Below are 57,671 nucleotides of genomic sequence, written 5' to 3'. Positions count from 1 at the left end.
GATCCAGTTTGGCCAACGACTGCGCCAGGTTGTTTTCAAATTGTTCCTGTGTAGGTTGCATAAGATGGTTCATCGATCCATAACTCGATCCGCGGTGTTGCGCCAGGTCTTCCAGGTCGACAACCTGCTCGCCTTTGTTTCGCAGCGCCTGCAAAAGCAAGGTCTTTCCCGAACCCGTCATCCCTCCAATCAATTGCAATGGATAGGCTTTTTCAAACTGTTCAAGTACATGCTTCCGATAGGTTTTATAACCGCCTTCCAGTTGGTAAACATCAAACCCGTAAAAATCAAGTGCCCATGCCATCGCACCGCTGCGCATACCACCGCGCCAGCAGTGAACGGCTATTTTCTTACCAGGGGCCTGGTTCAGCGCTTCTTTAATAAAACCTGACCATTTTTGACCCGTGATATCAAAGCCCAGTAATACGGCAGCATCACGGCCCTGCTCTTTATAGGTAATTCCTACCTGGGCGCGCTCCTCATTGGTGAAGAGGGGAAGATTGTATGCGCCGGGTATATGGCCATGCGAAAATTCGGCCGGCGCCCTCACATCCATGATGGGCAGTGCGGCGTGTGTTGTGAGCAGTTCGTTGATTGTGACCTTATGAACCATTAGGCAAATATAATCGTAAGGTACACCCATACAACCATTTGCCTGTAGCTTTAATAGCTTCATTCTTACGCAGGGTTGAAATCGAAGCTTTTTTTTTGCACGTTAATGGTTATGGGTTTCAGTGTTATTCGCTGCAATTTTTGTATTTTTCAGTATGAGCTTAACTAGCTATGTACCCTGTGCCGAATTACAACCTTTTGTAAAATCGTTCGCGATCACAAAAGTAGAAACAGAGGAAACGTATGGCGTCTTACCCGATACGGGTATCGTGATCGGTTTTCAATATTCAGGACGTCTTTCATACATTGAAAACAATACGGAAGTTGCTTTGTCGCATAGCGGGATCACCGGCTTGCGCGACCATGTAAGGATCTTTCGCAATGACCGGCACACAAATACAATACTGGTATTTTTTAATCCTGGCGGAGCAGCAACGTTCTTCAGGTTCCCGTTGCACGAACTTTTTCAGCAGAGTGTTTCGCTCGACCACCTGATGTTGAGATCCGAATTGATGGTACTGGAAGAGCAGCTATGCGAGGCGAAGACGGATGCGGAGCGCATAACTGTTATGGAACATTTTCTTCTGAACCGCAAGCGGGAGGCAACACCGGACCAAATGATCACGGCCGCCATTTCAATCATCAATCAGCACAAAGGGAGCATCAGGATCAGGGACCTCGCAACGCAGCTTCATACCAGCCACAGTCCTCTTGAAAAAAAGTTCAGGCAGTTGGTGGGGGCCTCGCCTAAAAAGTTTGCTTCGATCGTAAGGATGCACCATTTGATCGGCCAGCAAAAAAAGCAGGATTCATTTACAGCAGCTGCTTACGAAGCCGGATTTTACGATCAGGCGCATTTCATCAAAGAATTCAAACAGTTCACAGGCGAAACACCAAAGGAATTTTTCTCCCGCGATAGATAAACGGATTTTTACAATCGGGTGCAAAGCAGGAGGGGCAATTTTGTGATCAAAACTACGTCACATGCCAAGAATTTCTTCTTTTGCTGCGCCGCATAAGGGGCTGCGCAATGTACTCGCACAATTTTCATTCTACCTCGGATGCACAGATTTCGCCAACCCGCAGGAACTGCAACAACTCATACAATTGGGTGATGATATGTTCGTTCTGTTGAAAGATCATGTTCACACGGAAAATGAACACACACTCCGGCATCTGGAAGAACGGTTGCCCGGCGCTTCTGACCATGACAAACAGGATCATGAAGAACTGGAAGGCATCCAGGATGCACTGGAACAAAGAATGCGCGCGTTTACCGGCAGTGAGACTGCGGAGGAGATCCATCGCTTTTATATCGATTTCTCTATATTCCACAGCCGTTATCTTGAACACATTTATGAAGAAGAAACGGTAACGGAACCATTGCTTCAAAAATATTTTACCGACGATGAACTGGTACAGCACAGGATGTCCATCATGCAGGGGATCTCTTTTCCTGTGATGCTTTTGTGGATGAAATACACGGTTCCCGCGCAGCCTGATGCGGACAGTTTGGGTATGCTTAAAGGTTGTAGATCCTTTATGCCGGCAGAAGCATTTTCCTTATTGATGGAAGCGATCCGGGAGCAGATGAGTTCTGTACGGTATAACAGGCTTGCTGACAGTTTACGCTAAATGATCCGGTTAGCATAACGCTGCATGTTGATGGTATACTGAATCCGCGCCGCTTGACCCCGGAAAGGGAGCATGCTGGTTGTGGCAGGAATGCAGGATCAACATGTTGTCAAGTAATACGACCATTCGAAATCAGATCGTAATCTCTGGCCCGCTTAACTGTAACTTACGGCGCGGTTATCCGTCTTATGATTCTAAAAAGTGAACCATGCGCACTGCCATCCAACGTTTTGTTCTTTTATGTTTATTGGGGAGTTCCATTCTTGCTTCCGGCCAAACACCAAGGGAGCAGGCCTTTAGCAAGATCGATTCATATGTGCAGTCGTTGGTAGACACCGCAAATATCCCGGGAATTGCTATGGCCATTACGCTTGGCGACAGCATCGTACACATGCGGGCATTTGGCATGGCGAACAAGGCTACCGGCAAGCGATTGGAGACCTTTCACAATTTTCATATCGCATCCATCTCCAAAACATTCACGGCCACTGCTGTGAAGCACCTGGCGGAAAATGGCCAGTTGAATATAGATGACCCCTTAACAAAATACCTTTCTTATTTCCGGATGAAAGATCCGCGTTACACGCGGATCTCCATCAAACAACTGTTGAACCATACCTCGGGTATGCCAGATGTAGACGACTATGAATGGGAGAAAGCCCTAAATGATCCGGGGGCTGCGGAACGGTACACGCGCACATTAAAGGATTCTGTTTTGATCAGCGAACCGGGTCGCGAATACCATTACAGTAATATTGCTTTTGATATAATGGCCGCCCTCATTGCGAAAGTATCGGGAGAAGCGTTCGAATCCTATGTAATGAAATATATCCTGCTGCCTTTGGATATGAATAACAGCAGTTTTATTTATAGCGAGATCGATCCTTCCAGGCGTACCAGCCCGCACATCAATCGTCCCGCAGAAGTTGCTAAGGTCTATCCCTACAACCGCATGCATGCTCCCAGCTCAACAATGAATACCAACGTGGAAGAATTGGCTCACTGGGCCATTATGAACCTGCACAATGGCAGTTACCGGGGAAGGCAAATTATCCGGCCCGCCACTCACCGGCAGATGATGGCTCCCACCTTTCTTGCCAACAAAGAACGAAACGTATCAGTGGGGCTCAGTTGGTTCTCCTATCCCTACCGAGGTTCAACAAATATCGAACACGGGGGCAGTGATACCGGCTATCGTACCATGCTCACACTTATACCTGATAAGCAATTGGGTATCGTGTTACTCTGTAACCACGAAGATGTAAAGATCTTCAACATGCGGAACAGGATACGCGATTTATTGCTTGATATGCTTTAGATTATGGACGTAAACAAGGTTGAACGCTTACGCTAACATGGAGGTTGGGATAGGGGTTCATGGATCGGAGTCGGCAACACGTCAGGCGCTTTCTTTTGATACTGCGATAATCGTTCTTGCAATTTCTTCCACGCCTTCCATGGTGATGGGTTTAACAAAATACCGGATTGCGCCTTTTTCCATACAGGCAGTCACATATTCTTCCTGGAAAGCGGTGCTCCATACAAATTTATGTATGCCGTTGTACCTGGTGTCGTCGCAGAGCCAGTCGAGCATGCCCGGGCCATTGATGTGCGGCATATTATAATCAAGGATGATGGTTGTAGGCAGTTTGTCTTCAGGGCAACTCTGTAGAAACGCAACGGCTTTCCTGCCGTCCTGTACCGCTTTGAAAATGATCGTGTTGTCGATGGATTTTACACATTCTTCCAAAAGCTCTATATCATCCCGGTCATCATCGGCCAGCAGAAAAAACGTTTTTCTGGTCATAAACCCTGAAAATTTAACCCAAATTACTACAGAATCTGAAAAATTACAGTTGTTTTAATGTGGTGCAGCAAATTATTTTCGGCTATGGCAAATAAATAGTCTAGCTTGTTTCCCTAAAGCGTAGCAATGAGTAAAGAAATCACAAAACACCTGCAGAAGAAAAAGAAGCAGATACTGGAGTCGTGGATGACACGTCAACTGACCAACGATACATTGCGGGAAGACCTGATGTCAAATGAAGATCTGAGAGAACAGTCCGATGAACTACTCGATACGCTTCTTAAAAACATCACCGACAGGAACATGACCGACACCCAGTCGGAGGCATTTGAAAGTGTGAATGAGCTTCTCGCGGGCATTTCAATTTCAAGGGCGCGACAGGGTTTTACGCCACGTGAAACAGGCTTATACATTTTCAGCCTGAAAAGTTCATTGCAGGAAATACTGCAGCAAGACCATAAAGACGACCCGGCTTTTTTATACGAAGCAAGCCTGAAGGTAAATGCGATGATGGACAATCTTGCGGTAACCACTTTTGAGACCTTTATCAAAGGGAGGGAAGAAGTAATTCTCCGTCAGACAAGCGAGATCACTGAAATATCAACCCCGGTGATAAGGGTGTGGGATGGGATCCTTGCGCTCCCGATCATTGGAACGCTCGACAGCTCAAGAACACAGGTGGTAATGGAGAACCTGTTACAGGAAATTGTTGAAAGCGGAAGTACGATCGCAATTCTTGACATCTCCGGTGTACCCGCAGTAGACTCACTGGTGGCACAACACCTGATTAAAACCGTTGCGGCAACCCGGTTGATGGGCGCTGAATGTATCATCAGCGGTATACGCCCGGAAATTGCACAAACCGTTGTGCACCTGGGTATTGATCTTTCCAATATCGTAACGAAAGCAACACTTGCCAGCGCGCTCAAATATTCTTTTGCCTTGTTACAGTTAGAAGTAAAGAAAACGGCAATCAAGGAAAAACCAAAGGCGTAAAATGGACAGGATACCGATATTAAGGATGGGTAATTTTTTACTTGTAACGATCCAGATCGACCTTTACGACCGGCTCGCCACAACACTGGAAGCGGACCTGGTGCAAATGGTGAATAAAACGGAGGCCAGGGGCGTTCTCATCGATATTTCTGCTTTGTCAATCGTAGATTCTTTTATGGGTCGTATACTGGGCAATATCGGCAGCATGTCCAAAATCATGGATGCCGAAACGGTGGTGGTGGGCATGCAACCTGCCGTTGCCATTACATTAATAGAACTTGGGCTTGAGCTCAAAGGGGTCTCTACCGCCCTCAATGTTGAAAAGGGCATGGAACTGCTTCGGACGAAAGTAGGTTCGTACAACGAATCTGAAAACACGGACGATGAAGACGGTTCAGAATAAAGACTTAATACATATTGTAAAGGAACAGGACGTTGTGCTGCTCCGCAACCGCGTAAAAGAATTCGCGGTGAAGATCGGCATGGGGTTGGTAAACCAGACCAAGCTCATTACGGCGGCCAGCGAACTGGTTCGTAACATGCTGAAATACGGCGGCGGCGGTGTGGTACTGATCGAAACCGTTTCCGAAGACAGGAACACCGGGGTGCGGCTGACATTTACAGACAAAGGTCCGGGTATCAAAGACATAGATATGGCCATGAAAGATGGTTTTTCTACGGGGAAGAGCCTGGGATTGGGTTTACCCGGAACCAAAAGGCTGGTGAACGAGTTTGCCATCAAAAGCGAACCGGGCAAAGGCACATCGGTCACAATTTTAAAATGGAAGATGGGATAAAAATTATATCTAATCATTATATTCGTAACCAAGATTAACTGAACAAAACACCGTTTCTATGAAAACAGATGTAGCCAAACTGTTACAAAAAAAAAGAGGGCAGGTATTGGAATACTGGATGACAAAGCAACTTGCGGACTCTGCATTAAGAGAGGACCTGATGAGTAACGAAGAGCTTCGTGAGCAGTCCAATGAATTACTCGATTCTCTGCTGAGATCAATCTCCGATCAAAACATGGTTGATGCGGATACCACGGAACTCGACGGTGTAAAAGAAATTCTTTCCGGCATTTCTATCTCTCGCGCCAAACAGGGATTTTCTCCACGGGAAACGGGATTGTATGTGTTCAGCCTCAAAGATGCCCTGAACCAGGTGTTGCAGGAAGAGGTCAAAGGCGATATGAATGCTTTATATGCCGCGTCGCAGAAAGTAAATAAACTGATTGATGGATTGGGTATCGTAACCTTTGAAACTTTTATCAAGGGCCGTGAAGATGTGATCCTGCGTCAAACCGACGAGATCACTGAAATTTCAACCCCTGTGATCAGGGTCTGGGACGGCATACTTGCCCTGCCCATTATTGGCACACTGGATAGTTCGCGTACCCAGGTAGTAATGGAAAACCTGCTCGAAGAAATAGTAGCGAGCGGAAGTACCATCGCCATACTTGATATATCCGGCGTTCCTGCAGTGGACTCACTGGTGGCGCAACATCTCATCAAAACCGTTGCCGCAACGCGTTTGATGGGGGCCGAATGCATCATCAGCGGTATCCGCCCCGAGATCGCACAAACCGTGGTACACCTGGGTATTGACCTTTCCAATATCGTAACCAAAGCCACACTGGCCCATGCGCTGAAATTTGCCTTTGAAACGATGAGGTTGAGCGTCAATAAAATTGCCAAAGAAAAAACTGCTGAATAGATATGGACAGGATACCAATTCTGAGGATGGGGAAGTTCCTGTTGGTTACCATACAGATAGATCTTTACGACAGGCTGGCTACCAACCTTGAATCTGATCTTGTACAGATGGTCAACAAAACAGGAGCGCGTGGCGTATTGATCGATATCTCGGCCCTTTCGATCGTTGATTCTTTTATGGGGCGGATCCTTGGCAATATCGGGAGCATGTCGCACATCATGGATGCCGAAACGGTTGTGGTAGGCATGCAGCCTGCCGTAGCCATTACACTGATAGAACTGGGACTGGAACTGAAGGGTGTGCATACTGCGCTGAATGTTGAGAAAGGGATGGAGCTGCTGGTAGCAAAAATCGGCTCACAAGAAGTGGATCAACCTGCAGAAGATGAAGATAGTCCTGAATAAAGACCAGATGCAGATTGACAAGGAGTACGATGTGGTTCCATTCAGGAGCCGCGTAAAAGAATACGCGGTGAAGATAGGGTTGAGTTTGGTGAACCAGACAAAACTGATCACCGCCGCGAGCGAACTGGTGCGCAACATGCTCAAATACGGCGGCGGCGGCCAGGTTACGATAGAAGTTATTTCAGAAGGGAGAGACAATGGCATCCGTTTGATCTTCAAAGATTCCGGCCCCGGCATTCCCAATTTAGAACAGGCTATGAGAGACGGATTTTCAACCGGAAAAAGTTTGGGCATAGGTCTTCCCGGTACCAAAAGACTGGTGAATGAGTTCGATATCAAAAGTGTAGTAGGTGTTGGTACAACGGTTTCAATTATTAAATGGAAGAATGGTTAACATAATTCATACTGCCTACAAAGCCGAAGACAGAAGTTATTTTTCCATTCTCAAAAAAGAGATCCACGCAAAGGCTGCAGCAGCGGGGTTTACTGAGCGGAAAGTGGGAGAGATCGATATCGTCGTCGCAGAACTGGTGTCAAACCTTGTGCGGCATGGCGGGGGCGGGCAACTGTTTGTCAAACTCATTGAAGAATCCGAGGTCCAGGGAATAGAGATCATTTCAGTAGACAGCGGTCCCGGTATCGCCGATGTGAACCGGGTAATGGAGGATGGTGTTTCAACCAAAGGCTCACTCGGGCAGGGCCTGGGAGCGATCAAACGGCTGTCGCAGGTTTTCCAGGTATATTCGCAACGCAATTGGGGAACGATCGTATTGGTTCGTGTGTTTAATGAGGAGATGCCCAATTTCCGGAAACCGCCCAAAGCCGATATACGCTACCTGGCACTACCCAAACCCGGTGAAGAATATTGCGGCGACAGGTTTATTTCCGTTACTACCCCACAGCATATCAAATTATTCTTTGGCGATGGATTGGGGCACGGACCGGAAGCGGAAAAAGCAGTAACGATGGCATGTGATGCCTTTCAAAAATTCACAGACCCGGATCCGGTGCAGATTATACGCTACCTTAACAGCGAGGTGAAAAAATCGAGGGGCCTTGTTGGCACCGCTGCGGTTTTCGACGTGAAGGCCGCTACCTGGCGTATTTGTGGCGTGGGCAACATCAGCACCAGGATGTACAACGGCGCTGTGCCCAAAAATCATATGTCGTACAACGGAATCATTGGGTTGAATGTGCCCAATACCCTGAATGCGCAGGAATCACCTTACGAAAAAGGCCAATTGCTGATCATGTGCAGCGATGGGCTGAAGTCGCGCTGGGATATGCTTAAATTTCCATCAGTGCTGCGATACGATTATTCGGTTCTGCTGGCTGCGCTGATCAAGGATTTTGCCAGGCACACGGACGATATGTCTGTGATGGCCTGTAAAATAAATTAACATGCAAGAGATAGCAAAGGTTACGCTGGAGAATGAACTGGACCTGATCCTGGCCCACAAACGGACCATGAAACTGGCCGAACTCGCCTGTCTTTCACTCTCGGCACAAACAACCTTCGCTACCGCCGTTTCAGAAGTTTCGCGCAGCATCATCGATGGCAGGCAGAAAGGTACACTTACGCTTTGCATCGATACGGGCAGCCACGAAAAATACATTGTGGCCCGTTTGCAGGATGGAAAAAAGCACAGCGAAAAATCACTCGAAGGCCTTGCATATGCAAAGCGGCTCGTGAATAAATACGAACTGGTTGACAAAGCCAATGCAACCACAGTGGAACTTTATTTCTATGTTGCACCTCCTTTCCGCATCGATATCCAGAAGCTGGACGAGTGGCGCAGCGTATTTCGCAACGAACCGCCCATCTCTCCCTACGAAGAACTGAAAAGAAAAAATGAGCAGTTGCAGGATCTTTCCGAAAAGATCCAGAAAAGTGAAGCCGAGTACCGCACGCTCACAAACTCACTTCCCCTGATTATTTTCTCACTTGATTTCAGTGGCAAGCTGCTCTATGCCAATGAATGGCTGCTGCGCTACACCGGCGAAACGCTGAACAGTTTAAATACAAACGGCTGGCAAAAAGTGGTACACCCGGATGATGTTCATTCTTTCATGCATTTGCTGGAATCCAAAGTACCCGCAGGCCCTTCAGCAATACAAACACAGGCCAGGTTAAAACACAAGATCAACGATGTGTTCCTGTGGCACCAGGTGTCGCTTTCCGCTTTTATCAATGATAAAGGAGTGCCGCAATACTGGATCGGCTACATCGTAGATATCCATGCACAGAAAGTATACGAAGAAACCTTAAAAGACAATTTTGAACTAAAGCAAACCCAGGCACAGCTGCAGGAAAACCAGGTACAACTCGAGAAGATCATCGGAGAATTGAACCGCAGCAACGAAGAGCTTGAACAGTTTGCATACATCGCTTCGCACGACCTGCAGGAGCCGGTACGTAAATTGCTTTTTTACAGTGATTTTTTACAGAAGAAATATGCAGACGGGATCGACCAGACCGGCAAGGGCTTCCTGAAAAACATGCAGGACTCGGCCATGCGTATGCGGACACTGATACTCGACCTTCTCTCTTTTTCACAGGTAAACAAAGCGCAGGTCCAGTTCAAAGAAACCGATCTGAACGAAGTGGTGGCTGTTGCGCTGCAGGATCTCGGCATCCTGATCCAGGAGAAAAACGCAAAAATAACCGTCGGTAACCTGCCGGTGGTCATGGGCGATGGCAGGATGATGCGGCAGCTTTTCGAAAACCTGATCAGCAATGCTGTAAAATTCAGCCACCCGGGTATAGAGCCGGAGATCTCCATTACCTGTACCCTGAAAGCCGGCATGTATGAGATATGCGTTGAAGACAACGGTATTGGTTTCGATGAAAAATACCTCGAGCAAATGTTCCATCTTTTCCAGCGTTTGCACAGCCGCGACCATTATGGCGGAACCGGCCTGGGGCTTGCCATTTGCCGAAAGATTACCGAACTTCACCGTGGAAAGATTTCGGCAAACTCAACAGAAGGAGAAGGGTCTGTTTTTTATATTAACTTACCGGTAGATATTAAATTGTAAACAATGGATCGTTATAAGATCATGATGATAGATGATGACTCGGAAGACCAATGGGTCATCCGGGAAGCGCTCCAGGAATTGGGTACAGGAGATGATGTGGCGGCTTTTGTTTCCAATGGCCAGGAAGCTTTGTCGCGGCTCGATCATGAATACGCAGAAGCCCGCCATGTTCCCAACCTGATCGTACTCGATCTGAATATGCCACTGATGAACGGAACCGCAACGCTCGGCAAACTCAAGGCCGACGATCGTTTCCGTGATGTTCCCGTAATTATCTATTCCACATCGATCAATCCTTTCGAACGCGATAAATGTATGGCATTGGGGGCTCACTCTTATATAACCAAGCCCATCACCATCGAAGAAAGCGTTCAAACCGTGGAAACATTTCTTACGTTCTGCCAGTGATGTTCATTCTCCGGCGCGGATCTTAACATTTGATGATAACAGTATACAGCGCTGAACTTCATTGACCCTGGCCGAGGGCACGTGAGGATTTTGACCCATTTCCATATTCCTGGTTCCTGCCACAACACAAACAACATTTCATAATTTATCTTACATTAGAATATCTTATCAATTGATTTGTGAACACAAACCTCGCACATATCGAATTGCCCGGATCATCGGAGTTGTCTTCGTTGGGTATCATGCACCTGAAACGATACCTGCAAAAAAGTTTGCTCAACAAAGACAACAAACTTCCACCCGCAATCAAACAGGATGAATGGGCAACCGATAACATTCTCTTAAGCGCACTTGGATTGGAAATTGCGCAAACCCTGTCCTTCATTTTTTCACGACAACCCACCTTGGAAGAAATGGAGAGATGGATCGTTGACACCGTGGGCCCGCCTTCGCAGGAAACGGTTCAGAAATTCAACAACCTGGTCTTGCACGGCGGCAGGCCCGATTATAGAAGCGATGATGCGGAGGAGGCGGTGCTCACGCCCGCCGACATCGAACACTGGAACACCCATGGTTATGTGATCGCGAGAAACATCGTGCCCCGCGCCGAATGTGCCGATGCGATAGATGCGGTCTGTACATTTCTCGGCATCGATCAATACGACCCTGCCACCTGGTACAGCGGCCAGCTGCGTGTGAACGGGATCAAGGTAGATATGTTTCATCACCCCGCCCTGCAAAAGATCAGGAACAGCCGGCGCATACGCATTGCATTCGAACAATTGTGGAAGCGGAAAGACATCTGGTTGAAAACAGACAGCGCCGGGTTCAATCCTCCTGAAACCGCAGCAGCCACTTACCAGGGACATCGCCTGCATTGGGACGCGGCGCTGCAAACACCGATGCCTTTTTCAACACAGGGAATACTTTACCTCGCCGATACAAGTGACAACCAGGGCGCACTTGCCGTGGTGCCGGGGTTTCATGCAGTGATAGGAGACTGGTTGTCTGCCCTGCCGCAAGGTGCCGATCCGCGCGAGCAGGATCTTGAACAACTCGGGCCAAAAAAGATCGCGGCAAATGCCGGTGATCTCATCATCTGGCACCATGCGTTGCCGCACGGAAGTACGGTTAATAATGCAGACAAGCCAAGGTTTGTACTGTACATCAATTATGTGCCGGCAGAAGCCGGGATCCATTTTACAAGGATGTGAACTAAAAGAACACTATGAGCACAACCATCAACTGTACAAAGGAGCAACTGCTGCAATGGCGGGCAGAATTATCGGCTTACCAGGTTGTTTCGTGTGCCTTGATGCACGAAGAAGTGACAGAGATCATCGGGCACCTGGAAGGGGAGGTGGAGGATCTTGCATCGCTGCACGTAAAACGAAAAGGTTTTTGCAATGTCAATGCCCGCAGGAAACTGCTCGGCTGCGCGCACTCAAAGGCCAACGATGCATTTGGTAAACTTGCAAATTCCGTGTACGATGCGGGTGTGATACACATGGCGGACCGACCTTCCCAAACCGTTGATGATCTTGTAATGAAGATCTATTTGCTCGACCATGAAAAAGGCAGGATGGAAAAATGCCTTGCCGTGGCGAAGGAAAAAAAACAGGCAGGTGAGATCGAAGATGCGCAGCTGCAGTTGCAGCGAATGATCACCCGCCATCGAACGATATTGAAAGAGCTTGAACAGTTCCAACACGCGCTCATCAAACAACTCGATCTTGCACTGGAAGCTGTTTAACGCTTCACCAGTTCTGCAACGAAACCCGGTTTTTCGTTTACGCGGTAACTCATCTTTATTTCATCTCCCGGCGCCGCACCGAAGAGCTTGACGCGCATCGGTATCGTAAGGCTGCATTCGTTTTCCTGGATCCGTTCGCCCTTGTACACATCGATCAGCGTAAGCAGGTAAAGGGTGCAGGCAATGGGATATATCCCCGGAACCACAAAACTCACGGGCGCCGGCGTTGCCAGGTGTTCTTTGTCGAATGAGGCCAGCCTCGCCGCATTGATACGTTCGGTTTTCATACCGGGTGTGGTCATGCGTTTTGTCTCTTCCTTCATGTTAAGGTACACTGCATCCACCACCACCTGTTGCGGTACAACGGCTGCGCCTTCGGCCAGCTGCGGAACAAGGTTCTGCATGATCGAAACAAAGGGCTCGTTCCGCAATGCGGCATTGAGTGTTTCGGAGATGAGCAAATGAACGGGACGGTCTTTGTTCACCTGGTAAGAAATGGCATCGGCAACGATGTAATCGTTCACATACGCTTCCAGGCCAAGTGTTGCGTACAGGTGTTTGACGGATTCGATGGATCGCGTTGATATATCCAGCATGTCTATACTGAGCAACGAGGGTTCGTACAATCGCAGCAATGGTGTAAGCAGGGTCGCATACGGCCCGCACCCCGCGTACAGCACATGCAAACGCTCGCCGGGGAAACGTTCCTGCAGATCTGTGATGGCTTTTCGGATGCCCCTGAGAAAAGCGGTCGTCCTTCCAAACTCAAGCAGGCAATGCGCCGCGGCGCTGGAGGAAATGGCCACGCCCGTTGGCAGGTTTGCGGCATCGCGCGAATGATCGAACGCCGTTACGCCGGTAATGGCCGCGTAAACATCGTAAAGCGCATGCGCGGCCTTGTAATGATGGCCCGGCAATGTTTCGGTTAGCATCGTTTGCAGGGCGTTGTCCTGTATGGTGTTGATCTCGGTAAGCGTTAGCTGATTCATAACGGTAAAATAAAACAAATTGGTTTTCATAAATCAAATATGTTCTATATATTGTGTTGATAAAAGAAATTACATGCGGGTACTTGTGCTCACCAGCACAAAATATTCTTTGGCAACATTGATGGAATTGCGGAAGCAGGATCTCCTGGCAGCGTTGATGGTACCGGATAGAGATGAGGAAGAAGTGAATTCGGTCAGGGCCTGGAGTGAGGCGCAGGGTTTACAAGTGATAGCCTGCAAAAAAGAAAATTTTTCGGCAACGCTGTTCGAAACATTGTCTCAGACAGCGGTCGACATAGCGATCGTGTTCGGTTTCCCCTGGAAGATCCCCCCCTCGGTTTTGAATTTTCCACCACACGGTTTTTTTAATGTGCATTTCAGTGTATTACCTGCTTACCGCGGGCCGATGCCTTTGTTCTGGCAGTTGCGCAACGGGGAAAAGCAGACGGGTGTGACCATTCACCGCATAGACGAAGGTTTTGATACCGGCGGCATTGCATGCAGTGTTACGCTTCCTGCCATACAGGGCGAAACACTTGGAATGTGTTCTTCAAGATCCGGCATGGCTTCAGTAAAGCTTGTTACCGGGTTACTCAATTCAGTAGCTAACGCAGGCTTGCGCTTAACCGCGCAGGATGAAACAAAAGCATCGTACCATACGAGGCCCGGTAACGATGCGCTTGAAATTGATTGGAACAAACATGATTCAAACGAGATCCAACGAATCGTGAATGCATGCAACCCCAATTTTCATGGCGCATTAACATGGCTCAACGGCATGCCGTTGCGCATACTGGAAGTTTCTCCTGCCGAAGCACCCGATTACCCGGGGCAGGTTGCCGGTACCGTTGTGCATGCGGATATCAACCATGGCGTGTTTGTGATCTGTAAAGACCGCAAAACAATACGCATACTCGTGGTTCAGATCCCCGAAGGCATCATCAGCGGTGGAAAGTTATCTGCATTGGGCATTGGCATAGGCGCACGTTTTGGTACTGCTTTGCAGCAGAAAAAGTAATCTTTTCATTCAATTATTTTTTTAACCAAAATCATGCTTTATGGAAGCTTATGTAGGAACAATTATGCTATGGCCCTGTAACTGGGTACCCGATGGCTGGCTGGCTTGTAGCGGCCAAACACTAACCGTTAACGGCAACCAGGCGCTTTTTTCATTGATCGGCGCCATCTATGGCGGCGATGGTACCAGTACTTTCAAACTGCCAAACCTTAATGGACGCGTCGCAGTTGGTGTAGACAACACCACCCAATTCCAGTTTGGTAAATCGGGCGGTAACGCAAACAATCCGGTTTCGTTCAGCGGAATGGGTGTGGGAAGCGTTACACTCAACGCCAGCCAGATGCCGCAACACAGCCACGCGGTACCAAGTTTGCCGATGATGGTAAATCTTCCGGCGTATGCGGGGGGAGATGCCGACCAGAGTGCACCTCAGACCACCTCTGTGTTTGGTGTTGGAAACTATACTGATGGCGTTGTCAATTACCCTGTGAACGTTTATTCCTCAAATACGCCCGACACTACGATCTCGGCTAAAGGAACCACGTCCAGCGGTGGCGTTACGGGCAGCGCGGGTAACGGGCAGCCGGTTGTGATGCCGGTTGACCTCAGCAAAGCCGGCGGCGTATCTACAGCGGTGCAGCCCTGGGCGGCGCTTACTTATATTATATGCCTGGTAGGCTACTATCCACCACGGCCGTAAAATATATTTGTGCGGAGCTGCATCACCATTTAAAAGGTTATGCAGCTCCTTTTTTTTTCCGGGAACCAAAGAATCCGCCGGCCGGAGCTACCTGCTTATTGGCGAAATAATTATAACCTGTTTATTTTCAATGGATAAAAGATCAGGGCGATTAATCAACATTAAGAAGTGTTTAAAAGACCCAGTTGCATTAATCGGGATATAAAAAAAAATCTTATTATTGCGCGAATTCTCGTGCGGCCTGGAAATGTGATCTGAAGAAAAGAGAATGATCTTACGTAGCTGTTCATGTCCCCCCGACTTGCTAGGCTCTAGGCCCAAACACGAAGTTTTACAGGCTTTAGCACTTATTAATCAATTTTATTGAACTGTCTACGTATGAAAACACGTACACTCATTTTCCTGCTTTTAATCTTATCATGCTCACATCAAGTCTTTTCGCAGTACACGGGCACGCAGGCTAAAATCGCAACGGCGGCGAACGCGAACTTTAAGCTTGCGACCCCGATCAACAGTTCGGTCGAATTCCAGCTCGGAGGTTCCTTCTTCAAACTTGTTATTGATGCCACCAACTCACAGATGAGCTTAAATGTAACCGGAACAACGGGAGCAAGCATTAGCGCCAACCTATATTTCGATATTATTTTCTTAGGCGGGAATTTCGGGCAATTGACTTCGGTCACAAAAAATACTGGCCTCTCTACGAGCGCCGGTGTTGCTGCATTTACCGCCACCGTACTTAATAACACCACCATCAGGCTTTCGAACGGAGGTTCTGCCTTTGTCAATACACCAAATAACGGCTCGATTGTATGGGATATTTCAGCAACAGCAGCAGCAACACCAACCCTTGTTACCACCGGCACGCTTAATGCTTTTGCCACCTGTGCGGGCACTGCCTCATCAGAGCAATCGTTCACTGTGTCCGGCGCCGATCTTACAGCCAATCTAGTAGTGACACCACCAACGGGTTTTGAAGTATCCACTTCATCAGGCACCGGTTTTGGTTCCTCTGTTTCACTTACACCGTCGAGTGGCTCGGTGTCAACCACTACCATTTATACCAGGATGAGCTCGTCTGCAACCGGAACGCCCTCCGGTAACATCACCGTATCTTCAACAGGTGCAACAAGCAAAACAGTTGCCGTGAGCGGAACAGCCAACGTTGTTCCGACCATTACACTGGGTACGATCAGCAGTGTTGCCGGCGGCGCAACTTCTTTCAACCTGCCTTATAGCACAACAACGGGGTCGCCCGATCAATACTCCGTTGCAACAGGTTCTCCAAACGCGATGGGCAGTTTTGCAGCGGTTACCAACCAGGCTTTGGGTGCAAGTCCCGTAGCCATCACCATACCATCACCAGACCCCGGTACCTATAATTTTGACCTTTCGCTGAAGAACAGCACTACGGGCTGTGTATCTGCAACGGTGCCGTTTACGCTCAACGTAACCACCGGCGTTTCCTCGATCAACCGCGTTACGGCAAGCAGGACCAATGCAACGAGCCTGAGTTATACGGTTACCTTCGCGCACAGCGTTACCGGTGTGGATGCAAGTGACTTCACCCTGGTTAAAACCGGCACCGCAGATGGAACCGTGGGAACGCCAACCGGGTCGGGTACTACGTGGACGGTTCCCGTAACAGGCATCTCCGGCGATGGAAACCTACGGCTCGATTTTACAAGCCCTTCAGGTATTACACCTGCTGCGGGTGCATCTTTTACAAGCGGGCAGACCTACAGCCTCGACCATACCGCGCCCGCAACACCAACAGGTTTCAGCGTTGCGGCGGGCGACCAGCAGAACGTGGTCAAATGGTCCGCTAATATAGACGCCGATCTCAGCGGTTACAATGTTTACGGCGGAACCACTTCTTCACCGAATACATTGCTCACCACGGTAACATCGGGTACCGTTTTTACGCATACCGGTCTTACAAACGGTACCACCTACTATTACCGCATCTCCGCAGCAGACGACCTGGGAAATGAAAGCGCTAAAACATCGGATGCAAGCGCAGTTCCAAAAGCTGCGCAGACAATCACTTTTGGTGCGCTTGCAGGTGCAACCTACGGCGATGCAGACATTGATCCGGGCGCAACGGCCAGTTCGGGACTAACGGTTTCTTACCAGTCGAGCAACCTGAATGTTGCAACGATCGTGTCGGGCAAGATCCACATAACAGGAGCAGGTACCACAACCATCACCGCATCGCAACCCGGTAACACGAGCTACCTGGCGGCAACGGATAAGACACAGGATATTGTTGTGGCGAAAAAAGACATTACGATTACACTCAACGCCACGCCCACCATTACCAAAGTATACAACGGTTCAACAACCGCCTTGCTTGCCGACGCCAACTTTACGTTCAACACAGTGGTGGGAAGCGATGTGCTCACCGCTACGGGAACGGCAAATTACGATACCAAAGACGTGGGTACGGGAAAAACGATCACCGTAAACAGTTTCGTTTTGGGTGGCGCACAAAGAAACAGCTACAACGTTACCACCACCTCGGCAACCGTTAACGGGAACATCACTGCAAAACCCGTTACACTCACGTTAAATGCGGCACCAACGATCACCAAGGTATACGATGCGTCCCTTACCGCTACACTGGCCGCAGGCAACTATGCACTGTCGGGTATAGAAAGCGGCGACGCAGTAACCGTGAGCGGAACGGCCGCCTATGATACAAAAGATGCAGGCAACAGCAAAACAGTTACGGTAAACAGTTTTGTGCTGGCAGGTGCGCAGAAAGACAATTACACATTATCTACCACCACAGCGAATGTTGCCGGCGTAATCACAACAAAACCTGTTTCGGTAAGCCTGAACGCAAGCCCGCTGATCACCAAAACATACAACGCACAAACAACGGCAACGCTGGCATCCTCTAATTTTTCCATAACAGGAATTGAAAGCGGCGATGTGGTAACAGTTTCGGGAACATCAACATACGATACAAAAGATGCAGGCAGCGGCAAAACGGTTACAGCCGGTACTTTTGTGCTTGCCGGTGCACAAAAAGATAATTACAGTGTAAGCAACAGCACCGCAACCACTACGGGAAACATCATCACGAAAAACATTACCGTTTCGTTGAATGCAACGCCCGTTATTACAAAAGCGTACAACGGAACAACAACAGCAACATTGGCCGGCGGCAACTACAGCCTGAGCGGTATTGAATCGGGCGATGCCGTAACCGTAAGCGGAACAGCAACCTACGATACAAAAGAGATCGGTACCGGTAAAACCATTACTGTAAATGGTTTCGCACTGGCGGGCGCGCAAAAAGACAATTACAACCTGACAACAACCACTGCAACCGTTAACGGAAACATTACGGTTAAGTCCATTACGCTGACATTGAGTGCAACACCAACCATCACCAAAACGTACGACGGATCGGTATCGGCTACACTCGCAGGCGCCAATTACGCACTCACCGGCGTGGAAAGCGGTGATGCGGTAACGGTGAGCGGAACGGCAAGCTACGATACAAAAGATGCAGGCAACAGCAAAACCATTACGGTAAACAGTTTTGTTTTGGCCGGCGCGCAGAAAGACAATTACACACTTGCTACCACAACGGCAAACGTTGCAGGTGTGATCACAACAAAAGCAGTGACTGTTTCATTGAATGCATCGCCGGCGATCACGAAAGTATACGATGCCTCAACCACTGCTGCACTGGCTTCATCTAATTTTTCTTTAACAGGAATTGAAAGCGGCGATGCGGTAACAGTGTCGGCAACCGCAAACTATGACACGAAAAATGCGGGGGCAGGTAAAACGATCACGGCGGGCAGCTTTGTGCTGGCGGGTGCGCAGAAAGACAACTACAACGTATCAACCACCACCGCAACCGTAACGGGTGCCATCACTGCAAAACCCATTACGGCAACATTGAATGCCTCGCCTGCCATCACCAAACCATATGATGGTAACACCGACGCAACAACGGCTGCATCCAACTTTTCACTTGCGGGTGTGGATGGTGGCGACATTGTGACGATAAGCGGAACGGCCACCTACAATACAAAGACCGCGGGCACTGGAAAAATTGTTACGGTATCGGCGCTTGCATTGGCAGGCGCGCAGAAAGACAATTACACAATTGCCGCAGGATCTTTAACAACAACAGGAACGATCACTGCAAAACCGGTTACCGTAACGGCCGAAGCAAAATCAAAAACATACGGAGCTACCGACCCGGCTTTAACCTATACCACAACACCGGCATTGGTTACCGGTGATGCATTCAGCGGCGCATTAACACGGACGGCGGGAGAGAATTTTGGAACGTATTCCATTTTGATCGGGTCGCTGGCGCTTTCAACCGACTATGCAGTGAGCTACGTTCCTGCAGATCTTACCATCGGCAAAAAAACAATAAACGTAACGGCTGAGGCAAAAAACAAAACCTACGGAGATGCAGATCCTGCCCTGACCTATACATTTACGCCGGCGCTTGTTTCCGGTGATGCTTTCAGCGGGGCATTGACAAGAGCAGCAGGCGAACATTTCGGCACGCATACGATACAGCAGGGATCGCTTTCGCTTTCGTCTAATTACACCATCAGTTATACTTCTGCGGATCTTACCATCGGTAAGAAAACGATCAACGTAACTGCGGGCGCCAAGAACAAGGCATACGCGGATGCAGATCCTGTGTTCACCTATACGTCAACGCCGGCGCTTGTTACAGGCGATGCGTTTACCGGTACGCTTTCGAGAACACCGGGCGAAGCTTTGGGTACTTACCCGATACAACAGGGTACGCTTGCACTTTCGTCCGATTATACCATCAACTATACCCCCGCAGATCTTACCATCGGCAAGAAAACGATCAACGTGAGCGCCGACGCGAAAACGAAAGTTTATGGAGATGCGGATCCATCATTTACTTACACCTTTACACCCGCGCTGGCCACAGGCGATGCATTTTCGGGCGCGCTTTCCCGCACGCCGGGCGAAGGGCTCGGTCCACATACGATCGACCAGGGCACATTGAGCCTGCCGGGCAATTACACCATCGCATATACATCTGCCAATCTCAACATCACCGTTTCGCCAAATGCAAACCTGAAAAGTATTGTACTAAGTACAGGGCTGCTTGCACCGGTGTTCAATGCGGCCACAACGGTATATACTGCTACGGTGGGTAGTACGGTTACATCGATAAAGATCAACCCGACACCGGAGTTGCTTGTGTCAACCATACGGGTAAACGGAACGATCGTTCCGGGCGGAACATTCTCAGGCGATATACCTGTTTCTGTGGGCAACAATGCTGTTACCATAGCTGTTACGGCACAGGATGGCATCGTTGTAAAGAACTATTATTTAAATGTGGTACGACCTGTTTCAAACAATGCCAGCCTTACATCCCTGGTGGTATCGGCAGGAGCGTTCACACCTGCGTTCGATCCGGATGTTAGAAATTATACGATAGCCATCGCCGAGAATGTTTCTTCGGTGGCATTTACGGCAACCGCTGCGGAGATCGGTTCCACCATCAAAGCAAACAACAATGTTGTAACCAGCGGCGCCTATTCGGTTGTGCCTGCCACCGGCGATGTTTCAACCCTTTCACTGGATGTAACCGCAGCGGATGGCGTGACCAATAAAAACTACGTTGTTTCTTTTGTAAAACCGGTTACTACCTGGTCGCCTGCTTCGGGCGATGCATGGACAACAGCGGGCAACTGGACAAACGGCGTTCCTGACAACACCAAAAGAACAGTGATCACAAACCTGCTTCCATCGCCTGTTGTGCGCAGCAACCAAACAATCGCAAACATTACAGTGAACAGCGGTGCAGCGGTGCAGTTATCTGGCGCCGACCTGCGTGTTACGGGCAATATGGTAAACAACGGAACATTTACCGGAACGGGCAACCTCGTGTTCAATGGAACTGCGGCGCAAGGCATCAGTGGCAGCGGCAGTATGCACCATTTTACAGGCGCAAATGCAAACGGCATTGCTATTGCTCCGGGAACGGGCAATACGCAGCATGTAACAGGTGTGCTTACCATGAATGCGGGCACGCTTACAACCGGCGACAACCTTGTTTTGAAATCTACCGCGGCAGGAACAGCAAGCGTAGCGCCGCTCGCGCCCGGTACGGTGATCAGCGGGCAGGTTACGGCCGAGCGATGGATGCAGGCGCAGCGCGGTTACCGCACGCTCGCACACCCGTTCAATACACCACTTCCGCTGAGCCAGCTCACAGATGATTTTGCGATCAGCGGCAGCGGCACAGGGTTTGTTTCGGGACTCGGGTATTCAACCGCTTCCGTTTCTTATTACGATTCATCGGCAAACACAGCGGCACAGTTCAAAAAACCGTTGAGCAATGCACCGAATACTACGTCAACTTTATTATGGAGCGTGGGCAGGGGTATTCTTGCGCTGGTGCGCGGTAAAGGAACCGAAGGGCTTGGCGGCACCTATCCGAATGTAAATGAGCCATCGGCCTTTGCTGCAAATGCAACCGGTGTTCTCAACCAGGGCACGCTGGAATACAAACTCGGCGCAAACGTTTCAGGCACATCGTTTAACCTTGTAGGTAACCCGTATGCGGCGCCGATCAATATCAAATTGCTGAAAAGCAACGGCAATGTTTCACTTGCTTCCAATAGCGGGGCAAATGGTGTTGGGGCTACCATTTATGTATACAATCCATTCAAGAATGCGGGCATCTCCTCCACACCTTCGCAGGAAGTTCGCGGCGGACTGGATGCTTACACAAATGATGGCACCACGGATATCATCATCCCGGCATTCGGTGCATTCTTTGTGCAGTCGAAGGCACCGGGCAACGTGATCTCGTTTACCGAAAATGCAAAAGCAACAAGTGCTTCGCCATTAGCGGTAATGGGAGGGGGCGCTGTTTCAAAACTTACATTGTCTGTTGAAAACAGTAGAGGTTCATGGGACGATATCAAACTGCGGTGGGACAACGATGCACATGCACAGGGCGATGACCGGTACGATGGCGAGAAACTGGCCAATGAATTGCTGGATGCATACACCCTTTCATCCGACGATAAAAAACTCTGCATCGATTCGCGCAGCGATTCATTCAACAGGGAAGAGATCATACCGATCGGTATAACAACAAAAATAGAAGGCGAGGTGTTCCGTTTCCGCATTGCATCCTACAATATGCCTTCGAATGTGCAGTTGACCCTTCGGGATAAGTTCCTGGGAACAGAAACGCCTTTGAACGCGGTTAACGACAGCTATTCGTTTACCATCACATCGGACAGTCTCAGTAAGGGCGACAACCGTTTTGAGCTTGGTGTTGGTTTCAAAAAAACAACAGCGGTGCAGGAAGATGTTTCAGCGGATGTTAAGATCGTACCGAACCCGTTCCGCGACGAACTGGTGGTACAGCTTGGCGTAAGGGCAAGATCTGCGAAGCAGACGCATGTGCGTTTGCTCGACATGACTGGCCGCGTGGTTCGGGTCTTTACCGCAGCACCCAACGCAGCGATCATACGGGTGTATACGGCAGACCTTGCACCGGGTGTTTATTTTGCAGAACTCGAAAACGATGCTGTGAAGGTTACGCGGCAGGCGATCAAACAGAAATAAAAAGAATTGTAACAATTACAAAGAAAGACAGGCCTCACCATGCGAAACAAATTGCTTAAGAGTCTGTTGCTCCTGTTTACGGTTGTGTTGATACAGAACCGCGCAGCAGCACAGATCCCCGACCCGGTTGAAACAGATACGCTGGCGCCGTATGTGAGCACCACCACAACGGTAACGAATGTAACAACATCAAGCGCCCTGGTGGGCGGCAACGTTACAGGAAACGGTGGCGCCGTGGTAACAGAAAGGGGAGTGGTTTATTCAACGACCAACACATCGCCAACGATAGGCGACGGCAAACTCATCATCGGCAGCGGCAACGGCGCGTATTCGCAGGTGCTGAGCGGGTTGCGGGGTGGCACTACTTATTATATCCGCGCTTATGCAACCAATATCATAGGCACCTCTTATGGTGTTGCTACGAGTTTTACCACGGCAAGTGTACCGCCGTTTATTACTACCAATGAAGTATCGGCCGTTACCGGAACGGGTGCAACCGCAGGGGGAGATGTAAGTTTTTCCGGCGGAGCAACGGTAACGGAACGGGGAGTTGTGTATTCCACATCCAACAACCTGCCTACTGTTTCGGATACGAAAGTTTCGATAGGAACGGGAACAGGCGTGTTTTCGCAGGCGCTTACGGGATTGGCAACAGGTACCTCTTATTACTTAAGGGCCTATGCGATCAATGCGTCGGGAACAGCTTACGGTGCGGTTGTGAACTTTACAACCGGTGGGGCAACGGTGAGCTCGGCACTGCCATCGCTGGTTACAACCAACACTGCTGTACTGGGTGGTGAAGTAACGGCGATAGGGGCATCATCGGTAACCGACCGCGGTATTGTTTTGATGGAAGGAACAGGAACGCCAACACTCGCCGATACAAAAATAGCAATGGGCAATGGCTTCGGCGCTTTTTCGCAAACGGCTACGGGGCTCAAACCCGCCACCACTTATTCGGTACGCGCCTATGCCACCAACAGTACCGCAACAAACTATGGAGGAACACAAACCTTTACCACCAAAACCACGTTGCTTTCCATCAATACCACCGGGCAGGTAATCACCAATGCGATCGTGGTTACCTATGCGGTAAGTTTTGCGCAACCCGTTTCCGGTATCACCACCAGTAATTTTTCGGTAACGCATACGGGGTCGATCAACAATCCATACCTCACCGCCATCACGGGTAGCGGAAACGCCTGGAACATTACTTCCTATACAGGTACAGGCGAAGGAACACTGACACTGAATTTTGTGAACGACAATGGCATTTTTCCGCTGGTGAACAATGCTGTTCCCGTGGCCGGGCAAACATTTACCATCGACCGCACAGCGCCTGTTGTTCTGCTGGCCAGCATCCGATCCAACGGCAACGATACAGCATGGGCGAGGAGCGGCGACAGTGTTTATCTTACGTTCCGCGCAAACGAGGCATTGCGGACGCCGGTGGTAACCGTTGCGGGGCAAACGGTTGCGCTCACAGACCTGGGCGGCAATCTCTGGAGAGCGGGTTATCTCACCAAACCAACTGACACAGACGGTATTGTACCGTTCACCATTTCAATAACCGATCTCGCAGGCAATACAGCGGCTACCGTAACTGCGTCGACCAATGCAACACAGGTTGGCTTTGATAAAACAAATCCCGCAGTAAGCAGCATCAACCGCGCGGATGCAAACAATACAAATGCGGCCAGCGTCAGCTTCACTGTTGCTTTTGATGATGTGGTGAAGGGAGTGGATGCAACGGATTTTTCACTCACTACAACAGGCTTATCCGGTGCGGTCATCACGGCCATAACAGGTACGGGTTCGGTATATACAGTTACCGTTGGCACGGGCACGGGCAACGGAACCATAAGGCTTGATCTGAATGCTTCCGCAACGGGCATCACAGACCGTTCGGGCAATGCAATCGCTTCAGGTTTTACAACAGGGCAGGTATACGCGATCATAAAATCACTTGCAACGCCCGTGGTAAAAACGAATGACCCTGCTGCTGTTTGTGCGCCTTCCGTGGTAGACCTTACCGATGCCGCTGTTACGGCGGGAAGCGATCCGGCTCTTACTTACCGCTATTATACCGATGCGGCAGCCACTGTTCCACTATCCAATCCATCGGCAGTGGGTGCGAGCGGCGTTTATTATATTACGGGAACAAACGTGTTCAACCTGTCCTCTGCGCCGGTTGCTGTAACAGTTACGGTAATTACCGTTCAGAAACCGGTGCCGGCGTTTTCATTCGACAGCTACTGCGTAAATGCACCAGTTAATTTCACCAGCACATCTGTAACAAACGGCGCGGTGAACTATACATGGTCAGACAACAACGGGCATGCTGCAAACACGGCTTCCGCTTCGTTCACCTATGCGGCAACGGGCACGTATGCGGTGAAGCTGAAACTGTCATCACAGCAATGCCCTGCAATTGCAGATAGTATCACAAGGCCGATAACGATAGCTGCGCCCACTGCTGCCATCCGCATGCCATTGGTGGATGCGCGCATTGGCGAACCAACGCAGTTGCAGGCGCGCACATTCGGGGCGTCGTATACATGGTTACCTGGTGTGGGTTTATCCAACGGATCGATCGCAAACCCCAAGGTCAGCGCAAATGCAGAACAGCAATACCGCATCGCCATCAAGGAAGCAAGCGGCTGTGTTACTGTTGACACATTGCTTGTGAGGGTGTTTGAAAAGAGCATTTATGTGCCAACGGTTTTCTCACCCAATGGTGACGGAAGGAACGATAAGCTTTTTGTAAATCTTGTAAGCGCGCAGCTGAAGGTGTTCAGGGTATTCAACCGTTATGGTAAAAAAGTATTCGAAACCTCCAACAGCGGAACGGGATGGGACGGCACCTTCAACGGAGTTGCACAACCATTGGATACATACGCCTGGTATGTGGAAGCAATCGATAAGAACGGCAACATTGTTGTTGAACAGGGGGGCATCACATTACTCAGATAAGGCACAAAACAACTGCTATGAAAAAGAACCGTATACTGGCTGTTTATACTTTCATCATGCTGGCGGGTTTTGCGAAACTGCATGCGCAGGATCCGCATTTTTCACAATACTTCGCGGCGCCCATGACACTCAACCCCGCGCTTACCGGCGCCGGCGTAACCGATTGGCGCCTGGCCGGTGTTCACCGCGCGCAATGGTGGGGCTCGTATGTGCCGCCGTTTACCACAACAGGCGTATCGATCGAAAAAAACATCAGTGCGGGGCGCGATACCAAAAGCAATCTCGGTTTTGGCCTCTCGATGGTAAGCGATGCATCGAATGGCGGCTTGCTGAAGAATAATTTTTTCTCATTCGCCGGAGCGTATCATGTAGCTTTTGATGGAGAAGGGAAATCGGTGTTCAGCGGGGGCATCATGGCCACTTATGCAAACCGCATACTCGATGCAGGAAAGTTCCTGTTCCAGGATCAGTATGGAAGCATGGGGTTCCAGCGCGCAACGCCAACCGCAGATCCTGTAGCCGTTCTGTCGAGAAATTACTGGGACGTTAATGCGGGACTTCACTACAGCAACGAATTCACGAAATGGGGATACGATGCAGGCGTTGCCATCTTCCATGCCTCAAGGCCGTCGGAAGGTGTATACAACAATTCAAGCTATTCACTCGATTCGAGGATCAGCGTGCAGGCCGGTGCGCATTTTTACCTGGATAACAAAGACCGTTTTCACGCAAGGCTTCTCACAGAGATACAAGGGCAAAATACGCTTTACACCATTGGCGGTGTTTACGGTATTGCTTTTCTTGATGAAACGATCAGGAGTTTCGATCTTGGCCTCTGGCACCGTTTCGGCGATGCCACCTATCCATACGTTGGCGTTGCAGGAAACAATTGGCAGGCGGGATTGTCTTACGATATTATTTCATCGCAGGTGAGATCGAGTTACAACAGCGTTCAGTCGATGGAGCTTTCTTTCATCTGGCAGTTCAAAGGAAAAAAAGCAGTAGCGCAGGATCGGAGAACCGTGGCTTTTTATTAGAATTGTTTCGGTTCAAAACCCGTCTTTAAAAAACAGGTCGCTATGGCTTCTGATTTGTTTTTATACCAGGCGGAAACCGAATACCGCACGCAACAAAAAGGAAATGCACCATGCATTTCCTTTTTTTTATGTCTTTCTGGAATAGCAGAACAAGGATACCCGCTTCCTCCAGGCCATCATAATCCACATGTTTTGAACAATTCACCTGCCTTCCAAAATTAAATTCATCTTAATTTATGATTTTGGCCATGCCAGGCAAAAGCGGTAACCAGCTCTCTTTCAACCGCTTCCAAAACATACCCGCGTCTACCCAACCTTGCAATCCGCCCAGCACTACACGGGGATAGGATATATATCTGTATTATTATATATTAGTATTTTTAGATACTTTAAGTCCCGATAATTGAAGTACTCCCCGTATCAGGCATCTCTAGGTTCACCCCGGCAGGTGTGTAGCACCAGCTAAACTGTAAGGTCAGTTATTCGGAATGCATGGGCGTTTGTAAGGCGCCTGTGCAATTTTTTGGTTGGTACTTGTAAGCCCCCCTGTTTATTGTTACTCGTATTTTATGAATGGTTTCTGCCGGGGCCGGCGATTTGTTGTCGAATCGCGGGCATGGTCGTCGTTAAACTAAATCCAATCTGTCCTCTATAGCATCAGCTGGCTCAGCGCGCATGTCCTGCCGCCAGCTTGATGCAAACAATACATATAGCCTTTCCCGTTGTGCCAGGCACGATCGGAAAAAACGAAAAGTCGTTCCTGTACACTGTCTACGGGAGCATAATCCAGCATGGGCATAAAGCCGGCTTTGGTGTTCAACAACTCGCGCGGAGCGTGCACCTTAGCCGTGCACAACTCAACCGCAAACTGGTAAAACTACTGGGATGCTCTGCGCTTAAGCTGATCATGGACTACAGGTTCTTCACCGCCAAGCGGCTGCTGCGCGAAACCGACGCACCTGTGAAAGAGATCTCTGCACGATGCGGTTTCAGCAGGCACGGTGCTTTTTGCAGGAGCTTTGTGCTCGAGTTCAGTTGCAGCCCTTCCCATTTCAGGAACCTCAACCGCCGCAGTTACAACGCAGCCTCCCTCACCTGGAGGATCCCGCTTCACGAAACAGACATGCTGTTGCTGCAACAGATGGTTGCTGAAAAAACATGGCTCAACAAACTTTTCGCGACGGTACTCGCACGTATAGAAGATTCGTTCAGCAGTGAGCAGCTGGCTGCAGCAGCGGGACTGAGTATATGCACGCTGAACCGCAAGTTGAAAGAGCTGTTCAACGTAACGCCACAACGTCTTGTAAGAGATATAAAACTGCAGTATGCATGCGAGTTGTTGTCATGCAGCAACGAAACGATTGCAGGTATCGCGTACGAAGCAGGATTTTTTGATCCTGCGCATTTCTGCCGCTGTTTTAAAACAGTGATCGGCAGTACGCCTTCCGATTACAAAGCGTTTAACCCGGTTGCGCCCGTTACACAGCTGAAAAAAATCCTGGTGAACCAAAATGGTAAGTGATTATATGTTTTATACAAAAAAACAGGCATGTGTACATGATACTTTTGAAGAGGAATAAAGAATATGTTTTTACCGGATATGATTGAGGATGAAAACCAGGAAACCGGTTAAAGATCGTTCAAAAAGAAACCGTTCAAACCATGGGATCACTGTCAGCTACGTTCGCAACCATGTCGGCCTCTATCGGGCTGGTGATGCAAAATGCGGCAACCAACCAGCACAACTGTCAGAACATAGCCACGGCTTCAATGACAAAGTGTTGCCAGCTCATCATTGTATTGGGAATGAAGGCGAAATGACGGTGCAGGAAAGGAAGATGGTTTGAGAACACAAACGTGCAAGGATGTAACAATAGTAGATAACACTGAAAAAATGATTTATGCCAAATACCAGTCTTACAACCCTGGACACCGCCATCACTCCTGAGATCATTACAACAGAAGGAGCGGGCAAAGCATACCAGTCTGTTGCGCAGTCTACCGCCATCACCATCCAGGATGCTACAGACAACCTGCGTAACATCAATACCATTGGTGCGACCGTGTTGGGTGTTGCGATGGCCAAGGCACTTGAAAATCCGGCAACGGCATCCCAGTACGATCCGATTATAAAGATGGCGGAGGGGATGGTTTCCCATGCGGCAAGTAATTTCTTAACGATAGGCCAGTATGCTGCGCAGGTATTGGAAGGGTATCCTTCGGGATCGTAGTCCTTCTGCCTGTTGCAGGCAAGGCCAGCTGTAACAACCAAAACCGAATACAAACCATAAAAACAGTACACCATGCCGGACAATATTCTTTACGCGTCGGTTTCTGATATGCAGAAATTGCTGAGCGGACAGGCGAATTCGCAATCGATGGCCATGCTTAACAGTGTGATGGCGGAAACGATAGGGATGACGATGTACAACGCGGTATCTACCCAGCACAATGCGCAGATGTTGAATTCAGCCGCAACAACATCAACCTGTGCGAAGATACTTTCTGTGATCGGGGTTAGCCCGGCGGCACCGGCACCGGCACCGGCACCGGCGCCTTTGCCAACGCCGACACCGGATCCAACGCCAACACCGACACCGGATCCAACGCCAACACCGACACCGGATCCAACGCCAACACCGACGCCAACGCCAACACCAACACCGGATCCAACGCCAACACCGACGCCAACGCCAACACCAACACCGGATCCAACACCAACACCGACGCCAACGCCGACGCCAACACCAACACCGACGCCAACGCCGACGCCAACACCAACACCGGATCCAGCGCCGACGCCAACACCAACACCGGATCCAACACCAACGCCGACGCCGACCCCAGCACCAACACCGGATCCGACTCCGGCAGGCAATGGATAGGTAACGGGAATCCAGGATAGCGGGGCAGCAATAAGAGCATTACATCGAACCAATAAAAAACCAACAAAGTGCCATCATCAGTAAACGATCAGATCACCGATTCGATAACAGAGGTTAACACGGAAACGATTGGCAACTCCGCCGGTGTTGCGATGGGAAATCTTTACCAGGCCGTTTCGCAGGCTTTGGGCCTTGCGGCCTACAACGCAACAGAGGCCCAGCAGCAGGGAAATATTCTCGGACAGGCCGTTACATCGAAAGGTGTTCAGATGATCCTGACGATACCTGCCGGAGCGTAGGGGATCGCCGTAAAACAACAACGCTATATATGCAATTGAGAAAATACATGAATATCCACATCAACGGCCCGCCTTAACCGGCCGGGTTTGCTAAACAGGTTTTAGCAGCAACATTCTGACGATTTTCTAAAAAGCAATATTCAAAATAAAATCAACAACCATGGCAGAATCAACAGCGGTAAACGACCAGATCACAGATTCCATCACACAGGTAAACACCAAAGTATTGGGGGATGCGCCTTCGATAGCGATGGGCAACCTGTTTGTGGCAACCGGGCAGGCATTGAGCCTGGCGGCACTGAACGCCACCAATGCGCAGCAGCAGAACAACATGACTGCGCAGGCATCAACAACAATGGGTATAACAACCTTGTATTCCATCAACACGGGTACAACCGGTGTAAGTGCTTCTGATCTGTTCAAATTACTTGTGAAGAAGTCGTCGTAACCCTTCCAGAAATCAACATACATCTAACATCCAACACTTTTATTCACCATTTTAAAAACTAAAATCATGGCAGAAAACACTGCAGTAAACAGTCAGATTACCGATTCGGTAACACAGGTAAACACCAAAGTTCTGGGCGATGCGCCTGCAATTGCAATGGGCAACCTATTCCAGGCTACGGCCCAGGCATTGAGTCTTGCGGCACTGAATGCAACCAATGCGCAACAACAAAGTAACATGGCTGCACAGGCTACAACCACTATGGGCGTAACCACGCTGTACTCGATCGATACCGCAACGGATGCGGTAGGGGTATCTGATATCCTCGATCAGCTCAACAAATAAACAACCCAGGCCCGCGGGCAGTCTTTGTTCCGCGGTCTGATCATTAAAAACACACAACACACTTAACCAATTTTTATTCATCCTTAACACACAAAATCATGGCAGAAAATACCGCAGTAAACAGTCAGATTACCGATTCGGTAACACAGGTAAACACCAAAGTTCTGGGCGATGCGCCTGCAATTGCAATGGGCAACCTCTTCCAGGCCACATCGCAGGCTTTAAGTCTTGCAGCACTCAATGCTACCAACGCACAACAGCAAAGTAACATGACGGCGCAGGCTTCCACTACGATGGGAGTGACCACATTGTACTCCATTGATACTGCAACCGATGCAGTGGGTACATCCGACATCCTCGATCAGTTAAACAAATAAACAAGGGCGTCCCGGGATGGTATGTTGATATCTCCCGGGACCAATTGTAACCAATCATTCTTAACCAGAAATAATGGCAAACAATACTCCAGTAAACAGCCAGATCACGGATTCGGTAACACAGGTTAACACCAAAGTTTTGGGAGATGCACCGGCTATTGCAACGGGCAATCTCTACCAGGCGATGGCCCAGGCTTTGGGCCTTGCGGCACTTAACGGTACGAATGCGCAACAGCAGAGCAACATGACGGCGCAGGCTTCCACTACAATGGGTGTAACAACGATGTACTCGATTGATACCGCTGCCGATGCAGTAGGTACTTCTGATATCCTGGATCAAGTAAATAAGTAGTTCAACAAACAACATTGTTCACCGATTAAAAATTATCGATCATGGAAACAACTCCAGTAAACGACCAGATAACGGACTCGATAACCCAGGCGAATACGGAAGTGCTTGGCGTAGGCCCTGCTACCGCGATGGGCAATACGTACCAGGCGTTTGCACAGGCCCTGGGTCTTGCAGCGCTTAATTCCACCAACGCGCAGCAGCAAAGCAACATGAGCGCGCAAGCCACCACAACCATGGGTGTGACCACTTTGTACTCGATAGATACCGCTACCGATGCAGTAGGTGTGTCCGACATCTTTGATACACTAAATCCCCCTCCTCCGCCTCCTCCGCCTGTTTATCCAAGCGGCCCGGTTTATCCTGCTCCTCCTGCGAAGTAGAAGGTAAACGGCCACTTCCAGCACAACAAACAAGCATGAGGAGTGCAAACCCTGGGCAATGCCTGGTACGATCTTCTTTAAACAGGATGTACCATGGCATTCCGGGTGTGGGGCCTGTTGTGACCTAACAAAAGTTACCATACTTAAAAAATTTTTTATGCCTGAAGAAGCACAACCAAAACCCGTTGGGCCCTCGCCCTATGCAGCGCCGGATCCTGGTTCAAATCCGCAGGATGGGGCGCTGGCACCATCAGCTGCAACAACACCGGTAACACCATCGCCAGCACCATCAGCACCGGTAACGCCAACGCCAGCAGCAACAACACCGGTAACGCCAACGCCAGCAGCAACAACACCGGTAACGCCAACGCCAGCAGCAACAACACCGGTAACACCATCGCCAGCACCATCAGCACCGGTAACGCCAACGCCAGCAGCAACAACACCGGTAACGCCAACGCCGGCACCAACAACACCGGTAACGCCAACACCAACTCCACCAACACCGGTAACGCCGCAACCCGCGCCAGCAACACCAGTCGGCCCTGTCAACCCGATGCCGCTCCCTGCTTCACCAACCGTGGGAAATACAGCTCAGATCAACCAGATGCGTAAGAACCTGTTGGGAGAAATAAAGGAGTTGAGAAAACAGGTATTGCTCGTTCAGTTGCAGTCGATGAAAGTGATGCAGCAGACCATTCATTCTGTTTTCAAAAACCAGACAACCAAAACAAGCGACCAGATCGCACAGCAGAACGCCGATCTGCAGAAACAGCTGGAAGAAGAAACGGAATCGCTCATCGTACCGCCGGCGCCCGGAAGTACCAATGATCCATCCGTTACCGACGACGGGCAAATGCAGGCATTCACAACGATCGTCATGAACGCGTTAAAGGCAACGGAAGTGGCGGTTGACAATGCAATGGAGGGAACAAAAAGCGTGATGACGGAAGCGCAGAACCTGTTAAAAAATTCCTGAACGCCCCTGCGTTCCGGGTAGCAAACAAAAGCGCCTATAACAAAATGCGCCAAACCTATTGTTAACCAAAATACATCATCATGAATATCATCACATGGAATATGCAGGGATCCAACGCCACCACAGAAAACAAATGGAACGCCGGCGTTAAGAACATCCTGCAAAGCATATCTCCAAGGCCCATCGTTTGCCTGCAGGAATGTGGCAGGGTTCCGCCAAGCGGGCATCACTATACCCGGCTTCCGTTTGCCATCAACGAAGACGAAGTTGATTTTGTAGACGTGTACCAATGGGGCGGAACCCAATATCGTCCTGGTTATTGGGTCTTCATCCATCACTGGGATACCGGTGCCAACAGGGTCAACACCGCCATCGTAACAAAAGTTCCGCCCGATGATTTTGGAACGGGCGTTGCACTGATCCAGCCAACCGGTGAAGTAACATGGCGCCCAGCGCTGGGCATACAGTTAGGTGAAGAATGGATATTCTCTTTCCATGCCATTTCTCCCAACGGCCCCGACGCCCCCGGTTTGATCGACGCTGTGTGGAGATCTTATCCATACTGGTACATCGGGGCAGACTGGAACCAACAACCGGATGACCTCGTGCTGCCTGATGGAATCGTGAAATGTCCGCCTGACCTCAACACGCATTCCGTAGCAAACGCTGTCAACAAGTACGATTACGTTATTCGTTCCGGCGGCGACCAGGTGGTGGGTGCAAGATTGTCGGGGCTCATTATGAGCGACCACTACGCCGTGGGTTACGGGTTTTAATTGCTCCGGAACCTTCATCATCCAGGATGAAAAAAATACCGGCAATCAACCTGGCAATCTGCGAACAAAAAAAAGGCACCGTAAATAAAAGTTACGGTGCCTTTGTATTTTACAATGCATACAATTATTTCGCTTTTACCATCGCCTCATCCGGCGCGGTTCCTTTGAACTTTACCTGGTAGGGCCACTGTTCTTCCAATACCGGTGGTGGGGGTGTTCCATCGGTTGATCTTCTGCGCATGGCGATGGGCCAGTGCTCTGTGGGGGCGCCCATTACAACGAGCCAAAGGTATTCCGTGTTTTTGGGAACCCTGAATTTTGCCTTGCCTTCCGGTTTTTTATTCATCTCGCCGTACACGCGTTTGCCATCTTTCTGATAGGCCACAAAACCATACCGCCATCCTGCCTTGTCTACTTTAACAGCATTGAATGAATCTGTTCCTGCAACACCTTTGAAATCTACTTCAACCTGGCCACCATCTCCAGGAACCTTTAACCTGATGCCGTTGTAACCGTAGTTCTGCGGGCATTTTGCTTTGGCTATTTGGTACCAGTTATCACCTAAGGCATTAAGCGTGGTGAAATGCTGATTTGCATAAGGCCTCGCCACCTGTTCGATCCTTGGCATATCCCAGGTAATGAAACGGCGGCACGCATCAAACATCTCATCGTTGAATTCTTCCTGTGTCTGGTTGGTGAACCGTTTGTAGGTCATAACAGGATCGTCGCCATCCTGCGTGGCACGGAAAAAGTTCCCAAAGAATTCTTTGCCGCGTTTGTTGTGCCAGTATTCAAAAACATAAGGCGAGTGATACGTATTGTAACCGTGCAGAAACGCATAATGCGTGCCTTTCAAAAAATCAACGAGGTGGTAGTTTTCAAAGGTCATCCACTCTGGGTACACCTGCCACAACAGGTATTGCGCAGACATTTCCGATATCGTTCCCCTCGGCCCGCGGCCATTGTCTTTTGATGCGATGTACTGAAACGAATGCCCGAGCTCATGCGCCAATGCACCATACGGTGCTTTGTTCATGCGCGCAGCGGGTGTCCACAGCATGCCCACATTGCCCGTGCCGCCACCAAATGCGGTGCCGCCTTCGCCGTTGATCACGAACAATACCATTTTGTATTTATCGGTAAAAGATTTTCCTTTTACTACAAACTTCAGGTCGTTCACATAAAAATTGTAAAACCGCTCGCACTCGCTCAATGCATCTTTCGGATCGAAACGTTTTTTCGGATCCGCATTCTCCCAGGGCTTATCGCCAAATTCCCTGTGCCAGAAAATAGCAATGTTATCGCCCTGCACCATCCGGTCAAAACTGTAGTCGCTTTCTTTTTTGGTGTAATCGTTTTTTGCGGGGATACGGTAGATCGTGTCCGCCAGCAACAATTCCTTTGGCGCCTGCTGCGCCTTTGGTGCAATGGCGCCGAACATCATTGCTGAAAACAGGACCAGGCATCTTTTCATATTTTTTTGTTGTGTGTAAGATCAAATATATACAGCCAAACCCGGGCGCTATTCTCTTATGTTGATGGGTTATGTGCAGATTTTGACTCACCTGTTTTTGCTTAGTAGCAAGGATGGTTAACGAAGCGGTGCCGCTACCAGGCAAAAAAAAGCGGATCAGTGATCCGCTTTTTTTTATCGTCAATAATACTATACCATACCATTCTACCAAAACCGCACATACAGTGCACTCAGTAAAAGGATCGTTATTACGATCAGCACCAGCACAGAATTGCTGACCTTAAACATACCCTTGTCGAATATGAATGCTTTGGGATTTACTTTCGGTCCGCCAAGACTGATCGCGATCATCAACACAAGTGTAAAGAAGAACGACCAGCCCATGTTGATCAGGAACGGGATCTCGTATCCACCCTTGCCATTAGTGTAGGCAGTATAGAGGATGGTTTCGTTACCCAAAACAGAAGGAGCGTAGTTGTTGAAGAAAACAGACAATGCAAAACCTGCGATCACTCCGGCAACAGCGGCTGCGCCTGTTGTTCTCTTCCAGAACATACCGAGGATGAACATGGCAAATACACCAGGACTGATAAAGCCCGTGTATTTCTGAATGAACGTAAACCCACCTTCGCCACCGATGCCCAGTGTGTCGTTCCATGTGAAGAGGAGCCCGACGATCATGGCAACAAAAATGGTGATCCTTCCGGTCCATACCATTTTCTTTTCTTCCGCATTCGGTTTGAAGTATTTTTTATAGATATCGAGTGTGAAGATGGTGGAAATGCTGTTTGCTTTTCCTGCCAGCGAAGCAACGATTGCAGCCGTTAGTGCCGCAACGGAGAGGCCCTTTAATCCTGCGGGCAGAAAGCCCAGGATGGCCGAGTATGCGCCGTCTTTGCTTCCGCCTGCGAGTTGGGGCAGGTGGCCGTTCTTATACAATACATATGCCGCAATACCCGGAAGCATTACGATCACGGGCATCATCAGTTTTAACAACCCTGCGAAGAGGATACCGGTGCGTGCTGTCTGCAGGTTGGCGCCGAGTGCGCGTTGCGTGATGTATTGGTTGCAGCCCCAATAATTCAGGTTCACGATCCACTGGCCCGCAAAATACATGGCGATACCGGGGAGCACGAGGTATTTGTTGATGGTTTCCTGAGATGCGCCCGGCCCGGGTTTTTCAAGTATCATGTGAAAATGATCCGGCGCTTCTTTCAGTAACGTATTGAAACCTGCAAGCGCATCCTTGCCCAAACCAAACCGTTCACTCACAATCGTAAGCGCCATATACGTTGTTGCCAATCCACCGATGATCAAAACAGCCACCTGTATCACATCGGTATAACCGATCACCTTCATTCCGCCAAGCGTGATGAAGAGTGCAAACACAGCCAGCAATACCATGATCACGTGCAGGTATTCGCCGCCCACCAACCCGTTGATGGCAACGGCGCCGAGGTACAGGATCGAAGTGAGGTTTACGAATACATAAAGGAACAACCAGAATACCGCCATAATCAACGCAACGGTTTCATTGTAACGCTCCTTCAGAAATTGCGGCATGGTAAAGATGCGGTTCTTCAGGTAGATCGGCATGAACCAGATCGCAATAATGATCAGCGCTAACGCGGCGATCCATTCGTATGCGGCAACAGCTGTTCCCACAAAAAATCCTTCACCGCTCATGCCGATGAACTGTTCCGCAGAAATGTTGGAAGCGATCAGCGATGCACCGATGGCCCACCACGTGAGGGAACCTTCGGCAAGAAAAAAATCCTTTGTATTCTCTGATTTTTTCTTTTTGCGCCGGTAGATCCAGATGCCATACCCTGAAATAAGAATGAAATAAATGAGGAACACAACAATGTCAATGGTAGCAAGCCCTTTCATAATGACAGTTTTTGGTTTTGATTTGTGTTTTTACCGTGCATAGAACATTTCGTTCCAGCGCAGTTCGTTCTTGAATTGGTATAACCTTGTATCGTTATTGATCAAAACATACTCAATTTCCGCCATACCCGCAAAATCTTCCATCTGCTCCGCACTGATGTTTTGAGAGTAGGAGGTATGGTGCGCGCCTCCTGCAAGTATCCAGGCGGCACAACCGGTGTTCATGTCCGGATATGGTTTCCACAACACACGCGCCACCGGGAGGTTCGGCAATCCTGCAATGGGCGCCACCGAAACCACTTCGTTCACAAGCAAACGGAACCGGTTGCCCATATCAATAACCGATGCATTGATCGCGGGGCCGGGGCCCGAATTGAATACAAGCCTTACAGGATCTGCCTTTCCGCCAATGCCCAGCGGGTGTATCTCGCACGATGGCTTGCCATCCGCGATCGTCTCACAGATCTCGAGCATGTGTGCGCCGAGTACCATTGGGTTATCGGGATTGAAATGATAGGTATAATCTTCCATAAAGGAAGTGCCGCCTGCCTGCCCGCTTCCCATCACCTTCATCGCGCGTACAAGCGCAGCTGTTTTCCAGTCGCCCTCACCCGAAAAGCCGTAACCCTTTGCCATCAGGCGCTGCGCTGCAATACCGGGCAGTTGTTTCATGCCGTGCAGATCTTCAAACGTTGTTGTGAACCCTTTGAAACCACCTTCTTCCAGGAACGACTGTATGCCCAGTTCTATCTTTGCTGCATCGTATAAAGAAGATTCCTGTGCGCCACCTTTCTGCAGGGCAGGCGCTATGTTATAACTCGCGTGGTATTCTTCGATCAGTGCGGTAATCTCACTTTCTTTCACTGCGTTGATCACTTCTACAAGATCGCCCACACCATACGTGTTCACCGAATAACCGAATTTAATTTCCGCTTCAACCTTGTCGCCCTCGGTTACCGCAACATTGCGCATGTTGTCTCCGAAGCGCGCAAACTTTGCCTGCTGCCAGTCGTTCCATCCCGCAGCCGAACGGATCCAGTTGCAGATCCTTGCGATGGATTGGCGGTCCTGCCAATGGCCCACCACCACCTTGCGGTTGAGCCGCATCCTCGTCATGATAAAACCAAACTCCCTGTCGCCATGCGCACTCTGGTTCAGGTTCATAAAATCCATATCGATCGTGCTCCAGGGAATATCGCGGTTGAATTGTGTGTGCAGGTGAAGCATGGGCTTGTTGAGGATCTTCAGTCCCGCGATCCACATTTTTGCAGGCGAAAACGTATGCATCCATGTGATCAGGCCGATGCATTTTTCCTCTCGGTTGGCTTCCTGGCAAATGCTGTAGATCTCCTCCGCTGTTTTTACGGTGGGCTTGTAAATTATTTTTACCGGCATCTGCTCATCCGCATTCAGCGAATCGGCAATTGTCTTTGAATTGGAGGCAACCTGTTTCAGCGTTTCTTCTCCATATAAATGCTGACTTCCGGTTACAAACCAGACTTCAAGCGTTTTAAGATCGGTCATGTGCTTTGCTTTTTTTTGATATTGAAATTATTGGCCGTAGTAAGAATGCGGCCCGTGTTTTCTTTCGTAGTGTTTCCTGATCAGCGAATCTTTCAAAGGAGCCGCCGCGGGATAAATTGTTTGCGTAAGGAAAGCCATCTTCGCCACTTCTTCCAGCACTGCCGCATTGTATACGGCCTTGTGCGCAGTGGCGCCCCAGGTAAAAGGGGCATGGTTGCCGACCAGTATCATTTCCAGTTCTCCCGGACTTAAATTCCGTTCTTTAAAACAATTGATGATCTGGTAGCCGGTTTCATGTTCATAGTCGCCCTTGATCATCTCATCATCCATCGGCGGTGCACAGGGTACAGGAACGGTGGCATGATCCGCATGCGTTGTTCCATACACGGGTATGTCCTGCAGCGATTGCGCCCATGCTGTTGCATAAGTAGAATGCGTGTGCACAATACTGCCGATGCTGTTCCATTCCTTGTATAATACTGCATGCGTTTTTGTATCGGATGACGGGCGCAGCGATCCTTCAATCGTATTCGCATCAAAATCCACGATCACCATTTGCTCCGGCGTGAGGTCTTTATAAGGCACACCGCTGGGTTTGATGGCAAATACCTGTAAGTCTCTGTCTGCAACGCTCACGTTGCCAAATGTAAAAAGCACAAGCCCCAGTTCAGGCAGCTGCATATTGGCATCGTAAGCCGCTTTCTTCAGTTCTTCAAATTTTCCCATGTTGTTTTTTGATCGGTGTCTGTTATAATTTATTGCTGTTTTGTTCAATGAATGCGCCTTGCTTTTTATACTGCGCATAGCGCAGATCGTAGATGGCCGCTTTGGCAGCATCGGCTTCATAGATGGTGTCAAAACCCTGGCCCATGTGCAACATCGCATCTTCTGTTTTTTTGTATACGCCTGCCGCTGTTGCAGCAAACATCGCAGCGCCGAGTGCGCAGGTCTGTTCGCTTTTGTGAATGCGGATGGGCCTGTTCAATACATTGCTCAACACCTGCATCACATAAGGTGCGCGTTTTGCAACACCACCCAGGCCGATCACGCCTTTTACGGGCACACCTTCCTGCTCAAACCTGTCTATGATCATCCGCGCGCCAAAACAGGTGGCTTCAACAAGCGACCTGAAAATTTTTACAGCATCGGTAGAAAGGCTCAGCCCGTTGATGCTGCTTTTCAGGAACTGGTTTGCATCGGGTGTCCTTCTTCCGTTGAGCCAGTCGATCGCGATCTCGTCTTTTTCATCCGGGTATAACAATGCGGCTTTCGCCGAAAGTTGCGGCAATAGTTTTTCCGATAATTCGTCGGCCAGTTTGGTTTTTGTTTCCTCATCGATCAACGACGATGCGCCGATGAGTTCCTTCACCGGCTGAAGCAGCATGTTCTTGAACCACGCATACGTATCGCCGAAAGCGCTTTGCCCTGCTTCCAAACCGATCATGCCGGGGATCACCGATCCGTTCACTTGTCCGCAGATGCCTTTCACCAACGTACCACCCAACTCTTCGGTGGGCGCAACGAGTATGTCGCAGGTAGAAGTGCCCATTACGCGGCTCAGGTAATACGGTTCGATCTGCCCGCCAACGGCGCCCATGTGTGCATCAAATGCGCCAACGGCAACAACCACGGTTTCAGGAAGCCCCAGTTTCGCGGCCCACTCTTTCGAAAGCGTGCCCGCCGGTTGATCGGAAGTGTAGGTGTCTTTTCCCAGCGTATCCACATAACCCTTGAGCAGTGGATCGAGTGAAGAGAAAAAAGGATCGGGTGGGTAGCCATTGAATGCTTCGGCCCACAATCCCTTATGACCCGCCGCGCAAACACTTCTTTTCAGTTGCGAAATGTGGGTGCCACCGGTAAGAAGAAAAGGGATCCAATCGCAATGCTCCACCCACGAATAACAGGCCTTCCGCACAGCCTCGTCTTCGCGCAGCACGTGGAGCAGTTTGGCCCAGAACCATTCAGATGAATAAATGCCGCCTACGTATTGCAGGTAGTTGACATCAAATTTCTTTGCATGCTCATTGATCTGCGCCGCTTCGGGAAGGGAAGTGTGGTCTTTCCACAACACAAACATGGCATTCGGATTCTCTGAAAATTCGCTGAGGAGCGCAAGCGGCGTGCCTGCTTCGTTCACCGCAACAGGAGAGGAGCCTGTTGTATCCACGCCTATTGCGCAGATCTTTGCTGCTATGTCGGGGCCCGCTTGTTTTACGCAGGCCGTGATGGTTTGCTCCAGTCCTTCCACATAATCCAGCGGGTGCTGGCGGAAGCGGTTTTCTTCGTCGTTGCAGTACAAACCCTGTTTCCAGCGAGGGTAATAAAATACCGCGGAAGCAACCGTATCCCCATTGTTCGTGTTCACAACAACTGTGCGTACGGAGTCGGTTCCATAGTCCACTCCAAGTACATAAGAATCTTTCCTCATCGACAAAAATCGTTTTTGTAATTCGTGTCAAAATAACACTTTTAAATGTACAAATAAAAAAAGGAAAAAATATTTTCCTTTTTAATTGATAATATTTCCCGGGTTCGGGATCAGGTTGAGGATGGCATGGAAGTTGGTGGCATACTGTTTTTTATCGAGCTTATAATAATAGGCTCCTTTTTTTGAGCTCTCTTTTTCTTTGTCTTTTTGTTTGATGAGCAGTTTGGTGGAACGCAGTTTGCGGCTGAAATTGCGTTTGTCGAATTCCGTATCAAATATCGACTCGTACAGGATCTGCAACTGCGGAAGCGTAAATTTCTCCGGCAGCAATTCAAAAATAATCGGGTGGAAGGCGGCCTTGTAACGCAGTTTCTGCTTGGCCATCTTTACCATATCTGCGTGGTCGAAGATCAATTTCGGGATCTTGTGTATCGGGAACCACTCCGCATGGTAATCTGTGTTCAGCTGTTTTTCATATTTATTGATATCGATCAAGGCAAAATACGCAATGGATACAGTACGTTCAATAGGATCGCGGTCCACATTGCCAAAGGCCAGCAACTGCTCCATGTAAACGCCTTCCAGGCCCGTAAGCTCTTTCAGGATCCGCGCAGAACCCTTGTTAAAGTCTTCGTTCTTCTGGATGAACCCACCCATAAGACTCCATTTGCCCTTTTCATATTCCAGCCCCCTCTGTACAAGGAGAAGTTTCAGCTCGTTGCCGTCGAAGCCAAAAATGATACAGTCGATTGCCACGAGTATGCGTGTCTGTTTGTGATACCTTACCATGCCCATAATCAGTGATTGGTCAGATAGCAATTTACAATAATGCACGAAATGATTGCAGGAAATAATAAGTGTTTTTTGGACAATTAATAATTACTCCTTATTTTGTCTTTGCTATACCGGTGCAGATACCCGCCGCCCGGCGCCTGTTTGCCCGTTTTTTTCACGATTGTAAAGCCTTATGCTTATGAAAAACTTAAGTATCCTCCCTGTTGTTGGCCTGGCCCTGCTTGCGGCCGGCTGCCAGTCTGAACCATCCGCGCCCGCTGCCGCCCTGGGTTCCATCGATACCGTTGCGCTTAAAAGAGCGTATGCCGGCGAAACAGAAGGCAAGGCCGTTTCCATATATTTCCTTCGCAATGCCGCACAGATGCAGGTTGCGATCACCAATTTCGGTGGCAGGGTAGTGGCGCTGCAGGTGCCTGGTAAAGATGGTAAACCAACCGATGTGGTAACGGGTTACAACAACCTGAAAGATTACCTCTCCCAGCCAGAAGCTTATTTCGGCGCCATCATCGGCCGATACGGCAACCGCATCGCCCGGGGGAAGTTCCAGCTTGATGGCACAACGTATCAACTGGCGGTTAACAACGGCGTGAACGCACTCCACGGCGGCCCGAAAGGTTTTCACAACCAGGTTTGGGATGCCTCGCAACCGGATGCCCATACGCTTGTGCTGAACTACATCTCAAAAGACGGTGAAGAAGGATACCCCGGGAATCTTTCTGTGCAGGTTACTTATAGATTGTCTGAAGACAACCAGCTCAGGATCGACTACGAAGCAACCACCGATAAGAAAACCATTGTGAACCTCACCAACCACAGCTATTTCAACCTCAACGGTGATGGCGACTCAACCATTCTTGATCACGTGCTTACCATCAACGCCGATAAGTTTACGCCTGTAGACTCAACATTGATCCCAACAGGTATCCTTCAGGATGTAAAAGGAACGCCGTTCGATTTCACTACGGCGAAAGCCATTGGCAAAGACATCGGCGCATCGGATGCGCAATTAAAGAATGGCCTGGGCTACGATCACAACTTTGTGCTGAAACCCGTTGCTACGGCTGGTTTACGTGAGGCTGCCGTTGTATATTCACCCAATACCGGTATCCAGTTAACGGTATTGACCACCGAGCCCGCCATCCAGTTTTACAGTGGCAATTTTTTAGACGGAACGCTCCAGGGAAAATCAGGAAAAAAATACATGCACCGCTCCGCGTTCTGTCTTGAAACACAGCACTACCCTGATGCGCCCAACCAACCATCCTTTCCGTCAACAACACTCGAGCCTGGAAAAAAATACCAGACCTCCACTGTATATGCTTTCGGAAAGCATTGATCAATACAAAATCAAAACATTTAACTCAAAAGCATGTTGCGTTCAATACTCGTAACCGCCTGCGTTGGTTGTGCCCTTGCGTTGCCGGCACAGCAACATGCGGTCTTAAAAGTTAATGCGGGAGAAGTTAAGAATACCGTTGCGCCTACGCTGCATGGTATTTTCTTTGAAGAGATCAGTCATGGTGGCGAAGGTGGTCTTTACGCTGAGCTCATCCAGAACCGCGGTTTCGAAGAGAGCCGTATCCCGCCCGGTGCGGTTGTGGTTAATGGAATGCTTGATGGCAACCCGCAGAAAAAGCCGCATTACAATCTCAATGGCAAAGCAAGCAACTGGAAAATGCCATGGCCCGTGCAAACAGATTTCCCTTATTGGAAACTGGAAACGGGCTTGGGCGCTGATATTTCCCTGGCGCTTGACAAAAACGATCCGCTTACTGCAGAAACACCGCAATCTGCACACCTGTCCATTAAAAAACTTTCCGCGGGTAATAATTATTTTGCCAACGAGGGGTTCTGGGGTATTGATGCAAAGAAAGGTGAAACCTACGACCTCAGTTTTTATATGCATTCAGATGGTTCGTACAAAGGCCCCCTTACTGTATTGCTGCTTTCACAAAACGGTTCGGTCATTGCTTCGCATACTTTTACACCTGCACCCAGGAACGAATGGAAGCAATACAGTTGCGCATTGGTTCCTTCCGCCAGCGATGGCAAGGCGCGGTTTGCTTTTTCATTTGGCGGTACGGGAAACATCTGGTTTGATTTTGTTTCTCTTTTCCCACGCAAAACATTCATGAACCGGCCCAATGGTGTACGTGCAGATCTCGGGCAATACCTTGCCGATCTCAAACCCGCATTCGTTCGCTGGCCCGGTGGCTGTTTCGTGGAAGGCATCAATGTTGAGAGCGCGCCCAACTGGAAAACATCGATCGGTAAACTCGAAAAACGCCCCGGAACCTTCAGCGTATGGGGCTATTGGTCGAGCGATGGTTTCGGCTTCCACGAATACCTCCAGTTTTGTGAAGACATCAAAGCCGACGCGCTGTATGTTTTCAACGCCGGTGTTTCCTGCGAGTTCAGGAGCGGCACCTTCATCAAAGACGAGGACCTGCAACCGGTGATCGATGATGTGCTGGATGCGCTTGAATACGCAGTGGGGCCCGTCACTTCCAGATGGGGTAAACTGCGCGCGGCAAACGGCCATCCGAAACCGTTTCCTTTAAAATACATTGAAGTGGGCAACGAACAGCACGGCCCGTGGTATGCACGCAGGTACAACCGTTTTCACGAAGCGATCAAATCAAAATACCCCGGCATCAAGATCATTTCAAGCATGGGTATCGGCGACATTAACAAGCGTACGCTCGACAGCATCAAAACAACTGATATGGCCGATGAGCACGCTTATAAAGGAGCTTTCTGGACATTCAACAATTACGATCATTTCGACAAATACAAACGCGGCGATTACGAAGTATACGTTGGCGAATATGCAACCAATGCAGGTGTGGGCGCCGGTAACATGCTTGCTGCATTGAATGATGCGGTATACATCATGGGTATGGAGAACAATGGCGACCTCGTTAAGATGTCGAGCTACGCGCCACTTTTTGAAAATGTAAACACAAGGCACTGGCCGGTGAACCTGATCAAATTCAAGTCTGACAGCAGTTTTGCCCGCATCTCGTATTACACCATTCAACTGATGAACCGCCAGCGGGCGGATAAAAACCTGCCCGTTAGCTTAAGCATTAAAAAGCCGGAAGATCCCAAACCACGCAATACGGGCGGCATCGGGCTGGCCACATGGGATACACAGACCGAATACAAAGACATTGAGATCGTACGCGATGGAAAACAGCTTTACAAAAGCGATTTTGTAAACCGCCCCGGAGAATGGCAATCCGTACGTGGCAACTGGCAGGTACAGGATGGCGCCATTGCGCAGACGGTGCAAGGCCCTCAACGGCTCATGCTGTTGAAAGATAAGACCTTCGACACCTATACCCTGAAATTGAAAGCGCGGAAGACGTCCGGTACAAACGCCTTCATCATCCCGTTTGCAGTGAACGGCAAGACCATGCTGCGCGCGCACATAGGCGGGCTGGTAAACAACAGTTCAATGTTTGAATTGGTGATGGATGAATCCGTATCAAATGTATCAGCGCCCAGGCGACTGCAAAAGCCGATCGAAACAGGAAGATGGTATGATGTACGGTTGGAAGTTGGTAAAGAAAAAGTGGAGTGCTATCTCGATGACCAATTGTTGATGACTTACACAGAGCCCCCGAAATTCATAACGCTTGCAGGGCGTGATGCCAAAAGCGGGGATCTGATCATCAAAGCGGCCAATGTTTCGGACGAGGCCTATACAACGGATATTGAAATTGAAGGCGCCACACTTCTCAACGAAGAAGGAACCGCATTCACGATCTCTTCGGATGCACTTGATGCGGAAAACAGTTTTGCAATGCCAAAAAAATACGTGCCTGTCCGGTCTGCGTTTAAAGGTGTCGAACCTAAAAAACTGCGCTATTCCTTTCCGAAATATTCAATAACGGTATTGAGGATAAAAGCAAAGTAACCCCGGGCTAATGGTCCGCCGGTTCTTCGTAGGTACTTTTAAAATAATGATCCATGTACTCGCGTGGAGATTCGCCAACCACCGACCTGAAAACGCGGTTGAAATTGGTGATGGTGTTGAACCCGCAGTTATAGGCGATGCTTGAGATACTTACGCTGTGTAAATCCTGCATCGTCAGCTTTTTGCAGGCTTCGTTTATACGCACTTCATTCAGGAAAGAAACAAATGTATGCTGTGTTCTCTTCTTGAAATACCTGCAGAAGGCCTGCGTTGTCATGTGCGCCTGTTTTGCCACATCTTCCAGCGTGATCTGTTTTGCATAATTCGCCATGATGAAATGGTAAATATTACTCAACCTGATCCCATCGTGCTCGCTCACCGTGTTGAGCGCGGTGGAGCGCGACAGTTCTTTTAACCTTGCGATCGTTGAAAATCTTTTCAAGAGATCGACAAAAGCGATGAGCTGGTCCATTCCGTTCGATTTGCTCACTGCCACCATCTTTTGCGCCACTTCATCCACGTGCTTATCCGGGACCACGAAACCGTTGCTGTGTTTCTGGAGGAACAAAACGGCTGCTTTCATTTCTTCAAGACTGAAGAGATGGCTCAGTTTGCCATTGGGATTGAAATGTATGGTGAGCGACTCTACCTTGCGTTTGCTTTTTGATTTGAAATAAACAGGATCGCTCTTGAACACATGCGGTTGGTTGGCGCCAAGATAATAGATCTGGTTGCTGCTGAAAGGATGCATGTTGTTGTCTACCACCAGCGTTCCTTCTCCTTTTTTGATCCAGGTGAGCTGGATCTCGTCGTGCCTGTGCAGGTGGGGATAAAAATGCGGCAACACCTCATGCCGTAGAATGATGTTCTTATTGCCTGCTACCGGTATCGTGAACTGTAACACTTTCATAGCGCGAATCGAAGGACCTGTGGGTCATCACGGGTCAATAATAACATAAATTTACTTCGGAAAAAATATTTATTGTCAAAAAGACAATTAAAGTAAACCTAAATGTTTTAAACGGTTGGAAGCAGGGATGGCAAGCAGGATAAAATACGGGCAGCAAAGGATAAAATCGGAGACCCCTGCTTTTTTGTTCCGGGTTACATTGGTGTCAGGATTACATTTATAACATGCCCCGCATCCCACGCGCGGCAATAATGGTTTGCCTATGCGATCGAGATGGTTTGCACTGTTGATTTCCCTGGTGGCTGCTTCTCATACCCTGCGGGCGCAACCGCTCACTGCCTCGGGCGCCCCGGCTGAACTGCGGTTGTACCGGATCAGCAACAACTGCATACGGTTGATGCTCGCGCCGGTTTCGTACGAACCCGCAACGGGCGATAACCCATCGTTGGCCGCGGCGGCATACACCATACCACTTGCACGCATGCGTTCGATCGATCGTGAAAAGGTGCAACGCATTGGTGATCTGACGGTGCACATCACGCCATCTCCTTTGACGATCCGCATTTCCAACAAACAACAAAAGCTCGTACAGCAGCTGGTGTTTGAGAACGATGGGTCGGTTTCGTTCCTGCTGAACGGCAACGAGAAAGTGTTGGGAATGGGAGAGGGCGGTCCTAAACCGGAACGCGGGTTGAACTGGCGTTTGCAAAACGTTCAGTTCGACAGGAGGGGCCGCATAGACAGCATGCAACCCCGCTGGCAGGGCGATGCATACGGATCGCGCAACCCGGTGGCCATGCTGACCGGCACGAGTGGCTGGGGAATTTTTGTTGCGGCGCCATGGGTGCTGGTAGACCTGCGTCAGGAAACAAAAGGTAAATTCATTCCTGCACAGGTAAGCGTAACAGCGCAGCCGCAGAACGAAAAGAACCAGGGGCAGAACATGGGTAAAGGGTTGCCACCGGCAGATAAGATCATACCGGGTTTGTTCGATGTATTTGTTTTTGATGCGCAGGATCCATCGTCGATGATGCGTGATTTTTCCCGCATCACGGGCCCGGCGGCCCTCCCGCCCAAATGGGCGCTGGGTTATATGCAGTCGCACAGAACGCTCGAAGAAGATGCGCAGATGAGCGGCATTGTAGACACATTCCGCCAGAAAAAAATCCCGATCGATGCGGTGATCTACCTGGGCACAGGTTTTACGCCGAGCGGATGGAACAAGACACAACCTTCGTTTGAATTCAATCCCGAAGTATTTAAAAATCCTCCCTCAAAATTTTTTGATGCGGTTCACGGCAATAATGTGAAGGTGATATTGCATATGGTGCCGTGGGACAGGGATAGATTGCCAGGTCTTCATGGATCCATTCCCGCAAAACCCGGAGAAACCAAAGACGCATCGCATATTGAAAACTACTGGAAACAGCACGAGCCGCTTGTAAAAATGGGCGTTGATGGTTTCTGGCCCGATGAGGGCGACTGGTTCAATCTGCATGAACGCATCAAGCGGCACCAGTTGTATTACCAGGGCATGTTGTTGTCGCAACCCGGTAAGCGCCCGTGGAGCCTGCAGCGGAATGGTTATCCGGGTATAGCGCAATGGGGAGGATGGGTTTGGTCGGGCGATACGGAATCGTCCTGGAAAACACTGGAAGCGCAGATTGCCGTGGGCATCAATTATTCTTTGAGCATTGCGCCGTTCTGGGGATCGGACATTGGCGGATTTTACCCGAACGAAACCTACAGCGGCGAAATGTATGTACGCTGGCACCAGTTCGCCTCCTTCAATGCATCCTTCCGTTCGCATGGCCGGTCGTGGTGGCTCCACCTGCCATGGGGATGGGGACGTGAAGCGATGGGGCCCGCAGAAAACAGGGCCATACCGCCACGTTCTGCCATGAATAATTTTGCCGTAGAACCGGTGATCAAACAATACAACGAACTCAGGTACCGGCTCATGCCTTATACATACACGTTAGCCTGGCAGGCAAGAGAAACAGGAATGCCCATGATGCGTGCATTGTGGCTGCATTACCCGAAGGATGAAAAAGCTGCGGGAACCGGCGACCAGTTTCTCTGGGGAAAAGACATCATGGTGGCGCCGGTATATGAAAAAGAGGCACAGGTGCGTAAGCTCTACCTGCCCGCGGGTATTTGGTACGACTGGTGGACGGATAAAACCGTAACAGGCGGAACAACGATTGCGAAACAGGTAGACCTCGCAACAATGCCGCTTTATATACGGGCAGGAGCCATCCTGCCGGTAGATACCATCCGCCAATACACAGCCGAGCCGGTGAGGGCCGCACTTACGATCAAAATATATACAGGCACCGATGGAGAATTTGTTTTGTATGAAGACGATGGCGAAAGCACAGATTACCTCAGGGGAAAATACGGATTGACAAAATTTACCTGGAACGAAAAACAAAAGAGGCTCACCATCGAATCACCCAAAACAAATACTGCCGCGCCTGGGGCAAGAGTATTTGATATTGAATGGATAGGGTATGGAAAAAAAGAAAGGGTGAGGTACGATGGTAAGAGATCGGTTGTTTCTTTGCAGTAACAAGTTTGTTGCGTTGCTTTACCGGGTATCAAATACACCGCATGATTAAAAGACGTTCGTTTATAGTGATCCTTGTGTTGGTTGTGGCCGGGTTTTTATTCAACCAGTGCACACAGACCGTGCAGCGGAGCAACGACGCGAGGGGAGAAGGTTATGCGGGTGCGGCCACCTGTGTAAAATGCCATGCGGATATTGCGGTATCGTATGCAGCAACCGCGCATGCAAACAGTACTGCGCCGGCAACACGGGCGCGTATCGCGGGCAGTTTTCACAAAGACAGCAACCATTACGAATACAACCCGCACATGAAGGTTGTAATGAAGGAGCAGGACGGCCGGTTTTACCAGGCTGCGGTGCAGGATGGGGTAGAGAGAGCCGCGTTTCCCTTTGACATCGTGATCGGTTCGGGAAGAAAGGCACAGACATTTTTATATTGGTACGGCGCCAATGCATTTCAATTGCCCGTTACCTATTCTGTTGCGGCAAAAGCATGGGTGAACAGTCCCAATTACCCCGCCGACAAGATCCGTTTCGACAGGATGATCCCGATTGGGTGTTTTGAGTGCCATAGTTCCTATATCGAACGCACCGCCATCCGGGCGCAGAAGGGATACAGGGTAGACGATTTCAATCCGAACAATATTATTTATGGCATCGATTGCGAACGCTGCCATGGCCCTGCTGCGGCGCATGTTGCCTACCAGGAAGAACATCCTTCCGAAAAAATTGCGAAATACATCACTTCCTACAAATCGCTCAGCAACCTGCAGCGGCTGGAGAACTGCGCGGCCTGCCACTCGGGGATACATGAACCGCTGCGCACACCGTTTGGTTTTAAGCCGGGGGAGTTGCTTAAAGATTATTTTCAGCCGGATGCCGTACAACAGGCGGCGTCGGAGCTGGATGTTCATGGCAACCAGTACCAATTGCTGCAGGCAAGCAAATGTTTTAAGAATTCGGCGCAACAGATGAGCTGTTCATCCTGCCACAACCCGCACAAACAGGAAAGGGATAATTTACAGGTACTGTCAACCCGATGCATGAGTTGCCATGTACCGGGCGGAAAACAATTCTGTTTATTTGCAGACAAAGTGGGTAGTGTGATCACCACAAACTGCATTGATTGCCATATGCCGGCGCGCGCATCGCAGGTGATCACTTTAAAGGGAGAGGGGCAGAACAGGGCCACCCCCAACCTGGTGCGCTCACACCTGATCTCAGTTTATCCCGATGTTGCGAAAAAAGAACTGGGCCGCCTTGGCAACCGAGGTAAATAACCGTCATTTTTACCTTTATAGGTAACCTCACTGAGTAACCCTCGGTTTAACATTTTTTATCATCCTTTCTCTTCTGTAGGAGAAATACGACTTTTCACTACAACTCACAATTGGTTAAAATATTGTTAGCATCAGTTAAAATACTGATTCGCAGAAATTATTTAAAAGTTAATTTTAAGTGTCAATTTGACGATTTTATATAAAACTCTTGCTTATGAAAAAAATGATTGCTTGCTTGCTATCGCTTTCATTGCTCGTCTTCAACGTGGTACAGGCCAGGAACGAGACAGGAAAGACCTTTAGGCTCCCCGCAAAAACGGTCACAGGATCTGTACTCGATGCCAAATCGGGAGATCCGTTGATAGGAGCAACGGTGTCCATAAAAAACACAAGGACAACCACCGTTACAGATGCCTCCGGTAAATTCAGTATCCTGGCCCCGTCGGAAGACGCGGAGCTCGTGGTGAGTTTTGTTGGATACACTGCCATTACGCTTCCTGTAAAAGGACAGAGCCAGTTTGAAGTACGGCTCAACAAAGACATCAATAACCTCGACGAGGTAGTGGTGATCGGTTACGGTACGCAGAAAAAAGCGGATGTAACCAGTGCGGTGGCAAGTGTAAAACAGGAAAATTTTGTAAAGGGGTTTGTACGCGATGCGGGACAGCTCATCCAGGGAAAAGTGGCCGGTTTAACGGTGTCTACTTCAACAGGTGATCCTACCGGTGGCACGCAGATCCAGTTGCGTGGTATCACTTCTTTATCTGCATCGGCTACGCCATTGGTGTTGATCGACGGGATACCGGGTTCATTGAACTCTGTGGCGCCGCAGGACATCGAGTCGATCGATGTATTGAAAGACGGTTCTGCCGCTGCCATCTACGGTACGCGCGGTACCAATGGCGTGATCCTCATCACTACACGCAAACTTGTTGGCGGAGAAAAATCATCGGTTATCTATTCTACCGATGCCAGTATCCAGACCATCGCAAGGCGCCCGAAATTTTTGAACGCCGATCAATACAGGCAATATGTAGTAAAAGCAGGTGTTCCCAATACATTTGATTATGGTTTGAACACAGACTGGTTCAAACAGATCAACAACAATACACCCATAAGCCTCACACACAACCTCACTTTCCAGGGTGGCAGCAAGAACACGAATTATACTGCCAACATCAATTACAGGGACTGGGATGGACTTATGATCAATACGGTGAACAGGCAATTGTCGCTCCGCGCCGATGTTAACCACTCCATGTTCGAAGGCAAAGTGAAAGTGAACCTGAGTGCGATCAGCCGTGCCAGGAACGACGATGGCGGATTCAATACCTATGTATACCGTCAATCGGTGATCCGCAATCCTACAGATAGTGTATACGACTACCTCGGCAGGTGGAAAGAAAGAAATATTTATTTCTATGATAACCCGCTTGGATATATCAGGGAAACCATTGCGCGCAATGAGAACCAGGAAACACGTTTGTCTGGAAACATCACTGCCAACCTGTTCAAAGGCTTCAACCTGAAACTCCTGGTTGCCAACGTGAAGAACACGAGCCTGAGCGGAAGTTCAGAAACAAAACAACACGTATCAACCACCAAAAACGGAAGGAACGGAAACGCTTCGCGCAGCACAAGCTCCGGTGTTGACAACCTGGTTGAATTGACAGGAGACTATACCCGCAATTTTGGTAGCCATAAACTGACCGTATTGGGTGGTTACAGTTACCAGGACCAGTTCAGCGAGAACTTCTCTGCGAGCAACTGGGATTTTCCAACCGACCAGTATTCATACAACAACCTCGCAACCGGTAATGCACTCGGCCGTGGTGAAGCATCTATGGGAAGCAACGCATCTGAAAGCAAACTGATCGGTTTCTTCGGGCGCGTTAACTATAACTATGCAGACAAATACATTCTCTCTGCAAGCATCAGGCGCGAGGGGTCTTCGAAATTCGGAGAAAACCACAAATGGGGTAATTTCCCTGCGGTGTCTGTGGGCTGGAGGATCAAGAGAGAGAACTTCATGCGCACCGTTTCATTTATTGACGACCTGAAATTACGTGCCGGTTTTGGTGTAACGGGTATTTCACCAAGTTCGCCATACCAGTCGCTTACGGCGCTTAACTACGGCACAAGGTTCCTCAACAACGGTACCTGGATACAAACACTTTCTCCTGTGCGTAATCCTAACCCGGATCTGCGCTGGGAGCGTAAAGAAGAGTTCAACATTGGCCTGGACCTGAGCATTCTCAAGAACAGGCTGAGTTTTGCGATCGATCTTTACAAAAGGACAACAAAAGACATGTTGTACGATTATGCCGTTCCAACACCACCTTACCTGTTCAGTACCATTACTGCCAACGTAGGTGTAATGGAGAACAAGGGTATAGAGGTGATGGTGAATTATGCTGCGATCCAGAAAAAAGATTTCTCATGGGATGGAAACATCAGCTTCTCGCACAACCAGAACAAACTCGTGACCTTGTCGAATGAGTTGTTTGCCACTACAAGCACCTTCTTCACAGCGGGTGGTACCGGTGAGCCTGTGCAGGATGTTACACACAGGATCGACATCGGCGGCCCGATCGGTAATTTCTGGGGCTTCAAATCGATCGACATCGATGCAAACGGTTTGTGGATCATTGAGGGTGCAGACGGCAAACCAAAACCTTATGCATCAAACGCGGGTAATGCGGATAAAAAGATCCTCGGAAACGGCTTGCCTAAATATTATTTAGGATTCAACAACACGTTCCGCTACAAGAACTTTGACCTGAGTGTATTGATGCGTGGCCAGTTCGGGTACCAGATCCTGAACTTCCAGCGTATGTTCTACGAGAACGCGCAACCACAGATCCTGGCCAACTACAATGTGCTTCTCTCTGCATTTGATCCGGTGTACGGAAAATCGACCGTTAAAAATTCACAGGCTTACGTGAGCCATTACATTGAGAACGGCGACTTCCTGAAAATTGACAACATCACATTGGGCTACAATGTTCCTATGCGCAGCACCAAATATGTTAAAAGCCTGCGGTTGATGCTTTCAGCGTTGAACACCATCACCATCACAGGCTACAAGGGAATCGATCCGGAAGTTAACAGGACCGGACTTGCTCCAGGAAACGATGAAAGGGACAAATACCCAACCACACGCACATTCACCCTCGGAGCGCTTGTTAATTTTTAATCGTAAAAAAAAGACGTCATGAAAAAATATTATAAATACACAAAGATCCCGTTGCTCGCACTTGCCGGTGGGCTCTTACTGAATGGCTGTACCAAGCTTGATGAAAAAGTATATTCACAGGTACTTGCACAGAATTTCAATCCAACCGCGGCTGATGTGCCTGCATTGGTTGGCCCTGTATACAGTAACCTCAGGGGCATGACTGCCGGCTGGCAAGGTTATTTTGATGTGCAGGAAGAAGCAGCCGATGCGATCATCACACCCGCACGCCCGAACGGCTGGGTGGATGGCGGAACCTACCAGCGTATGCACCAGCACGTATGGAACGCAACACAGGGACAGCCAAACGGTTTGTACAGTGGTTGCTACCGCGGCATCAACAATGCCAACCGCGTTATTTACCAGATCGAATCAGGCGAGATCCCGATGACAACCGGCAAGAACGAACTGATTGCCGAACTGAAAGCAGCCAGGGCATTTTATTATTCGCTGCTGCTCGATAACCATGGCAATGTGCCGATCGTAACAGATTACAAGGATGTGAGCCTGCCGAAACAGAAAACAAGAAAAGAAGTGTATGATTTTGTAGTGAAAGAACTGACGGACAACATTCCGCTGCTCACTGAAGTTGTTAACAAATCTACCTATGGCCGCTTTACAAAATGGGCAGCAAAGGCAGTATTGGCGCGTGTTTACCTGAATGCGGAAGTATACGTTGGAACCGCTGCATGGGATAAGGTAATCAAGGAGTGCGACGACATCATCGCTAAAAATGTGTATTCGCTTGCAACGCGGTACAAAGACAATTTTGTTACAAACAATGAGAACTCGCCGGAGCTGATCTTCACCGTTCCTTACGATGAGATCTTTGCTACCGAAAGCACGATCCACATGAAAACCCTCGATCCGCTGATGCAGCAGGTATACCCGATGCAGGTTCAGCCATGGGGTGGTAACTGCGCGGTTCCGCAGTTCATCGATACCTACGATCCGGATGACCAGCGTTTGAAGGATACATGGATCATGGGTCCGCAATACAATGCAACCACGGGCGCATTGGTGATCAACTATGTAAAAGATGTAAAATCGATCGTGGAAAGCACCAGCAACGCCGGTTACCGTATTGGCAAATACGAGATCAAATCGGGCATGCGTGGCGGTTCGAGTGTTGATTTTCCATTGATGAGGTATGCCGATGTATTACTGATGAAAGCCGAAGCATTGTTGCGTACCAACAAGGCAAACGATGCGGCAACGATCGTTACGCAGGTAAGACAAAGAAGCTTTGCATCCAACCCTGCAAAAGCGGTGGTAACCGGTGCGCAATTGCAGCAGGGTAGTTCATACAACTACGGCGAATGGGCAAATGGCGCAGTGGTAAACCCACAAGGCGGTGCAAATGTTGTATACGGAAGAATGCTCGATGAACTGGGTTGGGAATTTGCCGCTGAGGCAAAACGCCGCCAGGACATCATCAGGTTCGGTGTGTTCACCACGAAGAAATGGTTCAACCATACTTCGTCGAACAACGACAAGATCATTTTCCCGATACCGCAGTCGGCAATGCTTACCAATTCAAACCTGAAACAAAATCCAGGGTATTAATTTTCCAATGGCAAGTTGGTAATAGTAATACAGTTAGTGAGTAAAGCAGGGCCTGCAAATCGTATTGCAGGTCTTGCTTTTTGCCACTGTTTTTTCCGATCTATTAAATGATGAATAATGACAATTAAAAAAATAGCGTCCGCTGGTATTGTTGCATGGATGTTTCTATTGCTTGCAGGCACGGCCGGTGCACAACAACCGGAGCCCGCACCGCTAACTACGAGGCCCAACCTTGCAGTGGTTGCCAATGTATCTTCTTCCATGCGTGGTGGCTTTAATGCGGCCGCTTTGAACGATAATGTGGCCCCTATGTTTTCTGGAAGGGGTTTTGGCGGTGGTGGAAACCGCAACGTTATGCCGAGGCAAAATATCTGGGTGCAGTACGAGTGGGCGCAGCCTGTGAGCACCAAAGAGATCGATATCTTCTGGAACGATTTCAACAGGAACATCCGCCTGCCCGAAGCGTACCGGGTACAATATTGGAACGGGACTGCTTTTGTGCCTGTGCAGAATGCATCCGGTCTCGCGAAAGAACCGGGCAAACTCAACAAAACCATTTTTGATGAAGTCAAAACCACGCGCATCCGTATAGAGCTCGATTCTGCGGACCGTGGCATTGCGTCTATGGCAGAGTGGATCGTTTATAAAACAGATAATTCTGCGGCCCCTGCGCCTTCTGTGAACGCGGGTATCGACAGGGATGTGATGATCAACGGCAAAACCTATCTCGCAGGAAGCATACGCTCGGTTACACCCGTTACCAAAATCGAATGGAAAAAAGTGTCAGGGCCGGGCAATGTTCAATTTACTTCGGGAGATAAAATCAAAGGCGCAGCTACCTTTTCCGCGGTTGGCGATTATGAGCTGTCTATGACGGCCAGCGATGGAAATCTTTCCCAATCGTCCGTTATCAAAGTAAAAGTGCACGAACCGCCAAAAGCAAAAAGGCTCGATGTTGTGTACACGAAAAAATACAAGATCGACAATAAACTCTGGAACGACCGTGCCAAAGCGATGATCACCAACTGGATCCCGTACTGCGTGGCGCAGAACGAAAGAACAGATCTCAAGATAGGCGAGGGTGGCATCGATAATTTTATCGAGGCCGCAAAAGCCATCCGTGGCGAGCCGCATGCAAAACACAAAGGGTATGTATTCTCCAACGCATGGGTGCACCAGACGGTTGAAGCGATGTGTATTGCGCTGATGGTGGACCCGCAGGGTGACAAAGAGATCATTGCTGCGCAGGACAAAATGAAGGCAACGCTTGAAAAATGGATCCCGCTCATTCTTGCTGCACAGGAACCGGATGGTTACCTGCAGACCGCGTTCACACTTCGTGATACGGCAAGATGGAAAGAACGGTGGTCGCCCCGCAACCGCGGCGATCATGAAGGATACGTGTCAGGTTACTTCATCGAATCAGCGATCAATCATTTTACACTCACCAATGGAAAGGACAGGCGTTTGTATGATGCTGCGAAGCGTTTGGCAGACTGCTGGGTACGCAACATTGGTCCCGGGAAAAAAGAATGGTACGACGGGCACCAGGAAATGGAACAGGCGCTTGTTCGCTTCGGGCGTTTTGTAAATGATATGGAAGGAAACAACCGCGGCGACAGTTATGTTTCCCTGGCCAAGTTCCTGCTCGACAGCCGCAAGAACGGAAGCGAATACGACCAGAGCCATGTGCCGGTGCAGGAACAATACGAAGCCGTAGGGCATGCGGTGCGCGCCACCTATAACTATTCCGCCATGGCAGATGTTGCTGCAGAAACAGCAGACGTGGATTACCAGAGTGCGGTAATGTCTTTGTGGAACAACCTGGTCAATAAAAAATATTATTTCACCGGCGGTATCGGAAGCGGCGAAACATCAGAAGGTTTTGGCCCTAACTATTCGCTGCGCAACAATGCGTATTGCGAATCGTGCTCAAGCGCAGGTTTGATCTTCTTTCAATACAAAATGAACCTGGCGTACCACGATGCGCGTTATGCCGACCTGTATGAAGAAACGATGTACAATGCATTGATGGGATCGCTTGATGCAGATGCAACGCATTTTTATTACACCAACCCGCTGTCTTCATCACAACCACGGGATGCATGGCATGTTTGCCCGTGCTGCGTAGGAAACATTCCGCGCACATTGCTGATGTTGCCAACCTGGACCTATGTAACGGGCGATAAGGCGATCTATGTAAATCTTTACCTGGGCAGCACCATCAACGTGGAGCGGGTTGCGGGAACGGATGTGCAGATGATCCAGAAAACAGAATATCCCTGGAACGGCAATGTTGCCATCACCGTAAACCCGAAAGTGTCAAAAGAGTTTGCCGTGTACGTGCGTGTTCCGAACCGCACCACCAGCGAGTTGTACAAACCAGATCGCGAAGTGAATGGTTTGAAATGGCTGAAAGTAAATGGAAAGAATGTACAGATCAATGTAGAGAAAGGGTATGCAATGATCAAAAGAACGTGGAAGGCCGGTGATAAGATCGAACTCGAGATGCCGATGGAGGTGCAGCGTT

Annotated in this window: 48 protein-coding genes (2 of these 48 running past the window's edge); 38 read left to right on the top strand and 10 right to left on the bottom strand. The window is 49.3% G+C overall.

The window, feature by feature from the left end; translation table 11 throughout:
• Nucleotides 1–676 carry the 5' portion of a tRNA 2-selenouridine(34) synthase MnmH gene (gene mnmH / locus GWC95_RS06055; RefSeq protein ID WP_237722088.1) on the bottom strand. It extends 428 nt beyond the left edge of the window, so only the first 676 of its 1,104 coding nucleotides appear in the window; the start codon lies at nt 674–676; the stop codon falls past the left edge of the window.
• A gap of 91 nt (nt 677–767) precedes the next feature.
• Here mnmH and GWC95_RS06050 point away from each other — a divergent pair, with 91 nt between their 5' ends.
• From GWC95_RS06050 to GWC95_RS06040, 3 genes are all read left to right on the top strand, one after another.
• Nucleotides 768–1,535, top strand: coding sequence for a helix-turn-helix domain-containing protein (locus GWC95_RS06050; protein ID WP_161817796.1), 768 nt, complete (start codon nt 768–770; stop codon nt 1,533–1,535).
• 61 nt (nt 1,536–1,596) lie between these two features.
• Nucleotides 1,597–2,247 carry a hemerythrin domain-containing protein gene (locus GWC95_RS06045; RefSeq protein WP_161817795.1) on the top strand — a complete coding sequence of 217 codons (651 nt, stop codon included), beginning with the start codon at nt 1,597–1,599 and terminating at the stop codon, nt 2,245–2,247.
• A 208-nt stretch (nt 2,248–2,455) separates the two neighbouring features.
• Nucleotides 2,456–3,565: a serine hydrolase domain-containing protein gene (locus GWC95_RS06040; protein WP_161817794.1), complete on the top strand. Its 1,110-nt coding sequence runs from the start codon at nt 2,456–2,458 to the stop codon at nt 3,563–3,565.
• Between the two features lie 81 nt (nt 3,566–3,646).
• Here the strand turns inward: GWC95_RS06040 and GWC95_RS06035 are convergent, their stop codons facing one another.
• Nucleotides 3,647–4,054: a response regulator gene (locus tag GWC95_RS06035; protein ID WP_161817793.1), complete on the bottom strand. Its 408-nt coding sequence runs from the start codon at nt 4,052–4,054 to the stop codon at nt 3,647–3,649.
• A gap of 126 nt (nt 4,055–4,180) precedes the next feature.
• Here GWC95_RS06035 and GWC95_RS06030 point away from each other — a divergent pair, with 126 nt between their 5' ends.
• The 11 genes from GWC95_RS06030 (at nt 4,181) to GWC95_RS05980 (ending at nt 12,376) form a co-directional block, all read left to right on the top strand.
• Nucleotides 4,181–5,050, top strand: coding sequence for an STAS domain-containing protein (locus tag GWC95_RS06030; RefSeq protein ID WP_161817792.1), 870 nt, complete (start codon nt 4,181–4,183; stop codon nt 5,048–5,050).
• A gap of 1 nt (nt 5,051) precedes the next feature.
• A complete protein-coding gene (locus GWC95_RS06025) occupies nt 5,052–5,453 on the top strand; it encodes an STAS domain-containing protein (protein WP_161817791.1) in 402 nt (133 codons plus the stop codon).
• Entirely contained in the window at nt 5,434–5,847 is a 414-nt protein-coding gene (locus GWC95_RS06020; protein ID WP_161817790.1) for an anti-sigma regulatory factor, read from the top strand. The genes GWC95_RS06025 and GWC95_RS06020 overlap by 20 nt, the downstream gene beginning before the upstream one ends.
• Nucleotides 5,848–5,905: 58 nt before the next feature.
• The gene (locus GWC95_RS06015) at nt 5,906–6,772 is read left to right on the top strand and encodes an STAS domain-containing protein (protein ID WP_161817789.1); all 867 of its coding nucleotides are present in this window, start codon (nt 5,906–5,908) and stop codon (nt 6,770–6,772) included.
• Nucleotides 6,773–6,774: 2 nt separating this feature from the next.
• Complete coding sequence (locus tag GWC95_RS06010) at nt 6,775–7,176, top strand: STAS domain-containing protein (protein ID WP_161817788.1); 402 nt, start codon at nt 6,775–6,777, stop codon at nt 7,174–7,176.
• A complete protein-coding gene (locus GWC95_RS06005) occupies nt 7,157–7,570 on the top strand; it encodes an anti-sigma regulatory factor (protein WP_161817787.1) in 414 nt (137 codons plus the stop codon). The genes GWC95_RS06010 and GWC95_RS06005 overlap by 20 nt, the downstream gene beginning before the upstream one ends.
• Nucleotides 7,563–8,576 (top strand): ATP-binding SpoIIE family protein phosphatase, encoded by a 1,014-nt coding sequence (locus tag GWC95_RS06000; RefSeq protein WP_161817786.1) that lies wholly within the window; start codon nt 7,563–7,565, stop codon nt 8,574–8,576. The genes GWC95_RS06005 and GWC95_RS06000 overlap by 8 nt, the downstream gene beginning before the upstream one ends.
• 1 nt (nt 8,577) lies before the next feature.
• Entirely contained in the window at nt 8,578–10,215 is a 1,638-nt protein-coding gene (locus GWC95_RS05995) for a sensor histidine kinase (protein WP_161817785.1), read from the top strand.
• A gap of 3 nt (nt 10,216–10,218) precedes the next feature.
• Nucleotides 10,219–10,623, top strand: a complete 405-nt coding sequence (locus GWC95_RS05990; RefSeq protein WP_161817784.1) for a response regulator — start codon at nt 10,219–10,221, stop codon at nt 10,621–10,623.
• 179 nt (nt 10,624–10,802) lie between these two features.
• Nucleotides 10,803–11,837, top strand: a complete 1,035-nt coding sequence (locus tag GWC95_RS19885) for a phytanoyl-CoA dioxygenase family protein (protein WP_161817783.1) — start codon at nt 10,803–10,805, stop codon at nt 11,835–11,837.
• A gap of 14 nt (nt 11,838–11,851) precedes the next feature.
• Nucleotides 11,852–12,376 (top strand): hypothetical protein, encoded by a 525-nt coding sequence (locus GWC95_RS05980; protein ID WP_161817782.1) that lies wholly within the window; start codon nt 11,852–11,854, stop codon nt 12,374–12,376.
• Here the strand turns inward: GWC95_RS05980 and GWC95_RS05975 are convergent.
• Complete coding sequence (locus GWC95_RS05975) at nt 12,373–13,365, bottom strand: hypothetical protein (RefSeq protein WP_161817781.1); 993 nt, start codon at nt 13,363–13,365, stop codon at nt 12,373–12,375. The two genes, GWC95_RS05980 and GWC95_RS05975, sit on opposite strands and share 4 nt — an antisense overlap.
• A 73-nt stretch (nt 13,366–13,438) precedes the next feature.
• Here GWC95_RS05975 and GWC95_RS05970 point away from each other — a divergent pair, with 73 nt between their 5' ends.
• The 17 genes from GWC95_RS05970 to GWC95_RS05890 all read left to right on the top strand — a co-directional run bounded on the left by GWC95_RS05970 (nt 13,439) and on the right by GWC95_RS05890 (nt 33,548).
• Nucleotides 13,439–14,383 carry a methionyl-tRNA formyltransferase gene (locus tag GWC95_RS05970; protein ID WP_161817780.1) on the top strand — a complete coding sequence of 315 codons (945 nt, stop codon included), beginning with the start codon at nt 13,439–13,441 and terminating at the stop codon, nt 14,381–14,383.
• A gap of 40 nt (nt 14,384–14,423) precedes the next feature.
• Complete coding sequence (locus GWC95_RS05965) at nt 14,424–15,083, top strand: phage tail protein (RefSeq protein ID WP_161817779.1); 660 nt, start codon at nt 14,424–14,426, stop codon at nt 15,081–15,083.
• Between the two features lie 579 nt (nt 15,084–15,662).
• A complete protein-coding gene (locus GWC95_RS05960) occupies nt 15,663–22,697 on the top strand; it encodes a YDG domain-containing protein (RefSeq protein ID WP_161817778.1) in 7,035 nt (2,344 codons plus the stop codon).
• Between the two features lie 39 nt (nt 22,698–22,736).
• Complete coding sequence (locus GWC95_RS05955) at nt 22,737–25,670, top strand: gliding motility-associated C-terminal domain-containing protein (RefSeq protein ID WP_161817777.1); 2,934 nt, start codon at nt 22,737–22,739, stop codon at nt 25,668–25,670.
• Nucleotides 25,671–25,687: 17 nt separating this feature from the next.
• Nucleotides 25,688–26,707: a PorP/SprF family type IX secretion system membrane protein gene (locus tag GWC95_RS05950; RefSeq protein WP_161817776.1), complete on the top strand. Its 1,020-nt coding sequence runs from the start codon at nt 25,688–25,690 to the stop codon at nt 26,705–26,707.
• Nucleotides 26,708–27,542: 835 nt separating this feature from the next.
• Nucleotides 27,543–28,229, top strand: coding sequence for a helix-turn-helix domain-containing protein (locus tag GWC95_RS05940; RefSeq protein WP_161817774.1), 687 nt, complete (start codon nt 27,543–27,545; stop codon nt 28,227–28,229).
• Between the two features lie 140 nt (nt 28,230–28,369).
• Nucleotides 28,370–28,528, top strand: a complete 159-nt coding sequence (locus GWC95_RS05935; RefSeq protein ID WP_161817773.1) for a RebB family R body protein — start codon at nt 28,370–28,372, stop codon at nt 28,526–28,528.
• Nucleotides 28,529–28,608: 80 nt separating this feature from the next.
• A complete protein-coding gene (locus GWC95_RS19590) occupies nt 28,609–28,938 on the top strand; it encodes a hypothetical protein (protein ID WP_202630232.1) in 330 nt (109 codons plus the stop codon).
• A 72-nt stretch (nt 28,939–29,010) separates the two neighbouring features.
• On the top strand, nt 29,011–29,592 hold the full coding sequence (locus tag GWC95_RS05930) for a RebB family R body protein (protein ID WP_202630231.1): 582 nt from the start codon (nt 29,011–29,013) through the stop codon (nt 29,590–29,592).
• 68 nt (nt 29,593–29,660) lie between these two features.
• A complete protein-coding gene (locus GWC95_RS19725; RefSeq protein ID WP_161817772.1) occupies nt 29,661–29,891 on the top strand; it encodes a RebB family R body protein in 231 nt (76 codons plus the stop codon).
• Nucleotides 29,892–30,051: 160 nt separating this feature from the next.
• A complete protein-coding gene (locus GWC95_RS05920; protein WP_161817771.1) occupies nt 30,052–30,339 on the top strand; it encodes a RebB family R body protein in 288 nt (95 codons plus the stop codon).
• A gap of 66 nt (nt 30,340–30,405) precedes the next feature.
• Nucleotides 30,406–30,684, top strand: a complete 279-nt coding sequence (locus GWC95_RS05915; protein WP_161817770.1) for a RebB family R body protein — start codon at nt 30,406–30,408, stop codon at nt 30,682–30,684.
• A gap of 98 nt (nt 30,685–30,782) precedes the next feature.
• On the top strand, nt 30,783–31,061 hold the full coding sequence (locus tag GWC95_RS05910; protein WP_161817769.1) for a RebB family R body protein: 279 nt from the start codon (nt 30,783–30,785) through the stop codon (nt 31,059–31,061).
• 73 nt (nt 31,062–31,134) lie between these two features.
• Nucleotides 31,135–31,413 carry a RebB family R body protein gene (locus GWC95_RS05905; protein WP_161817768.1) on the top strand — a complete coding sequence of 93 codons (279 nt, stop codon included), beginning with the start codon at nt 31,135–31,137 and terminating at the stop codon, nt 31,411–31,413.
• 41 nt (nt 31,414–31,454) lie between these two features.
• Entirely contained in the window at nt 31,455–31,793 is a 339-nt protein-coding gene (locus GWC95_RS05900) for a RebB family R body protein (RefSeq protein ID WP_202630230.1), read from the top strand.
• Nucleotides 31,794–31,950: 157 nt separating this feature from the next.
• A complete protein-coding gene (locus GWC95_RS05895; RefSeq protein WP_161817767.1) occupies nt 31,951–32,772 on the top strand; it encodes a hypothetical protein in 822 nt (273 codons plus the stop codon).
• Nucleotides 32,773–32,852: 80 nt separating this feature from the next.
• Nucleotides 32,853–33,548, top strand: coding sequence for an endonuclease/exonuclease/phosphatase family protein (locus GWC95_RS05890; protein ID WP_161817766.1), 696 nt, complete (start codon nt 32,853–32,855; stop codon nt 33,546–33,548).
• A 124-nt stretch (nt 33,549–33,672) separates the two neighbouring features.
• Here the strand turns inward: GWC95_RS05890 and GWC95_RS05885 are convergent, their stop codons facing one another.
• From GWC95_RS05885 to GWC95_RS05860, 6 genes are all read right to left on the bottom strand, one after another.
• Nucleotides 33,673–35,022 carry a DUF6055 domain-containing protein gene (locus GWC95_RS05885; protein ID WP_161817765.1) on the bottom strand — a complete coding sequence of 450 codons (1,350 nt, stop codon included), beginning with the start codon at nt 35,020–35,022 and terminating at the stop codon, nt 33,673–33,675.
• 204 nt (nt 35,023–35,226) lie between these two features.
• Nucleotides 35,227–36,912, bottom strand: a complete 1,686-nt coding sequence (locus GWC95_RS05880; protein WP_161817764.1) for a sodium:solute symporter family transporter — start codon at nt 36,910–36,912, stop codon at nt 35,227–35,229.
• Nucleotides 36,913–36,942: 30 nt separating this feature from the next.
• Nucleotides 36,943–38,436, bottom strand: coding sequence for an L-arabinose isomerase (gene araA / locus GWC95_RS05875; protein WP_161817763.1), 1,494 nt, complete (start codon nt 38,434–38,436; stop codon nt 36,943–36,945).
• 27 nt (nt 38,437–38,463) lie between these two features.
• Nucleotides 38,464–39,162 (bottom strand): L-ribulose-5-phosphate 4-epimerase, encoded by a 699-nt coding sequence (locus GWC95_RS05870; RefSeq protein WP_161817762.1) that lies wholly within the window; start codon nt 39,160–39,162, stop codon nt 38,464–38,466.
• Between the two features lie 22 nt (nt 39,163–39,184).
• On the bottom strand, nt 39,185–40,864 hold the full coding sequence (locus GWC95_RS05865; RefSeq protein ID WP_161817761.1) for a ribulokinase: 1,680 nt from the start codon (nt 40,862–40,864) through the stop codon (nt 39,185–39,187).
• 81 nt (nt 40,865–40,945) lie between these two features.
• Nucleotides 40,946–41,659, bottom strand: a complete 714-nt coding sequence (locus GWC95_RS05860) for an NUDIX hydrolase (RefSeq protein ID WP_317164094.1) — start codon at nt 41,657–41,659, stop codon at nt 40,946–40,948.
• A gap of 178 nt (nt 41,660–41,837) precedes the next feature.
• Between GWC95_RS05860 and GWC95_RS05855 the strand changes: the two genes are divergently transcribed.
• The gene (locus GWC95_RS05855; protein WP_202630229.1) at nt 41,838–42,995 is read left to right on the top strand and encodes an aldose epimerase family protein; all 1,158 of its coding nucleotides are present in this window, start codon (nt 41,838–41,840) and stop codon (nt 42,993–42,995) included.
• 33 nt (nt 42,996–43,028) lie between these two features.
• Complete coding sequence (locus GWC95_RS05850) at nt 43,029–45,581, top strand: alpha-L-arabinofuranosidase C-terminal domain-containing protein (RefSeq protein WP_161817759.1); 2,553 nt, start codon at nt 43,029–43,031, stop codon at nt 45,579–45,581.
• A 7-nt stretch (nt 45,582–45,588) separates the two neighbouring features.
• Here GWC95_RS05850 and GWC95_RS05845 read toward each other — a convergent pair whose 3' ends face one another.
• On the bottom strand, nt 45,589–46,491 hold the full coding sequence (locus tag GWC95_RS05845; RefSeq protein WP_161817758.1) for an AraC family transcriptional regulator: 903 nt from the start codon (nt 46,489–46,491) through the stop codon (nt 45,589–45,591).
• A gap of 262 nt (nt 46,492–46,753) precedes the next feature.
• Between GWC95_RS05845 and GWC95_RS05840 the strand changes: the two genes are divergently transcribed.
• The 5 genes from GWC95_RS05840 to GWC95_RS05820 all read left to right on the top strand — a co-directional run.
• Nucleotides 46,754–49,063 carry a glycoside hydrolase family 31 protein gene (locus GWC95_RS05840; RefSeq protein ID WP_161817757.1) on the top strand — a complete coding sequence of 770 codons (2,310 nt, stop codon included), beginning with the start codon at nt 46,754–46,756 and terminating at the stop codon, nt 49,061–49,063.
• A 41-nt stretch (nt 49,064–49,104) separates the two neighbouring features.
• Nucleotides 49,105–50,340, top strand: a complete 1,236-nt coding sequence (locus tag GWC95_RS05835; protein WP_161817756.1) for a multiheme c-type cytochrome — start codon at nt 49,105–49,107, stop codon at nt 50,338–50,340.
• A gap of 214 nt (nt 50,341–50,554) precedes the next feature.
• Nucleotides 50,555–53,536 carry a SusC/RagA family TonB-linked outer membrane protein gene (locus GWC95_RS05830; protein WP_161817755.1) on the top strand — a complete coding sequence of 994 codons (2,982 nt, stop codon included), beginning with the start codon at nt 50,555–50,557 and terminating at the stop codon, nt 53,534–53,536.
• Nucleotides 53,537–53,554: 18 nt separating this feature from the next.
• On the top strand, nt 53,555–55,141 hold the full coding sequence (locus tag GWC95_RS05825; RefSeq protein WP_161817754.1) for a RagB/SusD family nutrient uptake outer membrane protein: 1,587 nt from the start codon (nt 53,555–53,557) through the stop codon (nt 55,139–55,141).
• 117 nt (nt 55,142–55,258) lie between these two features.
• Nucleotides 55,259–57,671, top strand: the 5' portion of a protein-coding gene (locus GWC95_RS05820) for a glycoside hydrolase family 127 protein (RefSeq protein WP_161817753.1). It continues 350 nt past the right edge of the window; 2,413 of the gene's 2,763 nt are visible here — the first part of the coding sequence; its start codon is at nt 55,259–55,261; the stop codon falls past the right edge of the window.

The sequence above is a fragment of the Sediminibacterium roseum genome (genome assembly GCF_009939005.1).
Classification (GTDB): domain Bacteria; phylum Bacteroidota; class Bacteroidia; order Chitinophagales; family Chitinophagaceae; genus Sediminibacterium; species Sediminibacterium roseum.
The sequence above is the reverse complement of the archived record's forward strand: the minus strand, read 5'-3'. Positions and strand labels throughout refer to the sequence as shown.

Excerpts from the sequence above, each read along its gene's own strand:
- GWC95_RS06005 (WP_161817787.1), top strand. The coding sequence starts at position 7,157 with ATGAAGATAGTCCTGAATAAAGACCAGATGCAGATTGACAAGGAGTAC.
- GWC95_RS05910 (WP_161817769.1), top strand. The coding sequence starts at position 30,783 with ATGGCAGAAAATACCGCAGTAAACAGTCAGATTACCGATTCGGTAACA.
- GWC95_RS05935 (WP_161817773.1), top strand. The coding sequence starts at position 28,370 with ATGGGATCACTGTCAGCTACGTTCGCAACCATGTCGGCCTCTATCGGG.
- GWC95_RS05955 (WP_161817777.1), top strand. The coding sequence starts at position 22,737 with ATGCGAAACAAATTGCTTAAGAGTCTGTTGCTCCTGTTTACGGTTGTG.
- GWC95_RS05990 (WP_161817784.1), top strand. The coding sequence starts at position 10,219 with ATGGATCGTTATAAGATCATGATGATAGATGATGACTCGGAAGACCAA.
- GWC95_RS05850 (WP_161817759.1), top strand. The coding sequence starts at position 43,029 with ATGTTGCGTTCAATACTCGTAACCGCCTGCGTTGGTTGTGCCCTTGCG.
- GWC95_RS05965 (WP_161817779.1), top strand. The coding sequence starts at position 14,424 with ATGGAAGCTTATGTAGGAACAATTATGCTATGGCCCTGTAACTGGGTA.
- GWC95_RS05860 (WP_317164094.1), bottom strand. The coding sequence starts at position 41,659 with ATGGGCATGGTAAGGTATCACAAACAGACACGCATACTCGTGGCAATC.
- GWC95_RS05830 (WP_161817755.1), top strand. The coding sequence starts at position 50,555 with ATGAAAAAAATGATTGCTTGCTTGCTATCGCTTTCATTGCTCGTCTTC.
- GWC95_RS05825 (WP_161817754.1), top strand. The coding sequence starts at position 53,555 with ATGAAAAAATATTATAAATACACAAAGATCCCGTTGCTCGCACTTGCC.
- GWC95_RS05980 (WP_161817782.1), top strand. The coding sequence starts at position 11,852 with ATGAGCACAACCATCAACTGTACAAAGGAGCAACTGCTGCAATGGCGG.
- GWC95_RS06050 (WP_161817796.1), top strand. The coding sequence starts at position 768 with ATGAGCTTAACTAGCTATGTACCCTGTGCCGAATTACAACCTTTTGTA.
- GWC95_RS06045 (WP_161817795.1), top strand. The coding sequence starts at position 1,597 with ATGCCAAGAATTTCTTCTTTTGCTGCGCCGCATAAGGGGCTGCGCAAT.
- GWC95_RS19590 (WP_202630232.1), top strand. The coding sequence starts at position 28,609 with ATGCCAAATACCAGTCTTACAACCCTGGACACCGCCATCACTCCTGAG.
- GWC95_RS05880 (WP_161817764.1), bottom strand. The coding sequence starts at position 36,912 with ATGAAAGGGCTTGCTACCATTGACATTGTTGTGTTCCTCATTTATTTC.
- GWC95_RS05890 (WP_161817766.1), top strand. The coding sequence starts at position 32,853 with ATGAATATCATCACATGGAATATGCAGGGATCCAACGCCACCACAGAA.
- GWC95_RS05865 (WP_161817761.1), bottom strand. The coding sequence starts at position 40,864 with ATGAGGAAAGATTCTTATGTACTTGGAGTGGACTATGGAACCGACTCC.
- GWC95_RS05870 (WP_161817762.1), bottom strand. The coding sequence starts at position 39,162 with ATGGGAAAATTTGAAGAACTGAAGAAAGCGGCTTACGATGCCAATATG.
- GWC95_RS05970 (WP_161817780.1), top strand. The coding sequence starts at position 13,439 with ATGCGGGTACTTGTGCTCACCAGCACAAAATATTCTTTGGCAACATTG.
- GWC95_RS05915 (WP_161817770.1), top strand. The coding sequence starts at position 30,406 with ATGGCAGAAAACACTGCAGTAAACAGTCAGATTACCGATTCGGTAACA.
- GWC95_RS05920 (WP_161817771.1), top strand. The coding sequence starts at position 30,052 with ATGGCAGAATCAACAGCGGTAAACGACCAGATCACAGATTCCATCACA.
- GWC95_RS05840 (WP_161817757.1), top strand. The coding sequence starts at position 46,754 with ATGCGATCGAGATGGTTTGCACTGTTGATTTCCCTGGTGGCTGCTTCT.
- GWC95_RS06015 (WP_161817789.1), top strand. The coding sequence starts at position 5,906 with ATGAAAACAGATGTAGCCAAACTGTTACAAAAAAAAAGAGGGCAGGTA.
- GWC95_RS06020 (WP_161817790.1), top strand. The coding sequence starts at position 5,434 with ATGAAGACGGTTCAGAATAAAGACTTAATACATATTGTAAAGGAACAG.
- GWC95_RS05845 (WP_161817758.1), bottom strand. The coding sequence starts at position 46,491 with ATGAAAGTGTTACAGTTCACGATACCGGTAGCAGGCAATAAGAACATC.
- GWC95_RS05900 (WP_202630230.1), top strand. The coding sequence starts at position 31,455 with ATGGAAACAACTCCAGTAAACGACCAGATAACGGACTCGATAACCCAG.
- GWC95_RS06035 (WP_161817793.1), bottom strand. The coding sequence starts at position 4,054 with ATGACCAGAAAAACGTTTTTTCTGCTGGCCGATGATGACCGGGATGAT.
- GWC95_RS05885 (WP_161817765.1), bottom strand. The coding sequence starts at position 35,022 with ATGAAAAGATGCCTGGTCCTGTTTTCAGCAATGATGTTCGGCGCCATT.
- GWC95_RS05995 (WP_161817785.1), top strand. The coding sequence starts at position 8,578 with ATGCAAGAGATAGCAAAGGTTACGCTGGAGAATGAACTGGACCTGATC.
- GWC95_RS05835 (WP_161817756.1), top strand. The coding sequence starts at position 49,105 with ATGATTAAAAGACGTTCGTTTATAGTGATCCTTGTGTTGGTTGTGGCC.
- GWC95_RS06025 (WP_161817791.1), top strand. The coding sequence starts at position 5,052 with ATGGACAGGATACCGATATTAAGGATGGGTAATTTTTTACTTGTAACG.
- GWC95_RS05855 (WP_202630229.1), top strand. The coding sequence starts at position 41,838 with ATGAAAAACTTAAGTATCCTCCCTGTTGTTGGCCTGGCCCTGCTTGCG.
- GWC95_RS05960 (WP_161817778.1), top strand. The coding sequence starts at position 15,663 with ATGAGCTTAAATGTAACCGGAACAACGGGAGCAAGCATTAGCGCCAAC.
- GWC95_RS06040 (WP_161817794.1), top strand. The coding sequence starts at position 2,456 with ATGCGCACTGCCATCCAACGTTTTGTTCTTTTATGTTTATTGGGGAGT.
- GWC95_RS05895 (WP_161817767.1), top strand. The coding sequence starts at position 31,951 with ATGCCTGAAGAAGCACAACCAAAACCCGTTGGGCCCTCGCCCTATGCA.
- GWC95_RS06030 (WP_161817792.1), top strand. The coding sequence starts at position 4,181 with ATGAGTAAAGAAATCACAAAACACCTGCAGAAGAAAAAGAAGCAGATA.
- GWC95_RS05950 (WP_161817776.1), top strand. The coding sequence starts at position 25,688 with ATGAAAAAGAACCGTATACTGGCTGTTTATACTTTCATCATGCTGGCG.
- GWC95_RS05930 (WP_202630231.1), top strand. The coding sequence starts at position 29,011 with ATGCCGGACAATATTCTTTACGCGTCGGTTTCTGATATGCAGAAATTG.
- GWC95_RS05975 (WP_161817781.1), bottom strand. The coding sequence starts at position 13,365 with ATGAATCAGCTAACGCTTACCGAGATCAACACCATACAGGACAACGCC.
- araA (WP_161817763.1), bottom strand. The coding sequence starts at position 38,436 with ATGACCGATCTTAAAACGCTTGAAGTCTGGTTTGTAACCGGAAGTCAG.
- GWC95_RS06010 (WP_161817788.1), top strand. The coding sequence starts at position 6,775 with ATGGACAGGATACCAATTCTGAGGATGGGGAAGTTCCTGTTGGTTACC.
- GWC95_RS05905 (WP_161817768.1), top strand. The coding sequence starts at position 31,135 with ATGGCAAACAATACTCCAGTAAACAGCCAGATCACGGATTCGGTAACA.
- GWC95_RS06000 (WP_161817786.1), top strand. The coding sequence starts at position 7,563 with ATGGTTAACATAATTCATACTGCCTACAAAGCCGAAGACAGAAGTTAT.